This is a genomic window from Pseudomonas sp. Tof1 (genome assembly GCF_055390395.1).
This window is the reverse complement of record NZ_AP024344.1, coordinates 5,152,153-5,207,996: the sequence shown is the minus strand read 5'-3', so window position 1 is coordinate 5,207,996 and position 55,844 is coordinate 5,152,153. Positions and strand designations below refer to the sequence as shown.

Sequence of the window (55,844 nt, the reverse complement as noted above, 5' to 3'; positions counted from 1 at the left end):
AAGCGGAGTTTACTGGAGTAAATGAGCATTCCGAGCCGGTTTTTAACGCCGCATAACCAAGTTTCAAGCGATTTCGTACATAGCCTAGAGTCGCCGGGTCGGTGCTGCAAGGTTGTGTTCCGGACTGCATGAAGAAAGGACCCGCTGTAGCCGCGGGCCCTGAATGCCATCAGAGCTTCGGCAACTGCCCGATGCGGCCCATCATCTCGGTGACGATCTGCAGGTCCAGTTGGAACTGCTCCACCGTCTTGAACTCGTTGTCGGTGTGCCCGGTGTACTTGACCTCCGGCCGGGCCAGGCCGAACTGCACACCATTGGGCAGTTCATGGACCGAAGTCGCACCGGCGGAGGTGCCGAACCTGTGCGGCATGCCGAGGTTCTCGCTGGCCACCGCAAGCAGTGCCTTGACCCACTCACCCTCGGGGTTGCGGTACATCGGTTCGGCGATCTTGTAGTCGAAGGTCACTGCCACATGGGTCTTGCTGCTCCAGGCCTCGAGCTTTTCGGCGATTTCGGACTTGAGCACCTGCGGGCTCCTGCCCTTCGGTACCCGCAGGTTGACCGCCAGCTTGAGAACCTTTTCATCCAGCCCGACATAGGTCAGCGAGGTGGTCAGCGGGCCCATGAAGTCATCGGCAAAACCGACGCCCAGCTTGTTGCCCAGGTAGTCCAGCCCCCAGTTGTCGGCGGCGTAGCGGGCGGCATCGGTGATGTGGTTGTGCTTGAGCGCGACCTTGCCGTCCAGGCTGTGGATGAAGTCCAGCATCCGCGCCACCGGGTTGACGCCCGATTCGGGTTCGGAGGAGTGGGCGGAAACGCCGGTGACGGTCAGCGTGACATCCTTGCCGGCAACCTTGGCAGTCACCTCGAAGTTGTCGCCATGTTGCCTGACATACTCGGCGCCGGCCTTCTGCAGGCTGGCAGCCAGTTCGGCAGGCTGGTCGGTGACCAGGGTGGCGACCGATGCCGAAGGGATCTGGTTGGTCGCCAGGCCGCCGGTCAGCGCGGTGATCTCGGCGCCCTGGCCTTCGGCAGCGCGCCGGCTAAAGCGGGCCATGACGGTGCCGTAGCCTTTTTCGGCGATCACCACCGGGTAGCCGCCATCCAGCGCCAGGTTGTAGTCGGGGGTCGGGTTGCGTTCGAAGTAGTAGGGGATGGCGTCACCGCTGGTTTCCTCGGTGGTGTCGATCAGCAGCTTGAAGTTTCTTGCCAGCGGCAGCTTCTCTTCCTTGATGATCTTCATCGCGTAGAGCGCCACCACGATACCGTTCTTGTCATCCTCGGTGCCGCGGCCATACATGCGGTCGCCGATCAGGGTGACCTTGAAGGGATCAAGGCGGGTGCCGTCCTTCAGGACCCAATTCTCCGGGGTCACCGGCACTACGTCGGCATGGGCGTGAATACCTACGACTTCCTTGCCGCTGCCGTCGAGGGAGATTTCGTAGACGCGGTTGTCGATGTTGCGAAAGTTCAGGTTGAAGGACTGTGCCAGGCTCTTGATCCTGTCGGCGATCCGGATGAACTCCGGGTTGTCGTGCTGCTCCACGCCGTCGACGCGAAAGGTCGGGATCTCGACCAGTTCGCGCAGGGTTTCGGTGGCGGCCTTGCCATACTTCACCCGTGCATACAGGCCGAGCAGGCGGTGGATCTCGTTCTGCTGTTCGGGGGCAGGCTCTTGTCGCCCAGGAACGCGCTGATGGCCGGGCCCAGGTTGGCGCTCTTCGCCAGCTCGCTCTTGCCCAGGCTGCCGAGGAACTGCCGGAAATCCGTGACCGAAGTGTCGCTGAAGGACTTGAGAATAGCCTCGTTCTGTTGTGCGCTGAGGTTGGCCGAGGCGGGGATGGCGAGCGCCGAGAGACCGGCCAGCAGCGTGGCGCAGGCCAGTCGTTTGAGTGCGAAGTTCATTGCAGGAGGCATTCCTTTGCAAGCGGATTGTGGGAAATATCTGATCGATCAGACAAAAACCTGTTCAAGCTAACACCTTGAGCGCGTGATAAGGGAGCCCTTGTCCGTCGATTTTTCGCACAACTGTCGTGCAAATCTGCTTGCAGCACGCCTTCCATGTCGGCGCGGTCGGGCTTACAGGGACAGTACCAGCCGCCCGGCAAAGAGGATCAGCACGACGCCCATGCTGCGCTCGAACCAGTGACCCATTCTCAGGAAGGCCTGGCGTACCCGCTCGCTGGAAAACAGCAGGCTGACCAGGATGAACCACAGCGCGTTGACGGCGCACATCCAGAGCCCATAGAGCGCCTGGATCTGCAGCGGTGTCGAGGTGCTGACCACCGTGGTGAAGATCGCCAGGAAGAACAGCGTCGCCTTGGGGTTGGTGGCGTTGGTCAGGAAACCGGTTGAAAAGGCCTTGAACAGGCCCTGGCGCGGCGCTCCATCCGCCGCCTGTGCGGCGATGTCCGCCCGGGCCGCCTGCGGTTTGCTCCTGAGCAGGTTGAGGCCCAGGTAGAGGATGTAGCCGGCCCCGATGACCTTGGCGACATGCAGCAGCCAGGGTGCGCTGTTCATCAATGCGCCGACGCCCAGCAGCGTGTACAGCACATGCACCGAGATGCCGGCGCCAATGCCGATGGCCGTCAGCAGCCCGACCAGCCGGCCGAAGCGTACGCTCTGGCGGATGGTCACGGCGAAGTCCGGGCCGGGGGCGACCACGGCGAGAAAATGGATGGTCGCCAGGGCGATGAATTCAGGGAGGTACTGGGAGTGCATGACGGTTTCCACGGGGCAGTCGTTGAGGGGCGGGGCGCTGATCAGCCTTGTCGGTGGCCAGTATAAAAATGGCCTGGACATGTGATAATCCACTCAAATCTCAATGGACCTGTGCGTCATGAGCATGAATCCACCCCTGGCACTGCTCGGCGAAATGGCGATTTTCGTCAAGGTGGTCGAGACTGGCAGTTTCTCCGAGGCGGCCCGTCAGCTCGGCTCGTCACCTTCGGCCGTCAGCCGCTCGATCGCCCGCCTGGAAAAGGCCCTGGCAACCCGACTGCTGCAGCGCACCACGCGCAAGCTGCGCCTCAGTGAAAGCGGCGAGGAGACTTTCAAGCGATGCCGGGAGATGGTCAATGCGGCCCGCTCGGTCATGGAGATCAGCGGTCAGTACACCGATGAGGCGCAAGGCCTGGTGCGCGTCAGCGTGCCGAAGGCGGTGGGGCGCTTCGTGGTGCACCCGCACATGCCGGCGTTTCTGCGACGTTATCCACAGGTCGACGTGCAGATGATTCTTGAAGACCGTCCCGTCGACCTGATCGAGGACAATGTCGACCTGATCCTGCGCATCACCGATCACCCACCGGTGGGGCTGGTGGGGCGCCAGTTGATGCCCATCGAGCACCTGCTGTGCGCGACCCCGCACTACCTGGCCGAGCACGGGACGCCGCGGCATCCCCATGACCTGTTGGAGCACAGTTGCATCTATCTGGGGGATACGCCCAACGATTCGCGCTGGAAATTCAGGCGGGGTGGCAAGACGGTGACGGTTGGCGTGCGCGGGCGCTATGCGGCCAATCATACGGGGGTGCGGCTGGACGCGGTGCGGCAGCATATCGGCATTGGCAGCCTGCCGTATTTCACGGCCAAACATGCCCTGGAGCGGGGCGAGATCGTGCAGGTATTGCCGCAATGGACTTTCCTCGCGTCCTACCATGGCGGGCTGTGGCTGCTGTATCCGCCGACGCCCTACCTGTCGCCGAAGTTGCGGGTGTTCATCGATTATCTGGTGGAGTGCCTGGCGCGGGAGCCGACCCTTAAATCCGCCCAGGCCTCGGTATCACCTTGACCCGGGAGGCGCAACGGGCCTTGCAGGAGCCGGGCGGCGTCAGGCCACGGGGCGCAATTGACCCTCGGAGAGGAGGGGAGGCGGGAAATCAGTGCTTGCTGTCCTGATCCGACAGCGCCAGCAACTGCTTTTCCTGGTTCCAGTCGAACGGCTCGTCGTTCTGTTCGGCTTCGTAGCGGCGCTCTTCCAGGGCCTGGTACAGGTCCAGTTCCTCGTCGGGCATGTAGTGCAGGCAATCGCCGCCGAAGAACCACAGCAGGTCGCGCGGGACCAGATGGGCGATCTGCGGGTAGCGCTGGATCACCTGGCACAGCAGGTCCTGGCCCAGGTACTGGCTTTCGATCGGATCGACCGGCAGTTGCGCGCGCAGTTCATCGAAGCGCTCCAGAAACAACGCGTGGCTTTCCTCGGGCACCTGTTCGGCTTCGCCGACGGCGACCAGGATGCTGCGCAGGTGGTCGAGCAGGACCAGATGATCGGCAAGTACGTTGGACATGGCAGGGGCCTCAAGAATAAAACAGGCGCGGGAGTATAAAGCTCCGCACGCCTGTTGTCCCGTCGGGCGAGGCTGGGCGACGGACGGAGCGTCGCCGGCCGCTGGGCTGTCAGCGCACCTTGCCCGCGCTCGGGCTCAGTTCCTCCTTGCTGAAGTCGTCCACGTCGATCACCCTGCGCCGTGCCGCTTCGGCTTCGCGCAAGGCTTGCGCCTCGCGTGGTTGCAGCACTCCGGCTTCCAGGCCCGCATCGATCGCCGATTCCCCGGGGGCCGGCGCGAGCTGGCCGCTCCTGAGTGCCGTGTGCAGTTTTTTCTGCGCTTCATGGCTGGCGGCCAACAGGTCGTGGGCTTGCTGCAGGGCACCCACCGGATCGTCCGCCGCTTGCGGGCGATAGCAGCCGGCGAGGATCGCTTCCAGGGCCGGATCGCCCTTGGCTCGGCCCAGCACGGCGGCGACTTCGGCGTCGAGGGCGTCCGACGGCCCGGTATGCCGGCGGCCGAACGGGAACACGATGACCCGCAACAGGCAACCGAGCATTCGGCTTGGGAAGTTGCGCAGCAGTTCGTCCAGGGCCCGTTCGGCATGGCCGAGGCTTTCTTCCAGGGCCCAGGCCAGCAGCGGGTCGAGTGCTTGCGGCGAGTTCAGGTCGTGATAACGCTTGAGCGCCGCCGAGCCGAGATACAGGTGGCTGAGCACATCGCCCAGGCGGGCTGACAACCGCTCGCGGCGTTTCAGCTCGCCACCGAGCAGCATCATGCTCAGGTCTGCCAGCAGGGCGAAGGCCGCCGCCTGGCGATTCAGGGCCCGGAAATATTTCTGGCTCAGGCGGTTGCCCGGTGCCGCTTCGAAGTGTCCGAGCCCGAGGTTCAGCAGCAGGCTGCTGCCGGCATTGCCCACGGCAAAGCCGATATGCCGCAGCAACAAGCCGTCGAACTCCTTCAGTGCCTGGTCGTGGTCCTCGCGGGCGGCCAGGGCCATTTCCTTGAGCACGAACGGATGGCAGCGAATCGCCCCCTGGCCGAAGATCATCAGGTTGCGCGAGAGGATGTTCGCGCCTTCGACGGTGATGAAGATCGGCGCACCTTGCCAACTGCGGCCCAGGTAGTTGTTGGGGCCCATGATGATGCCCTTGCCGCCGTGGACATCCATGGCGTGGCCGATGCACTCGCGGCCGCGTTCGGTCAGGTGGTACTTGAGGATGGCCGACAGCACCGAGGGCTTCTCGCCCAGGTCCACGGCATTGGCGGTGAGCATCCGCGCACTGTCCATCAGCCAGGCATTGCCGCCGATTCGTGCCAGGGCCTCCTGGATGCCTTCGAAGGCGGCCAGCGGCACGTTGAACTGCTCGCGCACCTGCGCGTACTGGCCGGTGACCAGGCTGGTGAACTTGGCCGCGCCGGTGCCGACCGCCGGCAGCGAGATCGAGCGGCCCACCGACAGGCAGTTCATCAGCATCATCCAGCCCTTGCCGAGCATGTCCCGGCCGCCGATGAGGTAGTCCAGGGGGATGAACACGTCCTTGCCGGCGTTCGGGCCATTCATGAAGGCGGCGCCCAGCGGCAGGTGACGACGGCCGATCTCGACGCCCGGGTATCGGTGGGGATCAGCGCGAGGCTGATCCCCAGGTCCTCCTGCTCACCGAGCAGATGGTCCGGGTCGTGAGCCTTGAACGCCAGGCCGAGCAGGGTGGCGACGGGGCCGAGGGTGATGTAGCGCTTTTCCCAGTTCAGGCGCAGGCCGAGGACCTCCTCACCGTTCCAGTCGCCCTTGCAGACCACGCCGGTATCCGGCATCGCCCCGGCATCGGAGCCCGCCAGTGGCCCGGTCAGGGCGAAGCAGGGGATGTCGTCGCCGCGGGCCAGGCGTGGCAGATAATGGTCGCGTTGCGCTTCGGTACCGTAATGCAGCAGCAGTTCCGCCGGCCCCAGGGAGTTGGGGACCATGACGGTGGAGGCCAGGTCGCCGCTGCGGGTCGCCAGCTTCATCGCCACCTGGGAGTGGGCGTAGGCAGAGAAGCCCTTGCCGCCGTACTCCTTGGGAATGATCAGGGCAAAGAAGCCGTGCTCCTTGATATGCGCCCAGGCTTGCGGCGGCAGATCCATGTCCTGGCCGATCTGCCAGTCGCTGACCATGGCGCAGAGTTCTTCGGTCGGGCCGTCGATGAAGGCCTGCTCTTCCTCGGTCAGTTGCGCCTTGGGATAGGCCAGCAGCTTGTTCCAGTCCGGGCGACCGCTGAACAGCTCGCCATCCCACCACACGGTGCCGGCATCGATGGCATCGCGTTCGGTCGCGGACATCGGCGGCAGGACCTTGCGGAACCAGGCGAACAGCGGAGCCGTGAACAACCGGCGGCGCAGGTCGGGCAGCAACAGGGGGGCGGCGACCGTCGCGAGGATCAACCAGAGCACCAGCATCAGGCCGCCGGGGGCATGACCGAGGGTTCCCATCGCCAGGAGATACAGCGCCACTGCGCCAAGGGCGGGCAGCGCGGCGATGCGCCGGTGTGCCAGGTAGGCGACGCCGAGCAGCAGAACCAGTATCCACAACAGCAGCATATTCAATCCTCCATGAGACAGGGCAAAAACACTTCAGAGCTTAGTCGGCATCCGGCAAGCCGGATGCCGGGGCTGTGTATCCAGATCGGTGGGAGCGGGCCGCCGGACGGATGCCGCCGCGCACTGCCCGCAAGAAAGGCACGGTGGGTCTGTGACTTGGCCGAATCGTCGTGCCCGGCGCGCAGGGCACGGGGCTAGACTCGAGACTGGCCACGGGGACTGCGCTCATGCACGAGTATCTGAATCCAGGACGCTTCATCGATAGTGACCACCCGGCGGTGATGGAGTTCGCCGAGAGTCGTCGCGGCGCCAGCCGCGACCCGAGGGAACAGGCCATCAGTCTGTACTACGCCGTGCGTGATGAGGTTCGCTACAACATCTACGCCTTCAGCCGCAACCCGCAGACCTTGTGCGGCAGCCATGCCCTGGCGCTGGGGCAGAGCTACTGCGTGCCCAAGGCGACCCTGCTTGCCGCCTGCGCCCGGCACTGCGGGATCCCGGCCCGGATCGGCCTGGCGGACGTACGCAATCACCTGTCGACGCCCCGGGTGCTGGAGTTGCTCAAGAGCGAAGTGTTCGCCATGCACGGCTATACCGAGCTCCATCTGGACGGACGCTGGGTCAAGGCCACGCCGGCTTTCGACAAGGGGTTGTGCGAAGCCTTCGGGGTGATACCGCTGGAATTCGACGGGCATAGCGACAGTGTGTTCCATCCCTACACCCATGATGGCCAGCGGCACATGGAATACCTGCGCGACCACGGGCAGTTCGCCGATGTGCCGCAGGCGTTGTTCTTCGGTCATCTGGCCGAGTGTTATCCCCACCTGTTCCTCGCCGACGCGCTGCCCTGGCGAGGTGACATGCGCGGCGATTTGAGTCGTGGCTGATCGGGCGTAGACTGCGTCGGCATTTATCCTGTGAGAGGCCGTCATGCTGAAGATCTGGGGTCGGAAGAATTCGTCGAATGTCAGGAAAGTACTATGGATTGCCGAGGAGCTGGGACTTTCCTACGAGTCCATCGATGCCGGTGGTGCCTTTGGTGTCGTGAACACGCCGCAATACCGTGAGAAGAATCCCAATGGCCTGGTGCCGATGATCGAGGATGGCGACTTCGTCCTGTGGGAATCCAACGCCATCGTCCGCTACCTGGCGGCCAGGCACGCCGCCAACCCGGTCTGGTCACCGGCGGACTTGCAGGTGCGGGCCCGTGCCGAGCAGTGGATGGACTGGGCTACCTCGTCCTTCGTCGCGCCGTTTCGCGTGGTGTTCTGGGGCGTCATGCGCACGCCGGCCGAGCAGCAGGACTGGACCGCGATCAACGCCGGCTTGCAAGCCTGTGGCGAGCTTCTGGCCATGGCCGACCGGGCTCTGGCGCAGCAGCCCTACCTGTCCGGCCAGGAGATCGGCCTGGGCGACATTCCCCTGGGCAGCTTCATCTACGCCTGGTTCGAGATGCCCATCGAACGACCGGAGTTGCCCCATTTGAGTGCCTGGTACGAGCGCCTCAAGCAACGTCCGGCCTACCAGCGTGCGGTCATGACCGCTTTGACTTAATAGCTACTATTAACGCGGGTTGCTGTACTTGTGCGGCGTAGCCAAGCACCATAGTCCTGGCGCGCCGCTATTGTTCACGACCCGGCGTGCCCTTATATGGGGCTATGGAAGGCCGGCCATGCGGTTGGTTTTCGCGCAGTTTCCCGACTTTTTCCTTCCTTCTTGGTGCATCGTCCGCTATGAGTTCCGCTCTGTCCATCCGGCAGCTAACCAAAACCTACGGCAACGGTTTCCAGGCCCTGAGTGGTATCGATCTGGACGTCGCCGAAGGTGATTTCTTCGCCTTGCTCGGCCCCAACGGTGCCGGCAAATCCACCACCATCGGCATTCTCTCGACCCTGGTGAACAAAACCAGCGGCACGGTGAATGTCTTCGGCCACGACCTGGACCGGCAACCCGCCGCACTCAAGCGCAGCATTGGCGTGGTGCCGCAGGAGTTCAACTTCAACCAGTTCGAGAAGACCTTCGACATCGTCGTGACCCAGGCCGGCTACTACGGTATCCCGGCCAAGGTCGCCAAGGAGCGCGCCGAGCAGTACCTGACCCAGTTGGGCCTGTGGGACAAGCGCGACGTGCCGTCCCGTTCGCTGTCCGGCGGCATGAAGCGCCGGCTGATGATCGCCCGGGCACTGGTGCACGAGCCGCGCCTGCTGATCCTCGACGAGCCGACCGCCGGGGTCGACATCGAGTTGCGTCGTTCGATGTGGACCTTTCTCACCGAGCTGAACGAGAAGGGCATCACCATCATCCTCACTACCCATTACCTGGAAGAGGCCGAACAGCTGTGCCGCAACATCGGCATCATCGATCACGGCACCATCGTCCAGAACACCAGCATGCGCCAGTTGCTCAGCCAGTTGCATGTCGAGACCTTCCTGCTCGACCTCAAGCATGCACAAACCGTCGCACCTAGCCTGATCGGCTACCCGAGCAAGCTGCTCGACAGCCATACCCTGGAAGTGCAGGTGGACAAATCCGTGGGCATCACCGAACTGTTCGGCCAACTGGCCACGCAGCAGATCGAGGTCCTCAGCCTGCGTAACAAAACCAATCGCCTTGAGGAACTGTTCGTGTCACTGGTAGAAAAGAATCTGTCGAAGGTGGCGGTATGAGTTCGGAGCTGCAGGCCAACCTGGTCGCCCTCAACACCATCGTCTATCGGGAAGTGCGGCGCTTCATGCGGATCTGGCCGCAGACCCTGCTGCCGCCGGCCATCACCATGGTCCTGTACTTCGTGATCTTCGGGAACCTGATCGGCCGGCAGATCGGCGACATGGGTGGCTTTACCTACATGGAGTACATCGTGCCGGGGCTGATCATGATGTCGGTGATCACCAACTCCTACGGGAACGTGGTCTCGAGCTTCTTCGGCAGCAAGTTCCAGCGTTCGATCGAGGAACTGATGGTGTCGCCGGTTTCGCCGCACACCATCCTCATCGGCTACACCCTGGGCGGTGTGCTGCGCGGCCTGATGGTGGGGATCATCGTGACCCTGCTGTCGCTGTTCTTCACCCACCTGCAGGTCCATCACCTGGGCGTGACCCTTCTGGTGGTGGTGCTGACGGCGACGATCTTCTCGCTGCTGGGGTTCATCAACGCGGTGTTCGCGCGCAACTTCGACGACATCTCGATCATCCCGACGTTCGTGCTGACGCCACTGACCTACCTGGGCGGGGTGTTCTACTCCATCAGCCTGCTGCCGCCGTTCTGGCAGACCGTATCGCTGGCCAACCCGGTGCTGCACATGGTCAACGCCTTCCGCTATGGCATTTTAGGGGTATCGGACATCCGTATCAGCGTGGCCATCGCCTTCATGCTGCTGGCGACCGTGGTGCTGTATTTCGGTTGCGCGCGGCTGCTGGTCAGCGGGCGCGGCATGCGCCAGTAAGCCCAGGCGACCCTGGCATGCCTGGCGGGCCGGGGCGCCCCGATTTCTTTGGTACAGCGCAACCTTGTAGGAGCGTGGCTTGCCCGCGAAGCTCTTGGCGTTCTCAAGGAACTCTTCGCGGGCAAGCCACGCTCCTACAGGGGGCGGTATTCATTTGGGGCGGCGCTGTTCCCGGCGCCGCTGCCACTGCCGGGCCACCCACCAGCGCCAATAACCCATGGTCAGGCAGTAACCGAGGGCCGCCATCACCAATCCCAACAGCACCGAGCCCAGCAGGAACGGCTGCCACAGCGTCGACAGCTGGTCGCTGATCCACGCCCAGGTCAGTTCGTCCGGCAGGCTGCGTGGCGGCAGGTTCATCACCCAGCTTCCCAGCTTGTAGGTGCAATAGAAGATCGGCGGCATGGTCAGCGGGTTGGTCAGCCACACCAGGCTGACGGCGATCGGCAGGTTGCCGCGCAGAAAAATCGCCAGGCACGCCGCCAGCAGCATCTGCAACGGGATGGGTATCAGTGCGGCGAACAGGCCGACCGCCATGGCCCGTGACACCGAGTGGCGATTGAGGTGCCAGAGGTTCGGATCGTGGAGCAGCCGGCCGAAAAATCGTAAGTGCTTGTGTTCGCGGATGCTCTGCGGGTCGGGCATGTAGCGTTTGAATAGGCGACGCGGCATAGGGCTTCTCGGTCGGTTCAAGCGGGCAGTATGCCCGGATTCTACTGACGACCCATTCAGACATTGTGACAATTGATAAAGCAGCTGCCGGCCAATCGGGCTATTCCGAGAACTGAACGGGTTCATGGAGTGAGAGATGCGCACAGGGATGTTGGCGCTGGCGGCGGGCCTGCTGAGCCTGCGTTTTCTGCCGCAGTTGCCGCCGCTCGGGTGGCTGCCGGTGTTGTCGCTGCTCGGCCTGATGCTGTTGCCGTTTCGCAGCTATCCGGTCGCGCTGGTGCTGTTCGGTTTCAGTTGGGCCTGCCTGCAGGCTCACCTGGCCTTGAGTGACCGCCTGGCAGCGGAGCTGGACGGCCAGACACTGTGGCTGGAAGGGCAGGTGGTGGGACTGCCGGAAAACGATGGAGCGGTGCAACGCTTCGTGCTGGAAGACGCGAGCTCCCGGCGCACGCTGCTGCCGCGGCGCATGCGCCTGGCCTGGTACGGCGGGCCCGCGGTCGGCAGTGGCGAGCGCTGGCGGCTGGCGGTCAAGCTCAAGTCGCCGAGCGGGCTGCTCAATCCCCATGGCTTCGACCGTGAGGCCTGGTTGCTGGCTCAGCGGATCGGCGCCACCGGTACCATCAAGGACGGCCAGCGACTGGCCGCATCGCCAGGGTCCTGGCGCGACGGGATTCGCCAGCGCCTGCTGGCGGTCGATGCCTGGGGGCAGTCGGCGACCCTGGTGGCGCTGGTGCTGGGCGATGGTTCGGGTTTGTCGCCTGACACCTGGCGCGTCCTGCAGGACACCGGCACCGTGCACCTGCTGGTGATTTCCGGGCAGCATATCGGGCTGTTCGCCGCGCTGGTCTATGCCCTGGTGGCGGGGCTGGCGCGTTATGGCCTGTGGCCGCGGCACCTGCCCTGGCTACCCTGGGCCTGCGGCCTGGCCTTTGCCGCGGCGCTGGGCTACGGATTGCTGGCCGGCTTTGGCGTCCCGGTGCGCCGGGCCTGCGCGATGATCGGCATGGTGCTGCTCTGGCGCCTGCGCTACCGCCATCTGGGGGTGTCGTGGCCGTTGCTGGTGGCGCTGAACCTGGTCCTGCTGGTCGAGCCCCTGGCCAGCCTGCGACCGGGTTTCTGGCTGTCGTTCGCCGCAGTGGCGGTGCTGATCTTCTGTTTCGCCGGCCGGCTGGGGGCCTGGAACCTCTGGCAAACCTGGACCCGCGCGCAATGGACCATCGCCCTCGGCCTGCTGCCGTGGCTGCTGGTGCTCGGCCTGCCCATCAGCCTCAGCGGCCCGTGGGTCAACCTGGTTGCGGTGCCCTGGATCAGCCTTGCGGTACTGCCGCTGGCCTTGCTTGGGACCCTGACCTTGACGCTGCCCTGGATCGGTGAAGCGCTGTTGTGGCTGGCCGGCGGCCTGCTGGAAATCCTGTTCCAGGGGTTGGCCCAGGTGGCGACACGGGTACCGGCCTGGCTACCCGGGACCCTTGCACCCTGGGCCTGGGGCCTGGGCAGCCTGGGTGTTCTGCTGTTGTTGCTGCCCGCGGGCGTGCCGTTACGGCCCCTGGGCTGGCCGCTGGTGGCCATGGTGTTGTGCTCGCCGCCGTCCAGGGTGCCGCAAGGGCAGGCCGAAATCTGGCAACTGGACGTCGGGCAAGGCCTGGCGATCCTGGTCCGTACCCGCCATCACAACCTGCTGTATGACGCGGGGCCGCGCTTCGGCGCGTTCGACCTGGGCCAGCGGGTGGTCCTGCCGACGCTGCGCAAGCTGGGGGTACGCGAGCTTGACCTGATGCTGATCAGTCACGCCGATGCCGACCATGCCGGTGGTGCCCTGGCGGTCCGCAACGGTATGCCGGTGAACCGGGTGATCAGTGGTGATGCCCCGGGATTGCCGGCACCCCTGCATGCCGGTACCTGCCCCAGTGGCGAGCGCTGGCAATGGGACGGAGTGAGTTTCGGGCTCTGGCAATGGGCCGCGGCGCAGGACAGCAACCAGCGTTCCTGCGTGCTGCAGATCGAGGCCCGGGGGGAGCGGCTGCTGCTGACCGGAGACATCGACACCCACGCCGAGCAGGCCTTGCTGGACAGTCCGCTGGCGGTCGCCACCGACTGGCTGCAGGCCCCTCATCATGGCAGCCGCAGTTCCTCGTCGATGAGCTTTCTCCAGCGACTGGCGCCGAGGGCCGTGCTGATTTCCCGGGGTCGTGGAAACAGCTTCGGCCATCCGCATCCGCAGGTGATGGCTCGTTACCAGGCATTGGGGATGGCCGTACATGACAGTGCCGAGCAGGGTGCGGTGCGCCTGGTGCTGGGGGCTTTTGGCGATGCGCAGTCGCAGCGCGAGGACAAGCGATTCTGGCGTTGATCCGATAGAGAGCTGAGCACTCCAGTCCCCTTGTGGGGGTGCCGGTGCAGCGTGATTCAAATAGCCCAGGGTTATTAAACCGCTCCCTGATGCGACATCACGTTCTTCGGCCCGGCCGACCCCTATGTTAGAGTGGCGCACTTTTTCGAGGGGGCTGTCACTGTGTGGGAATTGGTCAAATCCGGCGGCTGGATGATGTTGCCGATCATTCTGAGTTCCATCGCCGCCGTGGGTATCGTCGCCGAGCGCCTGTGGACCCTGCGCGCCAGCCGGGTGACCCCGGAGCATCTGCTGGGGCAGGTCTGGGTGTGGATCCGTGACAAGCAGCTGGACAAGGAAAAACTCAAGCAACTGCGCGCCGACTCGCCCCTGGGTGAAATCCTCGCCGCGGGCCTGGCGAACTCCAAGCACGGTCGCGAGATCATGAAGGAGTGCATCGAAGAGGCCGCCGCCCGGGTGATCCATGAACTGGAGCGCTACATCAACGCCCTCGGCACCATCGCCGCCATGTCGCCGCTGCTCGGCCTGCTCGGTACGGTGCTGGGCATGATCGATATCTTCAGCTCGTTCATGGGCTCGGGCATGACCACCAATGCGGCCGTCCTCGCCGGCGGTATCTCCAAGGCGCTGATCACCACCGCATCTGGCCTGATCGTCGGTATTCCCGCGGTGTTCTTCCACCGCTTCCTGCAACGCCGCATCGATGAGCTGGTGGTGGGCATGGAGCAGCAGGCGATCAAGCTGGTAGAAGTGGTCCAGGGCGACCGCGATGTGGAAATGCCCGGGGGCAAAGCGTGAAGTTCCGCCGCAAACCCCGGGAAACCATCGATATCAACCTCGCCTCGCTGATCGACGTGGTGTTCGTCCTGCTGCTGTTTTTCGTGGTCACCACCACCTTCACCCGCGAAACCCAACTGCGGGTCGACCTGCCGCAGGCGGTCAGCGGTTCTCCGGCGGAGGATCAACTGGTCAAGCAACTGGACATCGCCATCAGCGCCGATGGGGTGTTCTCGGTGAACAACCAGATACTGCCGAAGAATGACCTGTCGACCCTGATGGAAGCGTTGCAGAAGGAGTCCAACGGTGACACCAACATGCCGCTGTCGATCAGTGCCGACGGCAAGACCCAGCACCAGGCCGTGATCACCGCGATGGACGCCGCCGGCAAGCTCGGCTTCAGTCACTTGCGCATGACCACCGTCGAGGCGGCGCCGGCGCCCTGATGGCTCTCTCGGACCGTTTGTTGCGCGCCTGGTACGAGGGCCATCCGGCCCTCACCCTGCTGCGCCCGCTGGAGTGGCTGTATCGTCGCGTGGTCGATGGCAAGCGCGCCCGCTTCGTTGCCGGCGCAGGCGACATCTACCAGCCTGCGGTGCCGTTGATCGTGGTCGGCAACATCACGGTCGGCGGTACGGGCAAGACCCCGATGATTCTCTGGCTGGTCGAGCATTGCCGGCGTCGCGGCCTGCGTGTGGGCGTGGTCAGCCGTGGTTACGGCGCCAGGCCGCCGAGCCTGCCATGGCGGGTACGTGCCGAGCAGTCCGCGGCGGTAGCCGGCGACGAGCCGCTGCTGATCGTCCGGCGCAACAATGTGCCGCTGATGATCGATCCGGATCGCAGCCGCGCGGTGCAGGCCCTGCTGGCCGAGGAACAGCTCGACCTGATCCTCTCCGACGACGGCCTGCAGCATTACCGCCTGGCCCGCGACCTGGAACTGGTGCTGATCGACGCCGCCCGTGGCCTGGGCAATGGCCGCTGCCTGCCCGCCGGCCCCCTGCGCGAGCCGCTGGAGCGCCTGCAGAGTGTCGACGCGCTGATGTACAACGGCGCCGACGCCGATCGCGGCGACGGTTTCGCCTTTCGCCTGCAGCCGACCGCTCTGGTCAATCTGCTGAGCGGCGAACGCCAGCCGCTCGACCACTTTCCCGTCGGCCAGGCGTTGCACGCGGTGGCCGGCATCGGTAATCCGCAACGTTTCTTCAATACCCTCGAAACGCTACACTGGCAGCCTGTGCCCCACGCCTTTGCCGATCATGCCGAATACAGCGCGCAGGCCCTGAGTTTCACGCCGTCGCTGCCATTGGTCATGACCGAAAAGGACGCGGTGAAATGCCGGGCGTTCGCGGCCGCCGACTGGTGGTACCTGGCGGTCGACGCGGTGCCTTCCGAAGCGTTCGTGGCCTGGTTCGACACGCAATTGCTGCGTCTGCTGCCCGATCGTCTTTTGCCCTAAACCCCTTTTTATCCAGGGAACTCCTCATGGACACCAAACTGCTCGATATCCTCGCTTGCCCGATCTGCAAGGGGCCGCTCAAGCTCAGCGCCGACAAGACCGAGCTGATCAGCAAGGGCGCCGGCCTGGCGTTCCCGATTCGCGACGGCATCCCGGTGATGCTCGAGAGCGAGGCGCGCACCCTGAGCGCCGATGAGCGTCTGGACAAATGAGCACTCCGTTCATCGTCGTGATTCCGGCGCGGTATTCCTCCACGCGCCTGCCGGCCAAGCCACTGCAACTGATCGCCGGCAAGCCGATGATCCGGCACACCTGGGAACAGGCGCGCAAAAGCAGCGCCCAGCGGGTGGTGGTGGCCACCGACGACCCACGGATCGTCGAAGCCTGCCAGGCCTTCGGCGCCGAAGTGCTGTTGACCCGCGAAGACCATGAGTCCGGCACCGATCGCCTGGCCGAAGTCGCCAGCCTGCTGGGGCTGGAACCGGAGGCGATCGTGGTCAACGTCCAGGGTGACGAGCCGTTGATCCCGCCGGCGGTGATCGACCAGGTTGCGGCCAACCTGGCGGCGCACACCGAAGCGCGCATGGCCACCCTGGCCGAGCCGATCGAAGAGGTCGAGGCGCTGTTCAACCCGAACGTGGTCAAGGTGGTCAGCGACATCAACGGCCTGGCCCTGACCTTCAGCCGGGCCACCTTGCCCTGGGCCCGCGACGATTTTGCCGGGGATCGTGAACACCTGCCGAAAGGCGTGCCGTTCCGTCGGCATATCGGCATTTATGCCTACCGTGCCGGCTTCCTGCATGACTTCGTCGGCTGGGGCCCGTGCTGGCTGGAAACCACCGAGCGCCTGGAGCAGTTGCGGGCCCTGTGGCACGGCGTGCGAATCCATGTGGCCGACGCCCTGGAGGCACCGCCCACCGGCGTCGATACACCACAAGACCTCGAACGCGTTCGTCGTTTGCTGGAGGCCTGATGCGGGTCCTGTTTGTCTGCCTGGGCAACATCTGTCGTTCGCCCACGGCTGAAGGCGTCTTGCGCCACAAGTTGCGCGCGGCCGGTCTCGCCGAACTGATCGAGGTCGATTCCGCCGGTACCGGCCACTGGCATGTCGGCAAGGCGCCGGACAGCCGCAGCCAGCGGGCTGCGCGGCTGCGCGGCTACGACCTGTCGGCGCAGCGCGCCCGCCAGGTGAGCAGCGCGGATTTCAACCGCTTCGACCTGATCCTCGCCATGGACCAGAGCAACCTGCGCCACCTCAAGCAGCTGCAGCCGGCCCAGGGCAAGGCCGAGCTGGACCTGTTCCTGCGTCGTTACGACGGTGCGTTGGACGAGGTCCCGGATCCGTACTACGACGAGGAACACGGCTTCGAACAGGTACTGGACCTGATCGAGCAGGCCAGCGATCGCCTGGTCGACGAACTCCGGGGGCGTCTATGAGCCTGCAACCGCAAGCCGGTGTTTCCCTCAAGCCCTACAACAGCTTTGGCGTCGATGTCCGTGCCCAGTGGTTCGCCGAGGCCCACGGTGATGACGACGTGCGCGAGGCCCTGGCTTTCGCGGCGCAGCGGCAATTGCCCCTGCTGGTGATCGGCGGTGGCAGCAACCTGCTGCTGACCGGCGATATCCAGGCGCTGGTGTTGCGCATGGGCAGTCGCGGCATTCGCCTGCTCAGCGATGACGGCCAGCGTGTGATCGTCGAGGCCGAGGCCGGCGAACCCTGGCATCCGTTCGTGCTGGCTACCCTGGCCCAAGGCTGGTATGGCCTGGAGAACCTCAGCCTGATCCCTGGCACCGTCGGCGCCGCGCCGATGCAGAACATCGGTGCCTATGGCGTCGAGATCAAGGATGTGTTCGCTGGCCTCACCGCCCTCGACCGGCAGACCGGCGAATTGCGCGAGTTTTCCCTGCAAGAGTGCCAGTTCGGCTACCGCGACAGTCTGTTCAAGCACGCCCAGGGGCGCTGGCTGATCCTGCGGGTGCGCTTTGCCCTGAGCCGGGTCGAGCAGTTGCACCTGGGCTACGGTCCGGTGGCCGAGCGCCTGAAAGAGCAGGGTGTCAGTCAGCCGGGGGCGCTTGATGTCAGTCGGGCGATCTGCAGCATTCGCAGCGAGAAACTGCCGGACCCGGCGGTACTCGGCAATGCCGGGAGCTTCTTCAAGAACCCGCTGGTCTCGGCCGCTCACGCCGCCGAGCTGAAGCAGGCTCACCCCGCGCTGGTTGGTTATCCACAGGCCGACGGGCAGGTGAAACTGGCGGCCGGCTGGTTGATCGAGGCGGCCGGCTGGAAGGGCTTCCGCGATGGCGACGCCGGTGTGCATCGCCTGCAGTCGCTGGTGCTGGTCAACCACGGCGCGGCGACGGGGGAGCAACTGCTGGCCCTGGCCCGGCGGATCCAGGCCGATATCGCCGAGCGTTTTGCGGTTCAGCTGGAAATGGAACCGAACCTCTACTGAATGAGGCTATGCTGATCGTTGGTCAGCCGGAGCGCTTTCTCTCAAAGCCCTGTGCAGTCGGACTGCATGGGGCTTTTTTGCATGGAATGGCTTTCCCCGGGCTGGTCAAAACGGTAAAAAAGCCTCAACGAACGGCCCGGTGAAGCATCCGCTTCACAAGAGAGCCGATTAGCCTGAGTCGATCTGCTGCCGTCCGTGCGGCCCCTTGCAGATGGCTCGACCCCATGACCTTCAACGATGCGGGCGTGCCCATGATTACCCTGAAACTCAATGGTCAAGACCATCCCCTGGACGTCACCGAGGATATGCCGCTGCTCTGGGCTATTCGCGACGTGGCGGGTTATACCGGGACCAAATTCGGCTGCGGCATGGGCCTGTGTGGTGCCTGTACCGTGCATATCGACGGCCTGGCGGCCCGTTCCTGCGTCACGCCGATCGGCTCGGTGGTGGGCCGCGACGTGCGCACCATCGACAACCTGCACAGCGATCCGGTCGGCCAGGCGGTACAACAGGCCTGGCTCGACGGTGGCGTGGCGCAGTGCGGGTTCTGCCAGGGCGGACAGATCATGTCGGCCACTGCCCTGCTCAAGGTGAACCCCAAGCCCAGCGACGAGCAGATCGAGGAAGCCATGCTTGGCAATATCTGCCGCTGTGGCACCTACAACCGCATCAAGACGGCCATCCAGGCCGCGTCCGCCCATTTGCAGGAGGCCAAGGCATGAGCCGCTCCCTGAACGATTTCGCCCTGAGCAACCTCAGCCGGCGCGGCTTTCTCAAGGGGGTCGGCGCCACTGGCGCGCTGGTGCTGGCGGCCACCTGGGGCCTGCCCGATGCCTTTGCCGAAGGCGAGAAGAAGTACGGCGCCGACGGCATGCCCAATGGCTGGGTCGACGATCCCAAGGTTTATGTCAGCATCGACGCCGATGGCAGTGTGACGGTGGTCTGCAACCGTTCGGAGATGGGCCAGGGCGTGCGTACCAGCCTGAGCATGGTGGTGGCTGACGAACTGGAGGCCGACTGGGCGCAGGTCAAGGTCCGCCAGGCGCCGGGAGACGAAGTGCGTTTCGGCAACCAGGACACCGATGGCTCGCGCAGCATGCGTCACTGGTACGAACCCATGCGCCGCTGTGGTGCTGCCGCACGGACCATGCTGGAACAGGCTGCCGCGCAGCAATGGAACGTCCCGGTCGGCGAGTGCCGGGCGCAGTTGCACAAGGTTATCCACAGCCCGAGCGGGCGCGAGCTGGGCTATGGAGTCCTGGCCGCCGCTGCCGGCGCCCTGGCGGTGCCGCCGCGGGACAGTCTGCGGCTCAAGCAGCCCGCGGAGTTCCGCTATATCGGCAAGGAATCGACGCGGGCCATCGACGGTGCGGATATCGTCAACGGCCGTGCCCTTTACGGGGCCGATATCCATTTCGAGAAGATGGTCTATGCCACCGTGGCGCGTCCGCGGGTGTATGGCGGCAAGCTCAAGTCGTTCGATGCGGCGGCGGCGCTGAAGGTGCCTGGCGTGCTCAAGGTGCTGGAGATCGAACCTCGCCCGTTGCCGTCCGAATTCCAGCCGCTGGGTGGCGTGGCGGTGATCGCCAGCAACACCTGGGCCGCGATCAAGGGGCGCGAGGCGCTGAACATTGTCTGGGACGATGGCGACAATGCTCGCTACGACTCGGTTGCCTATCGCCAGGAACTGGAAGCCGCGTCGCGCCAGCCGGGCAAGGTGGTGCGCAATACCGGCAATGTCGATGAGGCGCTCAAGGGGGCCGCGAGCCACTTCGAGGCCGGCTACTACCTGCCGCACCTGGCGCAGGCGCCGATGGAGCCGATGGTCGCCATCGCCCGTTTCAACGACGGGCAATGCGAGGCCTGGGCGCCGACCCAGGCCCCCAGGTCACCCGCGAGCGGATTGCCGAGCGGCTGGGCATCGGTTTCGACCAGGTCACCGTCCATGTCAGCCTGCTCGGTGGTGGCTTCGGGCGCAAGTCCAAGCCGGACTACGTCATCGAGGCGGCGATCCTGGCCAAGGCGATGCCGGGTACGGCGGTGCGGGTGCAATGGACCCGCGAGGACGACATCCACCACTCCTATTTCCACACCGTGTCGGCGGAATACCTGCAGGCCAGCCTGAACCAGGACGGTACGCCATCCGGCTGGCTGCACCGCACCGTGGCCCCGAGCATCACCGCGCTGTTCGCGCCGAACATGAACAACGAGGCGGCGTTCGAACTGGGCATGGGTTTCACCAACATGGCCTATGACATTCCCAACGTGCGCCTGGAGAACCCCGAGGCGAAAGTCCACACCCGGGTCGGCTGGTACCGCTCGGTGTCGAACATTCCCCATGGTTTCGCCATCCAGAGCTTCGTCGACGAACTGGCGCACAAGGCCGGCCAGGATCCGCTGGCCTATCAGCTCAAGCTGCTGGGACCCGACCGGCAGATCGATCCGCGCAGCCTGAGCGAACAGTGGAACTACGGTGAGTCGCCGGAGCGTTACCCGATCGATACCGGACGCCTGCGCACCGTGCTGGAAACCGCGGCCAAGGCGGCCGGTTGGGGGCGCAAGCTGCCCAAGGGACGTGGCCTGGGCCTGGCGGTGCACTACAGCTTCGTCACCTATGTGGCGGCGGTGATCGAGGTCGAGGTCAAGGACGATGGCACGCTGATCGTGCACAAGGCCGATATCGCCGTGGACTGCGGACCGCAGATCAACCCGGAACGGATCCGCTCGCAGTTCGAGGGCGCTTGCGTGATGGGCCTGGGCAACGCGGTGCTGGGCGAGATCAGCTTCAAGGAGGGCCAGGTCCAGCAGGACAACTTCCATATGTACGAAGTGGCGCGCATGTCCCTGGCCCCCGGGAAGTGGCGGTGCACCTGGTCACGCCGCCGGGCCAGGTGCCACTGGGTGGTGTCGGTGAACCTGGGGTGCCGCCGATCGCGCCGGCGCTGTGCAATGCGATCTTCGCTGCCACCGGTCAGCGTATCCGCAACCTGCCGGTGCGTTATCAACTGCAAGGCTGGAACAAGGCGCAGGCCTGATGGACAGCGTCGATCTGAATGTCCTGCGCAGCGTCCTGCAGTGGCGCCGCGCCGGGCACCGGGTAATGCTGTACAGCGTGGTCCGGACCTGGGGCAGCGCGCCGCGCCAGCCCGGGGCGATGCTGGCCTTGCGTGGGGATGGCATGGTGATCGGCTCGGTGTCGGGTGGTTGCATCGAGGATGACCTGATCGCCCGCCTGCACGATGGGCGCCTGCCCGCAGACGGGCCCCCGGTGCAACTGGTGACCTATGGTGTCAGTCGCGAAGAGGCGGCGCGCTTCGGCCTGCCGTGTGGTGGCACCCTGCGTCTGACCGAGGAACGGGTCGGCGATGTCGCCTGGGTCGAGCAACTGCTGCGGCGTTGCGAGGCTCACGAGATCGTCGCGCGTGAACTGGATCTGCTCAGCGGAACGGTGACTCTGCATGAGGCCGGCCGGCAGGATCTGCTGAGCTTCGATGAGCGCACGCTGCGGGCCATCTACGGGCCGCGCTGGCGCCTGCTGCTGATCGGCGCCGGGCAGTTGTCGCGCTATGTGGCGCAGATGGCGCGGATGCTGGATTTCGAGGTACTGGTCTGCGATCCGCGCGAGGAGTTCATTCACGGCTGGGAGGAACCGCACGGCCGTTTCGTACCGGGCATGCCCGATGAGGCGGTGCTGAATATCCAGGCCGACGAGCGCACGGCGATCGTCGCGCTGACCCATGACCCGCGGCTGGACGACATGGCCTTGCTGACGGCGCTCAATTCCAGGGCCTTCTACGTCGGTGCGCTGGGCTCGCGGGTCAACAACCGCAAGCGGCGGGACAATCTGGCGCTGCTGGGGCTGGGCAGCGAGGCGATCGCACGGTTGCATGGGCCGATCGGCTTGCCTATCGGCAGTCACACGCCGGCGGAGATCGCCTTGTCGCTGTTGGCCGAGATCGTCGCGATCAAGAACGGCGTGGAGTCACGGCAGAAGAAAGCGGAGCTGGCACCGGGTGAATGAGTCGATTGCCGCGATCATCCTGGCGGCGGGGCAGGGCAGTCGGTTCCGGCAGGTGGCCGGGGCCGATCAGGACAAGTTGCTGGCCGCTTGCGAGGGGCGTGACGGGGTGGTGCGTCCGGTACTGGAACAGGTGCTGCGCAGCCTGCCTGACAGCCTGGGCGCGCGGGTGCTGGTGACCACGGCGGATCGGCCTGAAGTGATTCGCCTGGGCCAGGCCCACGGCTGCCGGGTGCTGTTGCCCGGGTCCACGGGCATGGGTGAAAGCATTGCCACCGGGGTCGCCGCCAGTGCCGAGGCCGACGGCTGGCTGATGGTGCTGGGGGATATGCCATTTATCCTGCCGGAGACCTTTGAACGGGTGCTGGCGAGGATGACAAGGGAGCGGATCTGCGTACCGACGCTGGCTGGCGGGTATGGGCATCCCGTGGGGTTCGGCCGCGATTTCGGGGAGGCGTTACGGGCGTTGTCCGGTGATCGTGGAGCGAAGGCGCTGTTTGCCACGGGGCGGGTCGAGCCGGTGCCGGTGGGGGACCGCGGGATCGTCTGGGATGTCGATGTGCCTGCAGCTCTGGTTTTCGAAGCGCACCACCCATGACCCATGAAAAAGCCCCGCCTGCATCACTGCAGGCGGGGCTTTTCATTGGCCATCGAATCAGGCGTGAGGCTTGTGCTCTTCGACTGTTTCCAGGGCTTTTGGCGCGTGCTCGATCACTTCTTCGGCAGGCTGCGAGTTTTCCTCGGTAGCCGCTTCGTTGTGAACGACAGGGGCCGCAGGGGCCTGTTCCGCCTCGACAACCACCGGCGCCGGTTCGGCAGCAAGGGCAGCTTCCTCGGCAGGAGCAGCCGCGGCGGCAGCCAGTTCGGCAGCCTTGCGTGCTTCTTCCTCGCGCTTGCGACGGCGTACTTCACGTGGGTCGTTCGGTGCGCGGCCATTGCTGGTCAGGACCACCGCTGGGGCTTCCACCGCAACCGGAGCCGCTTCTTCAGCGACCACTGGTGTGGCTTCGACAACCGGAGCGGGCTCAGGCTGAGCGACGACCGCAGGTTCCACGGCAGCAGGCTCGGCAACCACGGGCTCGGCAACCGGCGCTTCGACGGCGGCAGGTTCGGCAGCCCACTGGAAGGTGGCCTGGATTTCCTGAGCAGGTTCGGCAGCCTTCTCGACGACCGCTGCTTCAACTGCCGGTGCTTCAGCCGGGGCAGCCTCGACAGTCGGGGCTTCGGCGGCTGGAGCTTGCACGACTGGAGCCTCGACCGCCGGCTCAGGCGCGACGAACACCGGCAGCTCGGCGGCAGCGGTTTCGATCGGTGCTTCAGCTACCGGCGCAGCTTCGCGAACCTCGGCGACTTCCACTTCCGGTGCGGCGATCACCTCAACCGGGGTGGTCGCTTCAACGGCAGGCGCTTCAGCGGTCGGGGTTTCCAGGGTGGCGGCGGTGGCACGTTCAGCCTGCTGATGCGCTTCGGCTTCGGCGTTGGCGCTGATCGCGCTGCTGGCAACGGCGGCGGTCACGGCCAGGCCGGCAGCCAGTTCGGCGCCGCTGGCTTCGGCCTGCTGGCCTTCGCCGGCTTCATCCGAGCCTTCGATCACGTTGCCGTTGGCATCGCGCTGACGTTCACGACGGTTGCTGCGACGACGCTGGCCACGGGAGCGACGACGTGGACGCTCGCCACCTTCGGCGTTGTCCTGGCCATCTTCCAGTTGCTCTTCGCCCTGCAGGACTTCTTCCTCGCTGGCCGCGGCAGCCTGTTCGGCGCGTGGCTGACGCTCTTCACGCGGTGGGCGTGGCTGGCGTTCCTCACGTGGCGCACGGGCTGGACGTTCCTCGGCGACTACCGCGGCAGCGGCAGCAGCGGCTACGGCACCGACGGCCGGGGTGGCATCCAGCGGCTCGCGCAGTTCGCGTACACGTTCCTCGCGCTCGCCGCGTGGCTTGCGCTCTTCACGTGGGGCACGCGGCGCGCGTTCCTCGCGTGGTGGGCGCGGTGCACGTTCTTCGCGGGCGGCTGGCACGTCGTCACGGGTTTCACGCAGTTCGCGCGGGGCGCGCTCCTCGCGTGGCGCACGCTCCTCACGTGGGGCGCGCTCTTCACGCGGCTCGCGTGGTGCCCGTTCTTCACGAGGTGCACGTTCTTCGCGCGGCTTGCGGTCTTCGTCGCGGCGGCCGTTGCGGTTGCGGCTCTGCTGACGGCCGTTGCGGCGCTCTTCGTTGCGCGCCGGGCGTTCGGCGACAGGCTTCTCGACCACCACCGGCGCGGCCGGTTCTTCCTTGCCGGCGAACAGGCTGACCAGCGACTTCACCAGGCCCTTGAACAGGCTTGGTTCCGGGGCTGGAGCCGGAGCCGGAGCGGCGGCAACCGGGGCGGCCACTTCGGTCGGCACCGGTGCATTGGCGCGGGCCGGGGCGGTCTTGACCGCAGCTTCCTGGCGAACCAGGGTGCGGGTCGCGGCCGCCGGCTGGGCTTCTTCCGCTTCGGCGGCGGCGGCAGCGATCTCGTAGCTGGACTGGTTGTTGGTGGCGTCCGGGTTGTCGTCACGCAGACGTTGCACTTCGAAGTGCGGCGTCTCCAGGTGATCGTTCGGCAGGATCACGATGCGGGCGCGGGTGCGCAGTTCGATCTTGGTGATCGAGTTGCGTTTTTCGTTGAGCAGGAATGCGGCAACCGGGATCGGCACCTGGGCGCGGACTTCGGCGGTGCGGTCCTTCAGGGCCTCTTCCTCGATCAGGCGCAGGATTGCCAGGGACAGCGACTCGACGTCACGGATGATGCCGGTGCCGCTGCAGCGTGGGCAGACGATGCCGCTGCTCTCGCCCAGGGATGGGCGCAGACGCTGACGGGACATTTCCAGCAGGCCGAAGCGCGAGATGCGGCCGACCTGAACGCGGGCACGGTCGGCTTCCAGGCATTCGCGGACCTTTTCTTCCACGGCGCGCTGGTTCTTGGCCGGGGTCATGTCGATGAAGTCGATCACGATCAGGCCGCCGATGTCGCGCAGGCGCAGTTGGCGGGCGATTTCTTCAGCGGCTTCCAGGTTGGTCTGCAGCGCGGTCTCTTCGATGTCGCTGCCTTTGGTGGCGCGCGCCGAGTTGATGTCGATGGACACCAGGGCCTCGGTCGGGTCGATCACGATGGAACCGCCGGACGGCAGCTCGACGACGCGCTGGAAGGCGGTCTCGATCTGGCTTTCGATCTGGAAGCGGTTGAACAGCGGTACGCTGTCTTCGTACAGCTTGATCTTGCTGGCGTACTGCGGCATCACCTGGCGGATGAAGGTCAGGGCTTCGTCCTGGGCTTCGACGCTGTCGATCAGCACTTCGCCGATGTCCTGGCGCAGGTAGTCGCGGATCGCGCGGATGATCACGTTGCTTTCCTGGTAGATCAGGAAAGGTGCGGAACGATCCTGGGAGGCTTCCTTGATCGCGGTCCACAGTTGCAGCAGGTAGTCGAGGTCCCACTGCATTTCTTCGCTGCTGCGGCCCAGGCCGGCAGTGCGGACGATCAGGCCCATGTCGGCCGGGGCGACCAGGCCGTTCAGCGCCTCGCGCAGTTCGTTGCGCTCTTCGCCTTCGATGCGGCGGGAGATGCCGCCGGCACGCGGGTTGTTCGGCATCAGCACCAGGTAGCGACCGGCGAGGCTGATGAAGGTGGTCAGGGCGGCGCCCTTGTTGCCACGTTCTTCCTTCTCGACCTGGACGATGACTTCCTGGCCTTCGCTCAGGACTTCCTTGATGTTGACGCGGCCTTCGGGTGCCTTCTTGAAGTACTCGCGGGAGATTTCCTTGAGGGGCAGGAAGCCGTGGCGCTCGGAGCCGAAGTCGACGAAAGCGGCCTCGAGGCTGGGCTCGATACGGGTGATCCGGCCTTTATAGATGTTGGCCTTCTTCTGTTCGCGCGCACCGGACTCGATATCCAGGTCGTAGAGGCGTTGGCCGTCTACCAGCGCAACACGCAACTCTTCGGGTTGAGTTGCGTTAATCAGCATTCTTTTCATGTAGTACCGTCGGTTTCCGGGCTGCCGGAAACGGCGTTCGGCACACACGACTTCTCACGGTCGGTGTCAGGTGCGTCATGGAGTGGCGGGCCATTCCAGTGTCTAGCGAGATTTCGGCCTACTAGTACTAGTGGCGAAGTCGCGACCGACGCTTCCTGCTTGCTGTGGTGGCATAAGCCCCGCTTTAAGCAAAACTGAGTCAGGAGGAGGAATCAACCGCGGGTGTGGACGATATGAAGCGTCTTGAACAAGCCTAATGCTACACAGTCCGACGGTTGTGCATCTCCACCCTACACGTATCCCTGATAATTCGGGTGCTGCCGCGCGCAGAATCCGCAGCGGGTTGCATTTACCGTGAACGCCGAAAGGGCAGTTCACGCATCATGGCTAATTAGGCGTTGTTTCCGACGCCTTCGCTGTCGGTGGGTCCTGCGACTGACTGCACTTTGTGAACTGTCCGTGAATATCGGCTCGGGAGACGAGTGGTTACTCAGTTTCCCGGCTCGCTTCAGGCCTCATGTCACCTGCGCTTGTTACAATCGCGAACCTGCCAAATGTAGCGAAAGCCCCGTAGGACGGCCTCGCGTCCTGATGAATTGCGTGGGTCAGGGTCGGCTGTTTGCCGTTGTTCCGCTGCCCGGCCGCTTTTGGCGGCGTTCGCGACTATAGCAGCAATGATTAAGTGCTTCAATTCCATAAAAAATTGTTATCATCCGCGACATGACGACGACTACCCCCCCGACCTCTGGCGTTCAACTGCTCGAGGTTTCGCCGGAATTTGCCGGCCAACGCATCGACAATTTTCTCCTGGCCCGGCTCAAAGGCGTACCCAAGACCTTGATTTACCGCATCTTGCGCAAAGGCGAAGTGCGAGTGAACAAGGGGCGGATCAAGCCCGAGTACAAGCTGCAGGCAGGCGATATCGTTCGTGTGCCTCCCGTGCGCGTTCCCGAGCGCGACGAACCCGTGCCTGTCGCCCAGGGGCTGCTGCAGCGCCTGGAGGACTCGATCGTGTATGAGGACAAGGCGCTCATCGTGATCAACAAACCGGCGGGTATCGCCGTGCATGGTGGCAGCGGCCTGAGTTTCGGCGTGATCGAAGCCTTTCGTCAGTTGCGTCCCGAAGCCAAGGAGCTGGAGCTGGTGCACCGCCTGGATCGCGACACCTCCGGGCTGCTGATGATCGCCAAGAAGCGCAGCATGCTGCGCCATCTGCACGAGGCGTTGCGCGGCGATGGCGTCGACAAGCGCTACATGGCGCTGGTGCGTGGTCACTGGGCAACCTCGGTCAAGCAGGTGCGGGCTCCGTTGCTCAAGAGCAACCTGCGCTCCGGCGAGCGCATGGTGGAGGTCAACGACGAGGGCAAGGATGCGCTGACGGTGTTCAAGGTGCTGCGTCGTTTCAACGACTTCGCCACCCTGGTCGAAGCCAAGCCGGTGACCGGTCGCACCCACCAGATTCGGGTGCACACCCTGCATGCCGGCCACTGCATCGCCGGCGACAGCAAGTACGGGGATGACGACTTCACCCGGGAAATCCGTGAACTGGGCGGCAAACGCCTGTTTCTGCATGCCTACATGCTGACGGTGCCGCTGCCTGATGGCGGCGAGCTGAAGCTGCAGGCGCCGGTGGATGAAATGTGGGCCAGGACCGTGGAGCGCTTGAGTGCGGGCTGATTACAAACTGCTGATTTTCGACTGGGACGGCACCTTGGCCGATTCCATTGGTCGGATCGTCGAGGCGATGGGCGCGGCGGCAGGGCGCTCCGGTTTTCCACTGCGGGACGAGCGGGCGGTCAAGGGCATTATCGGTCTGGGCCTTCCAGAGGCGATTCGCACCCTTTATCCAGAAATCTCCGACGAAGAGCTGGTAGTTTTTCGTCAACACTACGCCGATAGCTACATCGCCCTGGAAGCGGTACCTTCGCCACTGTTTCCGGGCGTGGTCGAGTCCATGGCGGCGTTCCGCGAGGCCGGCTACCAATTGGCGGTGGCCACTGGCAAGGCTCGTCGCGGGTTGGACCGGGTGTTGAAGGCCCATGGTTGGCTGGATTATTTCGATATCACCCGGGCCGCCGACGAAACCGCGAGCAAGCCGCATCCGCTGATGCTTGAGGAGATTCTCGCCCATTGCGGCGTGCCGGCGTCCCAGGCGCTGATGGTCGGTGACTCGGCCTTTGACCTGCAGATGGCCCGCAATGCCGGCATGGACAGCGTGGCGGTGGGTTACGGTGCCTTGTCCCTGGATGAGTTGCAGGTGTTCGAACCGCGCCTGGCGATCGACAGTTTTCCTGAGTTGCATGCCTGGTTGAATGGCCAGGCCAATTGAGTCTACTGGGGTGAGCACATATGGCTGATGAATGGAATGCACCGTCCAAGGCGAATGCCGACGGCGAAGATAAAAGCTGGAAGCTGCTGGAGCGTACGCTTCAGGCCGGCATCACCGAGCAGCGTCGGGCCCGGCGTTGGGGGATCTTCTTCAAGCTGCTGGCCTTTGTCTACGTGGGAACCGTGTTGGTGATGCTCTCGCCCCTGGTCGATGTGGAAAAGAGCGCCAGTCGTGGCGCTCACTACACCGCGTTGATCGAGGTGCGCGGCATGATCGCGGACAAGGAGTCGGCCAGCGCCGACAATATCGTCGGCAGCCTGCGTACGGCCTTCGAGGATCCCAAGGTCAAGGGCATCATCCTGCGTATCAACAGCCCGGGCGGCAGTCCGGTGCAGTCGGGCTATGTCTATGACGAGATCCGTCGCCTGCGTGGCCTGCATCAGAATACCAAGGTCTATGCGGTGATCTCCGATCTCGGTGCGTCGGGCGCCTATTACATTGCCAGTGCGGCCGACGAAATCTATGCCGACAAGGCCAGCCTGGTCGGTTCCATCGGTGTGACGGCGGCGGGCTACGGATTCGTCGGTACCATGGAGAAGCTCGGCGTGGAGCGTCGCGCCTACTCCTCGGGTGAGCACAAGTCGTTCCTCGATCCGTTCCAGCCACAGAAGGCGGATGAGACCCGCTTCTGGCAGGGCGTGCTGGACACCACCCACAACCAGTTCATTGCCAGCGTGAAGAAGGGCCGGGGTGACCGCCTCAAGGACAAGGAGCATCCGGAGCTGTTCTCCGGGCTGGTCTGGTCCGGCGAGCAGGCGTTGTCGCTGGGGCTGATCGACGGCCTGGGCAGTGCCAGTTCGGTGGCACGGGACGTGATCGGCGAGAAGAAGCTGGTGGACTTCACTGTTCAGGAGTCGCCGCTCGACCGCTTCTCGAAAAAGCTCGGGGCGAGCGTGGCTGAACACCTGGCCATGTGGATGGGTTTCCAGGGGCCGACCCTGCGCTGACAGCCTCTGCGTACGCCCACCGTCATCCTGCGGTGGGCGTGTCCCGGGGTCAGGGAATCTCGACGCCCTCGGCCAGCAACATATCCACCAGGCGGATCAGCGGCAGGCCGATCAGGCTGGTGGCATCCGTCCCTTCGGTGCTCTGGAACAGGCTGACGCCCAGGCCTTCGGCCTTGAAGCTGCCGGCGCAGTCGTAGGGCTGTTCGGCGCGCAGGTAGCGTTCGATGCGCTGTTCGTCGAGCTGGCGCATGTGCACGGTAAAGGCCACGCAATCGACCTGGCAGCGGCCGCTCTGGCTGTTGAGCAGCGCCAGGCCGGTGAGGAAGCTCACCCGGGCACCGCTGGCGGCCAGCAACTGTTCCCGGGCCGTTTCGAAACGGTGGGGCTTGCCGAGGATGCGCCCGTCGAGCACCGCGACCTGGTCCGATCCGATGATCAGGTGCCGCGGGTGGCTGGCGGACAGGGCTCGCGCCTTCTGTTCGGCCAGGCGCCGTACCAGCGCTTCGGCAGGCTCGCCCGGCTGGTGGCTTTCGTCGATATCGGGCGAGCTGCACGTGAAGGGCAGGCGCAGGCGGTCGAGCAATTCCCGGCGGTAGACCGAGCTTGAGGCGAGTAACAACGGCAGCATGCGCTTCTCCTGAAGGTGGTCGGCGATTCTATCCACAGGCGAAGCCGACGGACAGGGCTGAATTTCCTTTGACATGGGCGGGTGCATCCCTATAATGCTGCGCCTATGTTGAATGACCCGATTCCACCTCACGTTGACCCGCGCAAATTGGCTGATCGCGGCACCACCCTCCAGGGTGAGCTGCTGCTGGCCGATTTGGAGAGACTCTGCGACCCGCTTTCCGACACAGTCGGTACGGTGCAGGCCAAATTCGTTTTTGAACGAGATGAACGTAAGTCTGTGGTTATCCACAGCTTTATTGACACCGAAGTCAAGATGGTTTGCCAGCGTTGTCTTGAGCTGGTCACCCTGCCGATTCACAGTGAATGCAGTTATGCTGTGGTGAAGGAGGGTGCGAATACCCAGTCGTTGCCGAAAGGTTATGACGTGCTGGAACTGGGCGAAGATCCTTTGGATCTGCAGGCATTGATCGAGGAAGAGCTTCTGCTCGCCTTGCCCATTGTGCCTGCTCATCATCCGGAAGAATGCCAGCAGCCGGCGGGGCTCGACGAGCCCGAACCAGCCGAGGACGAGGTAACGCGGTCCAACCCGTTCAGTGTATTGGCGCAGTTAAAGCGTGACCCAAACGTTTAGGAGTTAATCAATTATGGCTGTTCAGCAGAACAAAAAATCCCGCTCTGCCCGTGACATGCGTCGTTCGCACGATGCCCTCGAGGCCAACGCTCTGTCCGTGGAAAAGACCACCGGTGAAGTTCACCTGCGTCACCACGTTTCGCCAGAAGGCGTATACCGTGGTCGTAAAGTGATCGACAAGGGCGCTGACGAGTAAATCTTGTCCGCTCAGATCATCGCGATCGACGCAATGGGCGGGGACTTCGGTCCCCGCAACATTGTCCAGGCCAGTGTTGCCTGCCTTTCTACTACACCCTCGCTGCACCTGACCCTCGTCGGTCAACCCTCCCTCCTGGAAGAATTGATTGCTGGCTATCCGGCCGTTGATCGTGCGCGCCTGAATATCGTCCCGGCGAGCGAAGTCGTCACCATGGATGACCGTCCGTCCCAGGCCTTGCGGGGCAAGCCGGACTCGTCGATGCGGGTGGCCTTGCAATTGCTGCACGATGACCGCGTCCATGCGGTGGTCAGCGCCGGCAATACCGGGGCGCTGATGGCCCTGTCGCGCCATGTGCTCAAGACCCTGCCGGGCATCGATCGGCCGGCGATGGTCGCGGCGATTCCGACCCAACGGGGCTACTGCCAGTTGCTCGACCTGGGGGCGAATGTCGATTGCACCGCCGAAAACCTGTTCCAGTTCGCCGTGATGGGCTCGGTGGCCGCCGAGGCCCTGGGCGTGGTGCGCCCGCGGGTGGCACTGTTGAACGTCGGTACCGAGGACATCAAGGGCAACCAGCAGGTCAAGCTGGCGGCGGGGCTGCTGCAGCAGGCGCGCGGCTTGAACTACGTCGGTTTCATCGAGGGTGACGGCTTGTATCGTGGCGAGGCCGACGTGGTAGTCTGCGACGGTTTTGTCGGCAACATCCTGCTCAAGTCCAGCGAAGGGCTGGCGACCATGATCGCCGCACGCGTCGAGGCGCTGTTCCGGCGCAACCTGGCGTCGCGGCTGGTCGGTGCCCTGGCCTTGCCGTTGCTCAGCCGGCTGCGGGCCGATCTGGCGCCGGCGCGGCACAACGGTGCGAGCTTCCTCGGTCTGCAGGGGATCGTGGTCAAGAGCCATGGCTCGGCCGGCGTGCAGGGTTTGCAGAGCGCAATCCAGCGGGCGCTGATCGAGATCCAGGAAAACCTTCCCGAACGCCTGCATGGGCGTCTGGAGGACCTGTTGCTTTAGGCGTTTTGCCCGGCAGGCGCTTACAATGTGACCGCCCGGTTCAATGGGCCATCCAACTGACAGTTTATTGCGTTTCCGTTCGTTGTATTCCGACGGAACGCCAACTCTCCGACGATAAGATCATTAGGGGCTCGTTTCATGTCTACCTCCCTCGCATTCGTCTTTCCAGGGCAGGGCTCGCAGTCCCTCGGCATGCTGGCCGAGCTGGGCGCACAGTACCCGCTGATCCTGGAAACCTTCGCCGAGGCCTCCCAGGCTCTGGGCTATGACCTCTGGGCACTGACCCAGCAAGGTCCGGAAGAACTGCTGAACCAGACCGACAAGACCCAGCCGGCGATCCTCACCGCCTCGGTCGCCCTGTGGCGCCTGTGGCTGGCCGAAGGTGGTCGGTGTCCGGCCTACGTTGCCGGTCACAGCCTGGGTGAATACAGCGCACTGGTTGCCGCCGGCAGCCTGAGCCTGGCCGACGCCGTTCGCCTGGTCGAGCGTCGTGGCCAACTGATGCAAGAGGCCGTACCGGCCGGTCAGGGTGCCATGGCAGCGATCCTCGGCCTGGAAGATGCCGATGTCGTGGCGGCCTGTGCCGACTCCGCCCAGGGCGAAGTGGTCAGCGCGGTCAACTTCAACTCGCCGGGCCAGGTGGTGATCGCCGGTGCCAAGGCCGCCGTCGAGCGCGCCATGGAGGCCTGCAAGGCCAAGGGCGCCAAGCGCGCCCTGCCGCTGCCGGTGAGCGTGCCGTCGCACTGCGAACTGATGCGTCCGGCTGCCGAGCGTTTCGCCGAATCCGTTGCCGCCATCGACTGGCAGGCACCACAGATCCCGCTGGTGCAGAACGTCAGCGCCAGCGTTGCCGCCGATCTGGACAGCCTCAAGCGCGACCTGCTGGAACAGCTCTACAAGCCGGTACGCTGGGTCGAGTGCGTGCAGTACCTGGCGGCCCAGGGCGCGACCGAACTGGTCGAGTGCGGTCCTGGCAAGGTCCTGGCCGGCCTGAACAAGCGTTGCGCCGACGGCGTCAACACGTCCAACCTGAATACCCCGGATGCCTTCGCCGCCACGCGCGCGGCGCAGGCCTGAATTAGGAGAAGCCTGCATGAGTCTGCAAGGTAAAGTTGCACTGGTCACCGGCGCCAGCCGTGGTATCGGCCAAGCCATCGCCCTCGAGCTGGGTCGCCTGGGCGCCGTGGTGATCGGCACCGCGACGTCCGCCTCGGGTGCCGAGCGCATTGCCGCGACCCTCAAGGAGCACGGCATCCAGGGCACCGGCCTGGAACTCAACGTCACCAGCGACGAGTCGGTCGCTGCCGTCCTGGCGAGCATCACCGAGCAGTTCGGTGCGCCGGCCGTACTGGTCAACAACGCCGGCATCACCCGCGACAACCTGATGATGCGCATGAAGGACGATGAGTGGTACGACGTGGTCGATACCAACCTCAACAGTCTGTACCGCCTGTCCAAGGGCGTTCTGCGCGGCATGACCAAGGCGCGTTGGGGCCGAATCATCAATATCGGCTCGGTAGTGGGTGCCATGGGCAACGCAGGCCAAGTAAACTATGCGGCAGCCAAGGCAGGCCTCGAAGGTTTCAGCCGCGCACTCGCGCGTGAGGTCGGCTCGCGGTCGATTACGGTAAACTCGGTGGCGCCAGGCTTCATCGACACCGACATGACCCGCGAACTGCCGGAAGCACAGCGCGAAGCCCTGTTGACGCAGATTCCGCTGGGCCGTCTGGGCCAGGCTCAGGAGATCGCGCAAGTGGTCGCTTTCCTGGCTTCGGAGGGTGCGGCATACGTGACCGGAGCTACAATTCCGGTGAACGGCGGGATGTACATGTAATTCAAATGTGACGGATTGCTTCAAAAAAATGTCATACCAGCTGTCTAAAATCCGTTATAAAGCTGCAACTTATTGACGGGCAGGGGGACACGGCGGGGTGAAGGCGCAAGCTTTCGGTTGAAAAGCTGAAAAGCCTTTCTATACACTTACCCACCGGCCAGCTGCCTGAATTTTTCCATTAGGAGTGAAAACAAGGTATGAGCACCATCGAAGAACGCGTCAAGAAAATCGTTGCCGAGCAACTGGGTGTGAAGGAAGAAGAAGTCAAGAACGAATCTTCCTTCGTTGAAGACCTGGGTGCCGACTCCCTTGACACCGTTGAGCTGGTGATGGCTCTGGAAGAGGAATTCGAGACCGAAATCCCTGACGAAGAAGCTGAAAAAATCACCACCGTACAAGCTGCTATCGATTACATCAACGCCAACCAGGCGTAATAGTTTGTAATCTTTGCCTGCTGTCATGGAAAAACCGCACTGCCATCATGGCGTGCGGTTTTTTCTTTAGGTGAGGCAAACTGGTCAACAGGAAAAAGGAGAGTGCTGTGTCGCGTAGACGCGTCGTAGTCACCGGTATGGGGATGTTGTCGCCATTGGGTACGGATGTTCCGAGTACCTGGCAGGGCATTCTGGCTGGCCGTAGTGGCATTGGTCTGATCGAACACACAGACCTTTCTGCCTATACCACCCGTTTTGGTGGCTCGGTAAAAGGCTTCAATGTCGAAGAATACTTGTCGGCCAAAGAAGCCCGCAAACTCGACTTGTTCATTCAATACGGCCTGGCAGCCGGTTTTCAGGCGATCCGCGACGCGGGCCTGGAAGTCACCGACGCCAACCGTGAACGTATCGGCGTGGCCATGGGCTCGGGTATTGGCGGTCTGACCAATATCGAGGAAACCAGCCGCACCCTGCATGATTCCGGGCCGCGGCGCATTTCGCCGTTCTTCGTGCCTGGCTCGATCATCAACATGATTTCCGGCTTCCTGTCCATCCACCTGGGTGCGCAGGGACCGAACTACGCCATCTCCACCGCCTGCACCACCGGTACCCACTGTATCGGCATGGCGGCGCGCAACATCGCCTACGGCGAAGCCGACGTGATGATCGCCGGCGGTGCGGAAATGGCGGCCTGCGGCCTCGGCATGGGCGGCTTCGGCGCTTCGCGCGCGCTGTCGACCCGCAACGACGAGCCGACTCGCGCCAGCCGTCCTTGGGACAAGGGCCGTGATGGCTTCGTACTGTCCGACGGTGCCGGTGCCCTGGTACTCGAAGAGCTGGAGCATGCCAAGGCACGTGGTGCGACCATCTACGCCGAACTGATCGGCTTCGGCATGAGCGGCGACGCCTACCACATGACCTCGCCACCCGCCGATGGCGCCGGCGCGGCACGTTGCATCGCCAACGCCCTGCGTGATGCCGGGATCACCCCGGACCAGGTGCAGTACATCAACGCCCACGGTACGTCGACCCCGGCCGGTGACATCGCCGAAGTCGAGGCGATCAAGACCGTGTTCGGCGAGCATGCCCACAAGCTGGCGGTCAGCTCGACCAAGTCGATGACCGGTCACCTGCTGGGTGCCGCCGGTGCGATCGAGGCGATCTTCAGCGTCCTGGCCATCGCCGACCAGGTGGCGCCGCCGACCATCAACCTCGACGAGCCGGACGAAGGTTGTGACCTCGACTTCGTGCCTCACGAAGCACGGCGCATGCCGATCGACGTGGTGCTGTCCAACTCCTTCGGGTTCGGTGGCACCAACGGTTCGCTGGTGTTCCGTCGGTTCGCCGAGTGATGCAGAGCTGGGTCGACGGTCAGCCGGCTGATTCGTTGCCGCTCAAGGACCGCGGCCTGGCCTATGGCGATGGTCTGTTCGAGACCATCGCCGTCAGGGGCGGGCGCCCGCTGCTGCTCGAACGGCACCTGCAGCGCCTGGCCGACGGCTGCCGCCGGCTGGGTTTCACCGCCAATCAGGCGGTGATTCGCAGCGAACTGCTGGTCTACAGCGCCGCGCTGGGCGAGGGTGTGCTCAAGCTGATCCTCACCCGCGGCGACAGCCTGCGTGGTTATGCCGCGGCGGCCGATGCGCAGCCGCGGCGCATCCTGCAAGGCAGCCCGCTGCCGACTTATCCACCGGCCCTGCAGAACCTGGGGATCCGTCTCTTTCCCTGCACCACCCGTTTGTCCGAGCAGCCGTTGCTGGCCGGTCTCAAGCACCTCAACCGGCTGGAACAGGTCATTGCCCGTAGCGAATGGCAGGATGGCGAGCATGCCGAAGGGCTGATGCTCGATGCTGCCGGGCGGGTGATCGAGGGCGTGTTCAGCAACCTGTTCCTGGTCAGCGATGGCGTGCTGCGCACGGCCGATCTGAGCCGTTGCGGCGTGGCCGGGGTGATGCGTGCCGAATTGCTGGACCAGGCCCGGGACCTGGGTATCCCTGTGGATATTTCGGACATCAGCATGGAGCAACTCCGGCAAGCTGATGAGGTCTTTCTCTGTAACAGCGTTTACGGCGTCTGGCCGGTTCGCGCCTTGGCCGATCTGAGCTGGTCGGTAGGGCCGCTCACCCGTAAACTGCAAGGCATTGCCCGCGCGCTATTGGAAGTTTGAATTGAGACGTAAATTCTTGTTGCTGCTGCAGACGGGTCTGGTGCTGGCGGGATTGCTGCTGGGCGTATCGGCCTGGAAGATCCACTCCGCGCTGGAGCAGACTCTCGACCTGAAGCAGGAGCAACTGCTCGACGTGCCGACCGGTGCGACCCCAACCGGTACCTTCAACCGCATGGAGGCCGAGGGTACCCTGCACGATGCCTTCTGGCTGCGCCTGTACTGGCGCTTCAACATGGCCGGGGTGCAGTTGCACAGCGGCGAATATCGCCTCACTCCAGGCATGGATGTCCGCACCCTGCTGGGCCTCTGGCAGCGTGGCGAAGTGGTGCAGTACAGCCTGACCCTGGTCGAAGGCTGGAACTTCCACCAGGTACGCAGTGCGCTGGCCAAGCAGGAAAAACTCCAGCAGACCCTGGCTGGCCTCAGCGACAGCGAGGTCATGGCCAAACTTGGACATAAGGATGTGTTCCCGGAGGGGCGTTTCTTCCCGGACACCTATCGTTTCGTACGCGGGATGACCGATGCCGAGCTGCTGGAAAAGGCCTACGATCGCTTGCAGAGCGTCCTGGCCCAGGAATGGGAAAAGCGTTCGGCCGATGCGCCCTACACCGAACCCTACCAGGCGCTGATCATGGCGTCGCTGGTGGAAAAGGAGACCGGCGTACCCCAGGAGCGCGGGCAGATCGCCGGTGTCTTCGTCCGCCGGCTGCAGCTCGGCATGCTGCTGCAGACCGATCCGACGGTGATCTACGGTCTGGGTGAGCGCTATACCGGCAAATTGACCCGTGCCCATCTGCGCGAGGCCAACCCCTACAACACCTACCTCAACGTCGGCCTGCCGCCGACGCCGATCGCCATGGTTGGCCGCGAGGCGATCCATGCCGCACTGAACCCGGTGGAGGGCAAGAGCCTGTACTTCGTCGCCCGCGGTGATGGCAGCCACGTCTTCTCCGATGACCTGGACGCCCATAACAACGCGGTGCGCGAGTTTCAGCTCAAGCGCCGGGCTGACTATCGCTCCAGTCCGGCGCCGTCTCCGGCTGCGGGGGCTACGGTGAATCCGGCGCCGGGCGCTGAAGCCAAGCCTGCTGCACCGGCCCAGGAGTCCGGCGACCCTAATGTAAAGCCGGCTCCGGCCCCGGCAGAAATGCCGTCTGCTGCGGAGTCTGAGGCGAAAGGAATGCACTGATTATGTGGTTACGGGTTGTTCTGGGCTGAGTTTGTTTGGCCTGGCTCGAATAGTCCGATCTGAATATCGATATTTCCGTTTGAGTTCGGGCAGATTCCAATGGGACTGCTTGTTTCTTGCTGGATCATCGTATGACGACCATCTGGGTGAGATAGGTGAGCGCCATGACAAAAGAAACCACTCTCGGTCTGGCGTGGGAAAATGTCTTCAAACGCTCAAGATGAGTCGGTGCGGCCTTCAGGCCATCCTGGGCGTCTGTAGCTCAGTTGCGCAAGACTGACGCCGATTTCCTGCAAGAGCGGCTCGCAGTGATCGATGATAGGGAGGGCAATCCGCGTGACCCTTTCGGCGCGGCAAATCTGTCTTTTCTGAATGGTCAGGGGCGCTCAGCGCGTCCGCGTGGAAACACTTGAACAAAAAAAGGCTCCTTTTTAGGAGCCTTTTCTTATCAAGAATGCATCAGCTAGTAAAAAATGCCAAAAAGGTCGCCATCAGTTACGAATTGACGCGAGTTGCGTAGAACCTGCTCCAGAAGGACGGGTCTCGCGCCGCTTTCTTGGCATACCAGGGATCGGAAGAGTATGCATCTTTTAAACGTAGTGATCCCCGCGCTCGCCTTTCCGCTTCTTGCAAGGTGATTACTCCAGCTTCCAAAAACTGGCTCCAATAGCTGTCCGCCTTCAGAATCGCAGAAGGTTTTTGCGATAAAGTCGTAGTGGGCATTGGCTATCTCCGGCACCGCATATTCAAGGGATGCAATCACAGTTTCAATCATGCGCTGGATGTTGTCCAGCGTGTGCCCCTTCACCCACTTCAATGGGGGGACACCTAACCGATCACTGCCCGTGATTTGCTCAGGATGGGGGGCAAGATGATCTGTAGTTCCGTATTTGATTGCGGAGCATAGCATGTTGTCGAGGCGCCTACGAAGCGCCAGGTCTGAGAGACCATCGGGATCTCCGACGAACGTGAGGCCTCGATTATAGGAAAAGGTCGCTACGGCAGCATAAATTGCAGAACCACCTAGGCCGGGGCGGCTTTCTGAGACGTCTAGCCAGGTTTCAATGGAGTTCACATAGACATTAAAGAAAATGTCCTGGTGGGCTGCTTGAAATGCAAAATCGTAGCGATGAGTCTCAGGCCTGTCTGCCACTGAATGTATGCTGTGGAGGGTCGAGCCTGGCAGGAAGCGCTCCATGATGTTCTTGAGGTTTCCTTCTCCTGACCGAGGGTTGAAAAAAGATCTTCTTCCTTTGAAAGCCTTAAAAGCCATTCGGCTGCAAAAGTTCTGCCTTCTTTATCAACCATTCCCGACCTGCTTATCGTAAACATCGCCCCCCCATTAGCTTTGTAGCTAACGGTCTGCCCCTCTGGGGCTGTAGAGGGGCTTCCCAAGCTAAGCTCTTCATGAAGTCTAGCGTAAGCGTCCGGCGAACTCACCTTGCGTAAGTCAGGCCGGCACCCACTGATGCGGTAGCAATTGCCCGATCTCACTGGCCCGCTGCGTCGGCAGCCGCATCAGCACATCCTTGAGATAGGCATACGGATCATGCCCATTCATGCGTGCCGACTGGATCAGACTCATGATGGCAGCCGCCCGTTTGCCACTGCGCAGCGACCCGGCAAACAGCCAGTTCGAGCGGCCAAGCGCCCATGGCCGTATCTGGTTTTCAACTTGGTTGTTGTCGATGGGCACAGCCCCATCATCTAGGTAGCGCGTCAGCGCTACCCAGCGTTTCAGGCTGTAATCGAGGGCTTTGGCCGTGGCTGATCCGTTGGGCACCAAGTCGCGCTGGGCCAACATCCAGTCATGCAGTGTTTTGCTGATCGGTACCGCCATTTCCTGACGTATTCGCCAGCGGTCTTCGTTGCTCATATCCCGAGCCTGGCGTTCAACCTCGTACAAACCGCCAATCGAGTGCAGCGCCTGTTCGGCCAACTGGCTTTTGTTCGCGACATGCAGATCGAAAAACTTGCGGCGGGCGTGAGCCATGCAGCCGATTTCAGTGATGCCTTGCTCAAAACCAGCTTTGTAGCCAGCGAAGTCATCGCAAACCAGCTTGCCGTTCCAGACGCCCAGGAAGTTGCGTGCATGTTCGCCGGCACGGCTTGGGCTGAAGTCGTAAACCACCGCGTTGAGCGCCGAAAACGGCGTCGTGCTGTAGGCCCAAACATAAGCTCGGTGAGTTTTCTTCTCGCCTGGCGCAAGCATTTGCACTGGTGTTTCATCGGCGTGAATCACGCCTTGGTTCAGCACCGCCTCACGCAGTGCGTCAACCAGCGGCTGGAGCCGCAATCCGGTTTGTCCGACCCACTGGGCCAAGGTCGAGCGAGCAATGGCCAGCCCGGCGCGACCAAAGATCTTTTCCTGCCGGTACAGCGGCAAGTGATCGGCAAACTTGGCCACCATGACGTGGGCCAGCAAGCCTGCGGTCGGGATACCTTTGTCGATAACCTGCGCTGGCACCGGCGCCTGGATCAGTGTTTCGCACTGACGGCAGGCCCATTTGCCACGCACATGTTGCTCGACGGTAAATACACCCGGTGTGTAATCCAGCTTCTCACTGACGTCTTCGCCGATGCGTTGAAGTTGGCGGCCTCGATAGCCTCAAGGTCTGTGTCGAGCAAGTCATCCAGCAAGCTGCTTTGCGCCGGGCTGATTTGCTCGCTGCGCTTGGCAAACTTGTGCCGTTTGAGCAGGGCAATTTCGTAAGTGAGCTGCTCAATGACGGTTTGATCGTTCTGGATCTTCTTGCTCATCGCCTCGACCTGGGACTGCAACTGCAACGCCTGTGCCGCCAAGGCACGAAGCTGTTCCGGGGTCATCTGGTCGAGGTTGGGCGAGGAAGTCATGCCGCCGATTGTGCCAGAGCAGGCACGTGACGACGACACGTAGACCGGCCAAATGCACGGCGGTTACAGCATGCTGATCACACCGCCTGCACCAACGCGCTGCCACGGCAGGCCCAGCACCAAGGCCTGGAGTTGTTCGCTGTCGAGTTCAACCTCGCTGCCATGGCGAATGCCGGGCCAGTGAAACTTGCCTTGATTCAGTCGTCGCGCTGCAAGCCAGACGCCTACGCCGTCGTGCACCAGGACTTTTATTCGGTTAGCCCGGCGATTGGCGAACAGGTAAGCGCAGTGCGGCTTCGCCGCACCGAATACCGCGATCACACGGGCTAATGCGGTTTCGGTGCCGGCGCGCATGTCCATCGGCTCGGTGGCCAGCCAGATCGCATCGATGCGGATCATTGGGCGACAGCCCGGATAAATTGCGCACAGCCCTCGGGATCTGAGGTCGGCCATCTCACCGTGATCACTTGCCCGGCCATGGCTAACTCAATGATCACTGACGCTTCAGCTGGCCGTTTAGGGGCAGCCTTCAGTGGCACAAAGGCCGGTAGCGAAGTTGTCGCGGATTGGTCTCGATAGAGCGGCAGCCATTTGCGGATGACGTTGGCGTTGATGCCGTGGCTGATGGCGACACTGGACACGGTTGCGCCAGGTTGCAGGCATTCCTGAACGACCTGGGCTTTGAAAGGCTTCGGATAAGAGCTTCGTTGGCGCATGGAAATCCTGGCGATAAGGGTGATCGCGTCCGCTTAAAAATACGCGGACACCATCGCCCTTAAAGCTGGAGTTCGGAAGGTGAGTTTGCCGGACGCTTACAGTCTAGCTATCTGCCATGCGCCCCTGCATCGCATCCAGCGCATCACAGCCATCCTGTAGTAGCAGATAGGCAGCGCCAGCAAAGTGGTAGAGATCGCGGTCGCAGGTATTGCCGATACTCATGCAAGTGAGGCTGTGGGCCAGATCGCGAGCGGCCTTGATTCGTTGTACGGCGAATTCATGCAGGTCGTGAATCGGGGCTTTGAGATTGAGGAAGAGAACGGGTGTAGGAGTGAGGTTGCTTTGCAGTGGACGATATTGAGTCATTGATGAGGCTCCGTAACTTTGGGGCCACCACCTTTTTGCGGCTAAACAAAAGTAGGGTGGCAGCTGCGCGCGGGTTAGCCGACCGGGTCCCATCGGAGCTACACCCGGCACACCCGTAGGTGTCCCGCGCACAGCTGCCATAACGTAAACGTCAGACAGTAGTAAGCCCCAGCATTGTAATCGCGGTGCTCAAGCTTCGTTAGGATTTTCGACCGGCTAAGATCGATCACCGATATGTCGATGACTACCGAACTATAGTCCAGCTCTTTTCCAAATAGTCGCTGCTTTTACACCTTGAAATACGAGCCACTGCAAGGGCCATTAATGGCGATTTGTAAGGGCTATTCCAGCCGAGACGCCAAGCAGAGTTGTTGTGGCATCGCCGTTTCTGCGTTAGCATGCCGGCCTTTCTTCCACCACGCAGCCAAGGAGACCATCATGCAAAACACCGCATCTTCCCTGGCAGAGCGCGCCCAAGCTTGAATTCCCCCGTGCCCGGCATCAGTGCCGCGCACGTCGAATGGCCTTCGGCCCCGGCTCTGCCCTAGCCAATTCATCTGTTGATTTCGTTTTACTGAACCGTCCGGTTCGGGACCGTATTGCGCCTGCGCGTTCGCCGCGCCAGGTCGTCGGCGTCCTGCCGGATGGATGGGACTATTCATGGGCAATTGCATGCAAACCCTGTCCGAGACCGTCACGCTGCTGGCCTCGGACGACACCTGGATCGAGGGCACCGCGATCCAGCAACTTCACACCACCGCTGCGCTGCCGGGCATGGCCCGGGTGGCCGGCATGCCGGACCTGCACCCCGGTCGCGGCTATCCGGTGGGCGCGGCTTTCTTCTCCGTTGGCCGCCTCTATCCAGCCCTGATCGGCGGTGATATCGGCTGCGGCATGGCGCTGTGGCGAACGGACCTTGCCGTGGGCAAATTGAGCGCCGACAAGCTGGACAAGCGACTGGGCAATCTGGATCGCCCGCTGGACGAGGACTGGCGCGAGCGGGTGGCGGCGCTGGGGCTGCCGGCCAATGGTTTCGACACCGCGCTGGGCACCATCGGCGGCGGTAATCACTTCGCCGAGCTGCAGCGGGTGGAGCAGATTTACGACACCGAACGCACCGCCGCGCTGGCGCTGGACCCCAAGCGCCTGCTGCTGTTGGTGCACAGCGGTTCGCGCGGCCTGGGCCAGGCCATTCTGCGCGAGCAGGTGGACCGGCACGGCCACGCCGGTCTGCTGGAGGGCAGTGCCGATTTCCTCGCCTACCTGGCCCGCCACGACGAGGGCCTGCGCTTTGCCGAGGCCAACCGGCAGCTGATTGCGCAGCGCATGTTGGAGCGCTTGCGCGCCAATGGCGAGCCACTGCTGGACGTCAACCACAACCTGGTGTCGCCGGCCCGCATCGGCGGCCTCGACGGTTGGCTGCACCGCAAGGGCGCGACGCCGGCGGATGCCGGCCTGGTGGCGATTCCCGGTTCGCGTGGGGATTTCACCTACCTGGTGGAGCCGCTGCCCAGCGAGCTGAGCCTGTTGTCGCTGGCGCACGGTGCCGGCCGCAAGTGGATGCGCAGCGAGTGCAAGGACCGGTTGTCGCGGCGTTTCAGCCCGGCGCAACTGATGCGCACCCGCCTGGGGGGACATGTGATCTGCGAGGATCGGCAGTTGATCTACGAGGAGGCGCCGGAGGCCTACAAGCCAGTGGACAGCATCGTCGACACGCTGGTCCGGGCCGGCCTGGTGCGACCGCTGGCACGGTTGGCTCCGGTGTTGACCTATAAAACCCGCGGGGAGTGCTGCTGATGATTCTGCTGCAATTTTCCGCCGCCCAGGGACCGGAGGAATGCTGCCTGGCGGTGACCAGGGCGCTGGGGCGCTTGCAGCTGGAAGCCGAGGCGCAAGACGTACGCTTGCAACTGCTGGAGCAGGAGGCCGGCCCGCGAGCGGGTACGTTGCGTTCGGTGCTGCTGAGTCTGGAAGGCTCGGACGCCGAAGCGCTGGCAGCGCAATGGACGGGTACGTTGCAGTGGCGGGCGACCAGCCCCTACCGGCCGCGCCATCAGCGCAAGAACTGGTTCATCGGCGTGGCGCGCTGCCCGGAGCCGGCCTTGGGGCTCGAAGGGGAAATCCGTTTCGAGACCCTGCGTGCTTCCGGTCCCGGCGGCCAGCATGTCAATCGCACCGAGTCGGCGGTGCGGGCTACCCACCTGGCCAGCGGTATCAGCGTCAAGGTGCAGTCCGAGCGCAGCCAGCACGCCAACAAGCGGCTGGCATTGCGCCTGATTGCGCTGAAACTGGAGCAGTTGCAGCAGCAGGGCGCAGCCGACGCGCGTGCGGCGCGACGTTTGTTGCACCACCAGTTGGAGCGCGGCAACCCCAGCCGGGTGTTCGTTGGCGAGCGGTTCGAGCCGCTGGGTTGAAGCCGCGAGGGCGGCGGCGGGCTTGCCGGCCCCTTCGTAGGCAAGCCAGGCTACTATAGGGGCGTGGGCTGCGGCAGGATTATCAATGTGCCTGTTGGGCGGTCTTGTGGTGTTGCCAGGCTCGTATCACCGCCGCCTGTAACTGTTCCAGGCTGCCGTCATTGACGATCAGCACATCCTCGGGCTGGCGCGCCACGCCCAGTTCGGAGGAGTGGGCATTGACCCGCTGCAGGTTGGGGCGGGTGATGTGCCAGATGACGCCATGGTGTTCGCGCAGGTACCGGGCTTCGTTCTCGAAGCGGATGTCCTTGATGATGATCGTCGAGGCGCTCGCCGGCAGGGGAGGACGGCGCTTGAGCGGGGTCAGCGGCAGTTGGCCGCGTTTGGCCGCATAGTCGGGGTCGAAGGCCAGGGCGTGCCGTTCGATCAGGGCAACGGCATCCCGTGGGGAAATGTCCCAACTCGGATCGACTTGTGCGTAATGCTGCGGGTCCCAGATCTGCCCATCGGAAAAATCGAAGAAGGCCTGGGCCGCCAGGCGGAAGGGGGCGTCGGTCGCGGACAGGTCCGCGGTGCCCGACCAGGTGCTGTCGTCCCGCGGTGGATTGATCTCGCGATCCGCCCGCTGCAACCAGTGGTCTGGGTTATGATTGCGCATCCACTCCGTGCCGACCTGCTGGAAGAACTCGCGCGGGGAGCGGTTCCACAGGTCAATCCTGCGCTCTTTTACTGTATCGTCCCAGGTTTGTTCATCGCTCAGGCCGAAGAGGGCCTGGCAGCCGACCTTGAGCGGATCGGCCAGGGCAAAGGCGGCAGTCTCCGCCTGTGCGAGCAGCATTGACGCTACCGTGTCCTTGCCGGATCTGGCGAGTGCGGCGAGCCCGATGATGGTTCTCAAACTGTTGCTCCTGAAGCCTTGCCAGGGCGACCGGCGCGGACGGCCTCCCTGTTCACCTGTTGTCGAAAGGATACCCATACTGCTGTGTTTAGATTTTTTATCAAGATAAAACAACAGGCTGGCGCACCACGGGGCGTGATTGCGACGGGGTTGCAGCATGGCTGACGCCTATCCCTGGCAGGACACCCTCTGGCAGCAACTGGCCGGCCGTACCCAGCATGCCCATGCCTATCTGCTGCATGGCCCGGCCGGGATCGGCAAGCGCGCGCTGGCCGAGCGGCTGATGGCGCTGCTGCTGTGCAAGAGCCCGGCGGGCCTGGAGGCTTGCGGGCAGTGCAAGTCGTGCCTGCTGCTGGCGGCCGGCAGCCACCCGGACAACTACATCCTCGAGCCCGAGGAAGCGGACAAGGCGATCAAGGTCGACCAGGTGCGTGACCTGGTGGCGTTCGTCGCCCAGACCGCGCAACTGGGGGGCGCAAGGTGGTACTGATCGAGCCGGTGGAGTCGATGAACATCAACGCCGCCAACGCCCTGCTCAAGAGCCTGGAAGAACCGTCCGGCGATACCGTGCTGCTGCTGGTCAGCCACCAGTCCAGTCGGCTGCTGCCTACCGTGCGCAGCCGCTGCGTGCAGCAGGCCTGCCCGCTGCCGGGCGAGGCGATGAGCCTGCAATGGCTGGCCACGGCCTTGCCCGAGTGCAGCGAAGAGGAGCGGATGGAACTGCTGACCCTGGCGGCGGGTTCGCCACTGGCGGCCGCGAACCTGCAGGCCCAGGGCGTACGCGAGCAACGGGCGCAGGTGGTCGACGGGGTGAAGAAACTGCTCAAGCAGCAGATGTCGGCGACTCAGCTGGCCGAAGGCTGGAACGCCATTTCGCTGTTGCTGCTGTTCGACTGGTTCTGCGACTGGTCGAACCTGATCCTGCGTTATCAACTGACCCAGGACGAGGAGGGCCTCGGCCTGCCGGACATGCGCAAGGTGGTGCAGTACCTGGCGCAGAAGGCGTCGCGGGAAAAGGTCCTGAATATCCAGGACTGGATCCTCGCCCAGCGCCAGAAAGTTCTGAGCAAGGCCAACCTCAACCGGGTACTGCTGCTTGAGGCCCTGCTGGTGCAGTGGGCCGCTTTGCCTGCTCAAAACTGAGGTAGAATCGACTTATCCGCATTTCGGGAGTCCGCATGAACGAACCTATTGGTCCTGGCCCGCGCAACGGCATCCTGTCATTGACCATCAAGGACAAGTCGGTGCTGTACGCGGCCTACATGCCCTTTATCAAGAACGGCGGCCTGTTCATCCCCACCAACAAGAGCTACAAGTTGGGCGACGAGGTGTTCATGCTGCTCAACCTCATGGACGAGCCGGAGAAGATTCCGGTCGCCGGCAAGGTCACCTGGATCACTCCCAAGGGCGCCCAGGGCAATCGCGCCGCCGGTATCGGCGTGCAGTTCAATGACGGCGACAACACCGCCCGCAGCAAGATCGAAACCCATCTGGCCGGTGCCCTGAAGTCCGACCGTCCCACTCATACGATGTAGTTGCCACCTTTGCCATGCTTGTAGATTCCCATTGCCACCTCGACCGCCTGGACCTGACCGCGCACCAGGGCTCCCTGGACGCCGCCCTGGAGGCTGCGCGCCAGCGCGGTGTCGGTCATTTCCTGTGCATCGGCGTCAGCGCCGACAACGCCGCCGAGGTGAAGGCCCTGGCCGAACGTTATGCCGATGTCGACTGTTCGGTCGGGGTGCACCCGCTGGACGTCAAGCCCGACGCGACCCCGGCCCTCGACTGGCTGCTGCGCGAGCTCGATCATCCGCGGGTGGTTGCGATTGGCGAAACCGGCCTGGACTATCACTATGAGCCGGAGGCGGCCGAGGTCCAGCAGGCATCTTTCCGCCTGCACCTGGAGGCGGCACGCAAGACCGGCAAGCCGGTGATCGTGCATACCCGCGGTGCCCGTGCCGATACCCTGCAACTGTTGCGTGAAGCGCAACTGCCCCAGGCGGGCGTGCTGCATTGTTTCACCGAGGACTGGGATATGGCCAAGGCCGCGCTGGACCTGGGTTTCTATATCTCGCTGTCGGGCATCGTCACCTTCCGCAATGCCGATGCGCTGCGCGATGTGGCACGGCAGGTGCCGGCCGACCGTCTGCTGGTGGAAACCGACTCGCCGTATCTGGCACCGATTCCCCATCGCGGCAAACCGAACCTGCCGCAATACGTGCGGGAAGTGGCGGAATACCTGGCGATGTTGCGGGGCGTGCCTTACGAGCGTTTTGCCGAGCAGACCACCGGGAACTTCAAGCGACTGTTTCCGCTGGCGCATGTGGCCTGAGGGGTCGCCGGCTCGAATCGCAGGCAAAAAAAACCCGGGTTCTGGGGGGTGAATCCGGGTCAAGACCATTAGGAGTAAAACAAAGGCGCGCGGTCCATTGGCACCTTTATCGACGTGACACTTGGGGGATATGCCCGTCGACATTTGAAGTATTGGTCAGTATCGCGGTACGTCCAGTCAGGCCTGCTCATTTTTTAAACAGATTTGGAATACATCCGCTTCCCTTGAGTTCTCACATGTTCAGCCGGGGCGCGGGCCTTGTCGTAGAGCGACGCAGCGTGACCCGAACGAAGACTTTTTGACTGGCGAAGGCTGATTCGTCGACAGTGAAAACGAAAAGCCGCTGATGATTCGTGCAATTTGGCGCGGCTCAGGCATAATACTTCGCTTCGATTTTGCCCCTACAGACCTTTTTCTTATGCACAAAGAACCCCGTAAGGTCCGTGAGTTTCGTCGCCGCGAGCAGGAAATTCTCGATACCGCGCTAAAGCTGTTCCTCGAACAGGGTGAAGACAGTGTCACCGTCGAGATGATCGCGGATGCCGTCGGTATCGGCAAAGGCACCATTTACAAGCACTTCAAGTCCAAGGCGGAGATCTACCTGCGCCTGATGCTCGACTACGAGCGCGACCTGAACGAGCTGCTGCACTCGGCCGACGTCGACAAGGACAAGGAAGCACTCTCCCGTGCCTACTTCGAATTCCGCATGCGCGACCCTCAGCGCTACCGGCTGTTCGACCGCCTGGAAGAGAAGGTGGTCAAGGGCCACCAGGTCCCGGAGATGGTCGAGGAACTGCACAAGATCCGCGCCTCCAACTTCGAACGCCTGACCCTGCTGATCAAGGGCCGTATCAGCGAAGGCAAGCTCGAGGACGTTCCTCCGTACTTCCACTACTGTGCCGCCTGGGCGCTGGTGCACGGCGCGGTCGCGCTGTACCACTCGCCGTTCTGGAGCAACGTGCTGGAAGACCAGGAAGGCTTCTTCCAGTTCCTGATGGATATCGGCGTGCGCATGGGCAACAAGCGCAAGCGCGACACCGATCATTCGGTAGCCTGAGCTCTATACTTGTCACTGGAAGGGACTTCCGAGAAAGAACTTGCCAAAACCTGATTTTGGAGTCAGGTTTTGGTGGGTGCGGTGTCTTGATGTCACGCTGCACCTGTAGGAGCCGGCTTGCTGGCGATAGCGACCTGTCAGTCACGGATTGGCCGTCTGACATCCTGCCATCGCCAGCCAGCCGGCTCCTGCGGGGTCCGAGTCTGCAAGTTTCCAAGTTCTCCGTCGGAGTGTCCCATGATCGTTGACCGTCAAGGCAGGCGTTTTCGCAATCTGCGTATCAGCCTGACCTCCGCCTGCAACTACGCCTGTACCTACTGCGTGCCCAATGGCAAGCGGCTGGTGGCGGCCCAGGACGAGTTGTCGGCCGAAGCGATGGCGCGTGGGGTTGCCTACCTGATCGAGGCGGCGGGCATCGAGCGGCTGCGCATCACCGGTGGCGAACCGCTGGTCAGTCCAAAGCTGGAGGCCTTCATGGGCGCGGTGGGCAAGCTGGGGCTGGACGACATCAGCCTGACCACCAACGGCCAACTGCTGGCGCGCAAGCTGCCGCTGCTGCTGGAGGCGGGGATCCGGCGGATCAACGTTTCCCTCGATACCCTGGATGCGGATGCCTTTCGCGGTATCGCCCGGGGCGGCGACCTGGCCAGCGTGCTCGATGGCATGGAGCAGGCGCGGGCGGCCGGGTTGAAAATCAAGGTCAACATGGTGCCGTTGCGCGGGCAGAACCTGGACCAGGTGATGCCGCTGCTCGACTACTGCCTGGCGCGCGGTTACGAGCTGCGCTTCATCGAGCTGATGCGCATGGGGCATCTGGCCAGTGACCACAACGCCTTTCTTCAGCAGTTCGTCAGCCTCCAGCAGTTGCTGGAGTTGATCGGCGAACGCTACGCCTATCTGCAGGCCAATGCGCCGGTGGATGCCACTGCGGTGCGCTACGAGATCCCCGGTCGCGGTCATTTCGGGGTGATCGCCAACGAAAGCGTACCGTTCTGCCGCACCTGTTCGCGCTTGCGGCTGTCTTCCACGGGGTGGCTGCATGGCTGCCTGTCATCGAGCAACCGGCATTATGTCGGCGACCTGCTGGACAAGCCGCGCCATGAGGCCCTGCCGGCGTTGCAGCGCCTGTTGGTCCGGGCGTTGGGCGACAAGCAGTCGGTGGCGTTTTCCGGTGGCGCGACGGTGATGAAGATCATTGGTGGGTGATCGGCCGGGCTTCCTGTGCGCCCCGTTCGCGGATGAATCCGGCCCCCAGGGGGCACTGCGGTGATCACCAATCTTGTAGATGCCTCACAAACCCGTGGGCACCGGATTGATCCGCGAACAAGTCCGCCGCTGTCCTGCAAATCCCGACTCCCCATCAATCTGGCGCGGAAGCTGCATCCTGGGGCTGTTCGCCGGTTTTCCGTCACCGGCCTCTGGAGGATTAGGATGCGTAGCCTGGTTATGCTGCTGGCGCTGTTGGCGCTGGGCGGCTGCATGAAAGTCAGCGATCTGGGAGAAGGGGCTCGTTATCAGATGAGCGACGCAGGGCTGCTCGATCATAGCGATACGCGCCGCATCCACTCGTTCCGCATTCAGCCGGACTCCTTTATCTACATCGCCCAGGGCGCGTTCGCCCCGCCCGGCAGCGCCTACCCACGGCCCAACGTGGTGGCCGAAGAAGCCTTCAACGGCTTCGTCGAATACTTCCCGATGGTCCGCCGCGCCCGCGCCCCGGTCGGCCTCGACCAGGCCATGGCCGAGGCCCGTTCGGCCGGTGCCCACTACCTGCTGTACACCCGTTTCGCCAAGGCCGACGACCGGATCGGCAACTATGACGAATGGGCCGACCAGGAAGCCGTCGACCGCCTTGGCGTTGACACCGGGGTGATCCAGATCATGCTGATCGAGACCAGTACCCAGTACCTGATCGACACCGCACGGATCAGGAGTCGTGGCGGTTTACTGACGTTCCATGACAACAAACCGCAAGACCTGATCGCCAAACCGCTGGCAGAATATGCCCGTAGCCTGCTGGGCTTGAGCGATCAGTAAGTCATTCGGAGCGGACATGAGTGAATCAGGCAAGGCCAACGACCTGTTGGCGCAGATCCCCGGGACGGAAAAGGGGCTGCCACCGGTTCACCTCTGGAACCCGGATTTCTGCGGCGATATCGATATGCGCATCGCCCGCGACGGCACCTGGTATTACCTGGGCACGCCGATCGGGCGCAAGCCGATGGTCAAGCTGTTCTCCACCATCCTGCGCCGCGAGGGTGACGACTATTTTCTGGTCACCCCGGTGGAGAAGGTGGGCATCAAGGTCGACGATGCGCCGTTTGTCGCGGTGACCCTTGAGGTGCAAGGGCAGGGTGAGGCGCAGCAACTGCGTTTCACCACTCAGGTCGACGAGCAGGTGACGGCCGGTGCCGAACATCCGATCCGGGTGCTGATCGATCCCCACAGCGAAGAGCCGGCACCCTACCTCCTTGTGCGCAGCAACCTCGAGGCGCTGATTCACCGCAATGTGTTCTACCAGTTGGTCGACCTGGCGGTGACGCGGCAGATCGATGGCCAATCCTGGTTGGGCGTGTGGAGCGGCGGCGAGTTCTTCCCCATTGGCCTTGAGCCCTGAGGCCTCCCGGAACCGGGTTTTTGTGCGCTTTCTTGCTGCCGCCCTCTTGTGTAGGAGCAGGGCTTGCCCGCGAAAGCGGCCTTGAGATCGCCAGTGGCTTTGCGGCAAGCCGCAGGCCCCGGTGGCCTCGTGGGCCAGTCCTTTCCCGCAGGCTGCGCAGTCCTCCTGAACCCGTTCGTCAGACCACCATTCATCTTCCGGCAAGATAAATTTCTTGCAGCCACACGCCTCTTTCGGTTATCAAATTGTACATGATTAGACATGTCCGATTTGACAAGAAAAAACGGGTGGTCGATGAGCTCATCCGGCGCATCGAAAGCGGTCTTCTCGAAGACGGCTTTCTGTTGCCGGGCGAGCATCAGTTGGCCGAAGAATTCTCGGTGAGCCGTGGCACGCTGCGCGAAGCCCTGGCCGAGCTCAAGCGACGCAACTACATCGCCACCCAGAGCGGCGTCGGTTCGATCGTCACCTACGACGGCATGACCCTCGACCAGGGGGCCGGCTGGGCCCAGGCCCTGGCCGATACCGGCGCGCGTATCGACACCGAGATCCTGCGCTTTGAGGCCGTGCGTCGGCCGGACCTGCTCAGCCGCTACGGCACCGAGCAGTTCATCGCCCTCGACCGGCGTCGGCGCAACCCCGAAGGGGTCGTGGTGTCCCTCGAATATTCGCTGATGCCGGCCAGCGGCGGCCTGGAACGCCTGCCCGAAACCGGCCTGATCGACGACTCCCTGACCATCACCCTGGCCGCCCATGGCTTCATCGGCCAGCACGGCGACCAGTGGATCGGCGCCGAACCCCTCGGCGAAGTGGAAGCCGAACGCCTGGGCCGCCCGGTCGGTACGGTGTTCCTCAAGGCCCTGCGCACCACCTACGACCGCCAGGGACGTTTCATGGAGCAGGTCGAAAGCCTGCTCGACCCCCAGCATTTCCGCCTGCACCTGGCTTTTGGAAACCCGACATGACCCCGACCAGCCGCGCCCTTGGCGCTTTCTACGGGCTGGCTCTGGGCGATGCCCTCGGCATGCCGACCCAGTCCCTGAGCCGCGCGCAGATCCAGGCGCGTTTCGGCAGCATCCGCACCCTGGTGGAGGCCGGCCCGGATCAGCCGATCGCGCCGAACATGCCCGCCGGCTCCATCACCGACGACACCGAACAGGCGATCCTGGTCGGTCAGTTGCTGATCGATGGCCAGGGCCATATCGAGCCCGCCGTGCTCGCCGAACGGCTGATCGCCTGGGAGGCGGTGATGAAGGCCAAGGGTTCCCAGGACCTGTTGGGTCCCTCGACCAAGCGGGCGATCGAAATGATCCTCGCCGGCCACAGCCCCGAAGAAGCCGGGCGCTACGGCACCACCAACGGTGCGGCGATGCGCATCACGCCGGTGGGGATCGCCGCCGACATCGCCCGGCCCCGGCACTTTATCGACGCGGTGGTACAGGCCTGCCAGGTGACCCATAACACCACCCTGGGCATCGCCAGTGCCGCGGCGGTGGCCGCGGTGATCTCCAGCGGGATCAATGGCAAGGGCCTGGTGCATGCGCTGGAGGCCGGCACCGAGATGGCCTTTGTCGCCGAGCGGCACGGGCACTGGGTCGCCGGTGGCCGCATCGGCCCGCGCCTGCGCTGGGCCCGGCAGCTGGTCGCCGATTGCGCCGACTCGGAACTGGCCGACCTGCTCTACGACGTGGTCGGTACCTCCGTGGCCAGCCAGGAGTCGGTGGTGGTCGCCTTTGCCCTGGCCCAGCGCGTGGCCCGCGGCCAACTGAGTGCCTTTGACGCCATCTGCCTGGCCGCCAGTATCGGCGGCGACACCGATACCATCGCCGGCATCCTCGGTGCCATGCTCGGCGCCTGTGACGGCCTGGAGTGCTGGCCGGCCGAACTGATCGCGCAAATCATCGAAGTCAACGGTCTGGAACTGGTCCCGCTGGTCCAGGGCCTGATCGCCTTGCGTACCGCCTGACGCAACAACCCGCAATGGATTGCAGACCGCCGGGGCTGAAGGGGCGCACGTTCCCCCACGCCTCGTGCATTGCCCACAACCACAACAATGGCATCAGGAGCAGAACAACATGACCTCATCAAACGCCGGGCAAAGTGCCGGGCAGTTGGAAACCCGTGGCATCGAGCCGGCTCCCGAGGCCGAATGCAATGGCCATCCCCTGCAACTGTTCTGGGTCTGGTTCGCCGCCAACATCAGCATCCTCGGCTTGCCGCTGGGCGCCACCCTGGTGGCCTTTCGTGGCCTGGCGATCTGGCAGGCGGTCATCGTCGCAATCATCGGTGCGGCGGGTTCCTTCGCCGTGGTCGGGGTCATCTCGATTGCCGGCCGTCGCGGCCGTGCACCCAGCCTGACCCTGTCACGGGCGATCTTCGGGGTACGCGGCAACATCGGCCCGACCCTCGTCTCGCTGATGTCGCGCCTGGGCTGGGAAACGGTCAACACCACCACGGCGGCCTTCGTGCTGCTGTCGCTGTGCTCGATCCTGTTCCACTCGCCGGTCGAGGCCAAGAGCGCGCCGCTGCTGACGCTGTTGTTCATCGCCATCTTCGTGCTGCTCACGCTGTGCGTCTCGGGTCTGGGCCATGCGACCCTGCTGGTGATCCAGAAATGGGCGACCTACGTGTTCGGCGCCCTGAACATCCTGGTCGGCGGTTTCCTCTGCGCCACCATCGACTGGAACGCGGTGTTCAATGCCACGCCGGCCCCGCTGAGCGCGATGATCATCGGCATCGGTACCATGGCCGCCGGCACCGGGATCGGCTGGGCCAACGCCGGCGCGGACATGTCGCGCTACCAGCACAGGAGCGTCAAGGCCGGCCGCCTGGTGGCTTCGGCGGCCTTCGGTGCGGGTATCCCGCTGGTGTTGCTGATCACCCTCGGCGGGCTGCTGTCGGTGGGCAACCATGACCTGGCCCAGGCCAACGACCCGATCATCGCGATCCGCGACATGCTGCCGACCTGGATGGCGGTACCGTACCTGATCACCGCCTTTGGCGGCCTGCTGCTGTCGAACAACCTGTCGGTGTATTCGGCGGGCCTGACCACCCTGACCCTTGGCCTCAAGGTCAAGCGCGTGCATGCGGTGATCGTCGATATCGTGGCGATCTTCGCCGGCTCCATCTACTTCATGCTGATCGCCGACAGCTTCTACGGTCCGTTCATCACCTTCATCTCGCTGCTGGCGGTACCAATCACCGCCTGGGTCGGGATCTTCGTGGTCGATCTGCTGCACCGCCAGTACTACAGTGCCAGGGACCTGATGAACGTCGGGCCGGGCAGCGCCTACTGGTATCGCGGCGGCGTCGAGTGGCGTGCCTGCGGTTCCTGGGCCGTGGCCATCGTGCTCGGCTTCAGTTTCACCACCATCGGCACCACGGCGCAAAACGTCTGGTTCCGCGGTTTCCTGTCCGACTCCTGGCTGGGCCACAATGGTTTGGGCTGGGTCGTCACCTTCCTGGTTGCAGGCGGTCTCTACGGCCTGCTGGGCGGCGCGGCGGACCGTCGTGCCGCCCTCGTGGAAAATGCCAATGGCTGAGGATGGCTGCCTGTGAGACGCAACCCCCGATTGCTGCATACCGGCCAGGTCATCGTCGACCTGGTCATGGCTGTCGACCAACTGCCCGGCAGCGGTGGCGATGCCCTGGCCCATTCGGCCACCTTCGAGACCGGTGGCGGTTTCAACGTCATGGCCGCGGCGCAGCGCAACGGCCTGCCGGTGGTCTACCTCGGTCGCCATGGTACCGGCCGTTTCGGCGACCTGGCCCGTCAGGCGATGACCGCCGAAGGCATCCGCATGGCGCTGGAGCCTGATGCCCGGCGCGATACCGGGCTGTGCGTGGCCGTGACCGATGCCAGCGCCGAGCGGACCTTCATCTCCCATATCGGTGCCGAGGGTGGGTTGTCGGCCGAGGATCTGGCGCGGGTGCCGGTGCAGCTCGACGACTACGTCTATGTCAGCGGCTACAGCCTGCTGCAGCCGAACAAGGTCCAGCCGCTGCTGGACTGGCTGCTGGCATTACCGCGCGAGGTGGTCGTGGTGTTCGATCCGGGGCCGTTGGTGGACTCGCCGGAGGTTGCGCCGATGGCGGCCCTGCTGCCGCGCATCGATATCTGGACCAGTAACGCCGATGAGGCCCGGCGTTTTACCGGGACCGTGCAGATCGGCAGGGCGCTGGAAGGGTTGGGCCGGTTGCTGTCGGAACAGGCGCTGCTGCTGGTGCGTGATGGTCCGCAGGGTTGCTGGATCAGCCGGGCAGGGCAGGTCGAGCAGGTGCCGGGCTTCAAGGTGCAGGCCGTGGACAGCAACGGTGCCGGCGATGCCCATGCCGGGGTGTTCATCGCGGCGCTGGCCAACGGCCTTACGGCCAGTGAGGCGGCCCGACGGGCCAATGCCGCAGCCGCCATTGCGGTCACCCGCTGGGGGCCGGCGACGGCGCCGGGGACAGGGGAAGTCGATGCGTTGCTGGTGGCGCAAGGAGATATTGCCGGGCAGCCGACCCGCTGATACCAGCACAACGTGACAGCGTGCTGACATGCAGACGTCGGTCTGGCCGGCTGTCGATGAAGTAGCGCGCCCTTACGGGGCTTGCACCTTCGTATTGCCAGAGCAGTTCGTGGGTTTCTCCCGCTCGGTGTTCATACAGGGTCACGGTCTATGAGTAGGCTTCCACCCCGCTTGCCTGGGAGCGTGCGCCGACACATAGAGAGGGCAGGGAATGCTTGTCGCTGTTCATCGCTGTCTCCTTTTCCGTCTGGTGAGCCACGTCCTTTGCCGATTCCGGACGGGCACCCCGGATTTAGCGCTGAACAGGGCGGTTTGCCTAGCTGTCAGAAATGACAGGTGCCTGGTCTTTTCAGCGCTTCACCGGGCGGCGAAAGGGACGCTGTTCGCGGCGGGTCGATCCATGAAAAATTGACGGAGATCCATACTGTGGGTGTTTTCCGGGCGGGTTGAACAGGAAACACTGGAAACCGGCGCGGCTGCTGTTCTACCCTACTGCGTTGGCTTCCCTTTCCCGACACCAGGATTCCGGTTTCTGCCCCGGGCCACCTGTGTGCACAAAGGGCAGCGTTCTTCCCGACTCTTGTGACGACGCCTGTGAAACTCATCATCATTGCTGTTTACGTACTGTCCATCGCGTATGT

Annotated in this window: 51 protein-coding genes and 5 pseudogenes (1 of these 56 running past the window's edge); 43 read left to right on the top strand and 13 right to left on the bottom strand. The window is 63.7% G+C overall.

What is annotated here, in order from left to right; all coding sequences use genetic code 11:
- Positions 1-169: 169 nt before the first annotated feature.
- Positions 170-1,905, bottom strand: a pseudogene (locus ACZ5KU_RS23260) (dipeptidase).
- Between the two features lie 174 nt (positions 1,906-2,079).
- A complete protein-coding gene (locus ACZ5KU_RS23255; protein ID WP_054061408.1) occupies positions 2,080-2,721 on the bottom strand; it encodes a LysE family translocator in 642 nt (213 codons plus the stop codon).
- A gap of 118 nt (positions 2,722-2,839) precedes the next feature.
- Here ACZ5KU_RS23255 and ACZ5KU_RS23250 point away from each other — a divergent pair, with 118 nt between their 5' ends.
- Complete coding sequence (locus tag ACZ5KU_RS23250; RefSeq protein WP_054063015.1) at positions 2,840-3,790, top strand: LysR family transcriptional regulator; 951 nt, start codon at positions 2,840-2,842, stop codon at positions 3,788-3,790.
- An 88-nt stretch (positions 3,791-3,878) separates the two neighbouring features.
- On the opposite strand, the gene ACZ5KU_RS23245 is transcribed toward ACZ5KU_RS23250, so the two are convergent.
- Both ACZ5KU_RS23245 and ACZ5KU_RS23240 read right to left on the bottom strand, forming a co-directional pair.
- Positions 3,879-4,286: a PA2817 family protein gene (locus ACZ5KU_RS23245; protein WP_017905788.1), complete on the bottom strand. Its 408-nt coding sequence runs from the start codon at positions 4,284-4,286 to the stop codon at positions 3,879-3,881.
- 109 nt (positions 4,287-4,395) lie between these two features.
- Positions 4,396-6,842: pseudogene (locus ACZ5KU_RS23240) on the bottom strand (acyl-CoA dehydrogenase).
- 227 nt (positions 6,843-7,069) lie between these two features.
- Between ACZ5KU_RS23240 and ACZ5KU_RS23235 the strand changes: the two are divergent.
- The 4 genes from ACZ5KU_RS23235 (at position 7,070) to ACZ5KU_RS23220 (ending at position 10,284) form a co-directional block, all read left to right on the top strand.
- Complete coding sequence (locus ACZ5KU_RS23235) at positions 7,070-7,729, top strand: transglutaminase-like domain-containing protein (protein WP_464736341.1); 660 nt, start codon at positions 7,070-7,072, stop codon at positions 7,727-7,729.
- Between the two features lie 43 nt (positions 7,730-7,772).
- On the top strand, positions 7,773-8,396 hold the full coding sequence (locus tag ACZ5KU_RS23230; RefSeq protein WP_054061438.1) for a glutathione S-transferase family protein: 624 nt from the start codon (positions 7,773-7,775) through the stop codon (positions 8,394-8,396).
- Positions 8,397-8,575: 179 nt separating this feature from the next.
- Complete coding sequence (locus ACZ5KU_RS23225; protein ID WP_054061437.1) at positions 8,576-9,508, top strand: ABC transporter ATP-binding protein; 933 nt, start codon at positions 8,576-8,578, stop codon at positions 9,506-9,508.
- Positions 9,505-10,284 carry an ABC transporter permease gene (locus ACZ5KU_RS23220; protein WP_419735413.1) on the top strand — a complete coding sequence of 260 codons (780 nt, stop codon included), beginning with the start codon at positions 9,505-9,507 and terminating at the stop codon, positions 10,282-10,284. Before ACZ5KU_RS23225 ends, ACZ5KU_RS23220 begins: the two co-directional genes overlap by 4 nt.
- A 150-nt stretch (positions 10,285-10,434) precedes the next feature.
- Here ACZ5KU_RS23220 and ACZ5KU_RS23215 read toward each other — a convergent pair whose 3' ends face one another.
- On the bottom strand, positions 10,435-10,956 hold the full coding sequence (locus tag ACZ5KU_RS23215; RefSeq protein ID WP_054061435.1) for a DUF2062 domain-containing protein: 522 nt from the start codon (positions 10,954-10,956) through the stop codon (positions 10,435-10,437).
- 136 nt (positions 10,957-11,092) lie between these two features.
- Here ACZ5KU_RS23215 and ACZ5KU_RS23210 point away from each other — a divergent pair, with 136 nt between their 5' ends.
- The 12 genes and pseudogenes from ACZ5KU_RS23210 to ACZ5KU_RS23155 all read left to right on the top strand — a co-directional run bounded on the left by ACZ5KU_RS23210 (position 11,093) and on the right by ACZ5KU_RS23155 (position 22,608).
- Positions 11,093-13,306 carry a DNA internalization-related competence protein ComEC/Rec2 gene (locus tag ACZ5KU_RS23210; RefSeq protein WP_464736340.1) on the top strand — a complete coding sequence of 738 codons (2,214 nt, stop codon included), beginning with the start codon at positions 11,093-11,095 and terminating at the stop codon, positions 13,304-13,306.
- Between the two features lie 162 nt (positions 13,307-13,468).
- A complete protein-coding gene (locus ACZ5KU_RS23205; protein ID WP_054061405.1) occupies positions 13,469-14,104 on the top strand; it encodes a MotA/TolQ/ExbB proton channel family protein in 636 nt (211 codons plus the stop codon).
- The gene (locus tag ACZ5KU_RS23200) at positions 14,101-14,529 is read left to right on the top strand and encodes an ExbD/TolR family protein (RefSeq protein WP_054061406.1); all 429 of its coding nucleotides are present in this window, start codon (positions 14,101-14,103) and stop codon (positions 14,527-14,529) included. The genes ACZ5KU_RS23205 and ACZ5KU_RS23200 overlap by 4 nt, the downstream gene beginning before the upstream one ends.
- Complete coding sequence (gene lpxK / locus ACZ5KU_RS23195) at positions 14,529-15,539, top strand: tetraacyldisaccharide 4'-kinase (RefSeq protein ID WP_464736339.1); 1,011 nt, start codon at positions 14,529-14,531, stop codon at positions 15,537-15,539. Before ACZ5KU_RS23200 ends, lpxK begins: the two co-directional genes overlap by 1 nt.
- Before the next feature lie 26 nt (positions 15,540-15,565).
- The gene (locus ACZ5KU_RS23190; protein WP_017905777.1) at positions 15,566-15,751 is read left to right on the top strand and encodes a Trm112 family protein; all 186 of its coding nucleotides are present in this window, start codon (positions 15,566-15,568) and stop codon (positions 15,749-15,751) included.
- A complete protein-coding gene (kdsB, locus tag ACZ5KU_RS23185; protein ID WP_054061192.1) occupies positions 15,748-16,512 on the top strand; it encodes a 3-deoxy-manno-octulosonate cytidylyltransferase in 765 nt (254 codons plus the stop codon). Before ACZ5KU_RS23190 ends, kdsB begins: the two co-directional genes overlap by 4 nt.
- Positions 16,512-16,976 carry a low molecular weight protein-tyrosine-phosphatase gene (locus tag ACZ5KU_RS23180; protein WP_054061191.1) on the top strand — a complete coding sequence of 155 codons (465 nt, stop codon included), beginning with the start codon at positions 16,512-16,514 and terminating at the stop codon, positions 16,974-16,976. The genes kdsB and ACZ5KU_RS23180 overlap by 1 nt, the downstream gene beginning before the upstream one ends.
- On the top strand, positions 16,973-17,992 hold the full coding sequence (gene murB / locus ACZ5KU_RS23175; protein ID WP_054063009.1) for a UDP-N-acetylmuramate dehydrogenase: 1,020 nt from the start codon (positions 16,973-16,975) through the stop codon (positions 17,990-17,992). The genes ACZ5KU_RS23180 and murB overlap by 4 nt, the downstream gene beginning before the upstream one ends.
- A gap of 251 nt (positions 17,993-18,243) precedes the next feature.
- Positions 18,244-18,714, top strand: coding sequence for a (2Fe-2S)-binding protein (locus ACZ5KU_RS23170; protein ID WP_054061193.1), 471 nt, complete (start codon positions 18,244-18,246; stop codon positions 18,712-18,714).
- Positions 18,711-21,027, top strand: a pseudogene (locus ACZ5KU_RS23165) (xanthine dehydrogenase family protein molybdopterin-binding subunit). The gene ACZ5KU_RS23170 and the pseudogene ACZ5KU_RS23165 overlap by 4 nt, the downstream one beginning before the upstream one ends.
- The gene (locus ACZ5KU_RS23160) at positions 21,027-22,013 is read left to right on the top strand and encodes an XdhC family protein (RefSeq protein WP_054061188.1); all 987 of its coding nucleotides are present in this window, start codon (positions 21,027-21,029) and stop codon (positions 22,011-22,013) included. Before ACZ5KU_RS23165 ends, ACZ5KU_RS23160 begins: the two are co-directional and overlap by 1 nt.
- Complete coding sequence (locus ACZ5KU_RS23155; protein ID WP_464736338.1) at positions 22,006-22,608, top strand: nucleotidyltransferase family protein; 603 nt, start codon at positions 22,006-22,008, stop codon at positions 22,606-22,608. The genes ACZ5KU_RS23160 and ACZ5KU_RS23155 overlap by 8 nt, the downstream gene beginning before the upstream one ends.
- Before the next feature lie 57 nt (positions 22,609-22,665).
- On the opposite strand, the gene rne is transcribed toward ACZ5KU_RS23155, so the two are convergent.
- Positions 22,666-26,007, bottom strand: a complete 3,342-nt coding sequence (gene rne, locus ACZ5KU_RS23150; RefSeq protein ID WP_464736337.1) for a ribonuclease E — start codon at positions 26,005-26,007, stop codon at positions 22,666-22,668.
- Between the two features lie 720 nt (positions 26,008-26,727).
- Here rne and rluC point away from each other — a divergent pair.
- The 3 genes from rluC to sppA are packed head-to-tail and all read left to right on the top strand — an operon-like array spanning position 26,728 to position 29,343.
- A complete protein-coding gene (rluC, locus tag ACZ5KU_RS23145) occupies positions 26,728-27,684 on the top strand; it encodes a 23S rRNA pseudouridine(955/2504/2580) synthase RluC (protein WP_054061148.1) in 957 nt (318 codons plus the stop codon).
- Positions 27,674-28,336, top strand: coding sequence for an HAD-IA family hydrolase (locus ACZ5KU_RS23140; protein WP_054063006.1), 663 nt, complete (start codon positions 27,674-27,676; stop codon positions 28,334-28,336). The genes rluC and ACZ5KU_RS23140 overlap by 11 nt, the downstream gene beginning before the upstream one ends.
- A gap of 20 nt (positions 28,337-28,356) precedes the next feature.
- The gene (sppA, locus tag ACZ5KU_RS23135) at positions 28,357-29,343 is read left to right on the top strand and encodes a signal peptide peptidase SppA (RefSeq protein ID WP_054061150.1); all 987 of its coding nucleotides are present in this window, start codon (positions 28,357-28,359) and stop codon (positions 29,341-29,343) included.
- Positions 29,344-29,392: 49 nt separating this feature from the next.
- On the opposite strand, the gene ACZ5KU_RS23130 is transcribed toward sppA, so the two are convergent.
- Positions 29,393-29,971, bottom strand: coding sequence for a Maf family protein (locus ACZ5KU_RS23130; protein WP_054061151.1), 579 nt, complete (start codon positions 29,969-29,971; stop codon positions 29,393-29,395).
- Positions 29,972-30,076: 105 nt separating this feature from the next.
- Here ACZ5KU_RS23130 and ACZ5KU_RS23125 point away from each other — a divergent pair, with 105 nt between their 5' ends.
- The 9 genes from ACZ5KU_RS23125 (at position 30,077) to mltG (ending at position 37,438) form a co-directional block, all read left to right on the top strand.
- Positions 30,077-30,604, top strand: coding sequence for a YceD family protein (locus ACZ5KU_RS23125; protein ID WP_017905764.1), 528 nt, complete (start codon positions 30,077-30,079; stop codon positions 30,602-30,604).
- A 13-nt stretch (positions 30,605-30,617) separates the two neighbouring features.
- On the top strand, positions 30,618-30,800 hold the full coding sequence (gene rpmF / locus ACZ5KU_RS23120) for a 50S ribosomal protein L32 (protein ID WP_009406838.1): 183 nt from the start codon (positions 30,618-30,620) through the stop codon (positions 30,798-30,800).
- Positions 30,801-30,803: 3 nt separating this feature from the next.
- Positions 30,804-31,814 carry a phosphate acyltransferase PlsX gene (gene plsX / locus ACZ5KU_RS23115; RefSeq protein WP_081006107.1) on the top strand — a complete coding sequence of 337 codons (1,011 nt, stop codon included), beginning with the start codon at positions 30,804-30,806 and terminating at the stop codon, positions 31,812-31,814.
- A gap of 138 nt (positions 31,815-31,952) precedes the next feature.
- Positions 31,953-32,891 (top strand): ACP S-malonyltransferase, encoded by a 939-nt coding sequence (gene fabD, locus ACZ5KU_RS23110; protein ID WP_054061153.1) that lies wholly within the window; start codon positions 31,953-31,955, stop codon positions 32,889-32,891.
- A gap of 16 nt (positions 32,892-32,907) precedes the next feature.
- Complete coding sequence (fabG, locus tag ACZ5KU_RS23105) at positions 32,908-33,648, top strand: 3-oxoacyl-ACP reductase FabG (protein WP_010447167.1); 741 nt, start codon at positions 32,908-32,910, stop codon at positions 33,646-33,648.
- A gap of 197 nt (positions 33,649-33,845) precedes the next feature.
- On the top strand, positions 33,846-34,082 hold the full coding sequence (acpP, locus tag ACZ5KU_RS23100; RefSeq protein ID WP_017905760.1) for an acyl carrier protein: 237 nt from the start codon (positions 33,846-33,848) through the stop codon (positions 34,080-34,082).
- A 107-nt stretch (positions 34,083-34,189) separates the two neighbouring features.
- The gene (fabF, locus tag ACZ5KU_RS23095) at positions 34,190-35,434 is read left to right on the top strand and encodes a beta-ketoacyl-ACP synthase II (protein WP_054061154.1); all 1,245 of its coding nucleotides are present in this window, start codon (positions 34,190-34,192) and stop codon (positions 35,432-35,434) included.
- Positions 35,434-36,249, top strand: coding sequence for an aminodeoxychorismate lyase (gene pabC / locus ACZ5KU_RS23090; RefSeq protein ID WP_054061155.1), 816 nt, complete (start codon positions 35,434-35,436; stop codon positions 36,247-36,249). The genes fabF and pabC overlap by 1 nt, the downstream gene beginning before the upstream one ends.
- Before the next feature lies 1 nt (position 36,250).
- Entirely contained in the window at positions 36,251-37,438 is a 1,188-nt protein-coding gene (mltG, locus tag ACZ5KU_RS23085; protein ID WP_464736336.1) for an endolytic transglycosylase MltG, read from the top strand.
- 463 nt (positions 37,439-37,901) lie between these two features.
- Here the strand turns inward: mltG and ACZ5KU_RS23080 are convergent, their stop codons facing one another.
- The 5 genes and pseudogenes from ACZ5KU_RS23080 to ACZ5KU_RS23060 all read right to left on the bottom strand — a co-directional run bounded on the left by ACZ5KU_RS23080 (position 37,902) and on the right by ACZ5KU_RS23060 (position 41,374).
- Positions 37,902-38,636, bottom strand: a complete 735-nt coding sequence (locus tag ACZ5KU_RS23080; protein WP_464736335.1) for a hypothetical protein — start codon at positions 38,634-38,636, stop codon at positions 37,902-37,904.
- A gap of 252 nt (positions 38,637-38,888) precedes the next feature.
- Positions 38,889-40,291: pseudogene (gene tnpC, locus ACZ5KU_RS23075) on the bottom strand (IS66 family transposase).
- 63 nt (positions 40,292-40,354) lie between these two features.
- Positions 40,355-40,690 (bottom strand): IS66 family insertion sequence element accessory protein TnpB, encoded by a 336-nt coding sequence (gene tnpB, locus ACZ5KU_RS23070; protein ID WP_416768946.1) that lies wholly within the window; start codon positions 40,688-40,690, stop codon positions 40,355-40,357.
- On the bottom strand, positions 40,687-41,007 hold the full coding sequence (tnpA, locus tag ACZ5KU_RS23065) for an IS66-like element accessory protein TnpA (protein ID WP_416769188.1): 321 nt from the start codon (positions 41,005-41,007) through the stop codon (positions 40,687-40,689). Before tnpA ends, tnpB begins: the two co-directional genes overlap by 4 nt.
- 103 nt (positions 41,008-41,110) lie before the next feature.
- The gene (locus ACZ5KU_RS23060; RefSeq protein ID WP_416770016.1) at positions 41,111-41,374 is read right to left on the bottom strand and encodes a hypothetical protein; all 264 of its coding nucleotides are present in this window, start codon (positions 41,372-41,374) and stop codon (positions 41,111-41,113) included.
- Positions 41,375-42,034: 660 nt separating this feature from the next.
- Between ACZ5KU_RS23060 and ACZ5KU_RS23055 the strand changes: the two genes are divergently transcribed.
- Together ACZ5KU_RS23055 and prfH are read left to right on the top strand one after the other, a co-directional pair.
- The gene (locus ACZ5KU_RS23055) at positions 42,035-43,171 is read left to right on the top strand and encodes an RNA ligase RtcB family protein (protein ID WP_416770014.1); all 1,137 of its coding nucleotides are present in this window, start codon (positions 42,035-42,037) and stop codon (positions 43,169-43,171) included.
- Positions 43,171-43,788, top strand: a complete 618-nt coding sequence (gene prfH, locus ACZ5KU_RS23050) for a peptide chain release factor H (protein WP_054062993.1) — start codon at positions 43,171-43,173, stop codon at positions 43,786-43,788. Before ACZ5KU_RS23055 ends, prfH begins: the two co-directional genes overlap by 1 nt.
- 82 nt (positions 43,789-43,870) lie before the next feature.
- Here the strand turns inward: prfH and ACZ5KU_RS23045 are convergent, their stop codons facing one another.
- On the bottom strand, positions 43,871-44,626 hold the full coding sequence (locus ACZ5KU_RS23045; RefSeq protein ID WP_054056829.1) for a deoxynucleotide monophosphate kinase family protein: 756 nt from the start codon (positions 44,624-44,626) through the stop codon (positions 43,871-43,873).
- Between the two features lie 217 nt (positions 44,627-44,843).
- Between ACZ5KU_RS23045 and ACZ5KU_RS23040 the strand changes: the two are divergent.
- The 12 genes and pseudogenes from ACZ5KU_RS23040 to lpxO all read left to right on the top strand — a co-directional run.
- Positions 44,844-45,829: pseudogene (locus ACZ5KU_RS23040) on the top strand (DNA polymerase III subunit delta').
- A gap of 35 nt (positions 45,830-45,864) precedes the next feature.
- Positions 45,865-46,221 carry a PilZ domain-containing protein gene (locus ACZ5KU_RS23035; RefSeq protein WP_017905754.1) on the top strand — a complete coding sequence of 119 codons (357 nt, stop codon included), beginning with the start codon at positions 45,865-45,867 and terminating at the stop codon, positions 46,219-46,221.
- A 14-nt stretch (positions 46,222-46,235) separates the two neighbouring features.
- Positions 46,236-47,018, top strand: a complete 783-nt coding sequence (locus tag ACZ5KU_RS23030) for a TatD family hydrolase (protein WP_054056831.1) — start codon at positions 46,236-46,238, stop codon at positions 47,016-47,018.
- A 418-nt stretch (positions 47,019-47,436) separates the two neighbouring features.
- Positions 47,437-48,075 (top strand): TetR/AcrR family transcriptional regulator, encoded by a 639-nt coding sequence (locus tag ACZ5KU_RS23025; protein WP_010447155.1) that lies wholly within the window; start codon positions 47,437-47,439, stop codon positions 48,073-48,075.
- A 237-nt stretch (positions 48,076-48,312) separates the two neighbouring features.
- A complete protein-coding gene (locus ACZ5KU_RS23020; protein WP_054056832.1) occupies positions 48,313-49,281 on the top strand; it encodes a GTP 3',8-cyclase MoaA in 969 nt (322 codons plus the stop codon).
- 225 nt (positions 49,282-49,506) lie between these two features.
- On the top strand, positions 49,507-50,112 hold the full coding sequence (locus ACZ5KU_RS23015) for a DUF4823 domain-containing protein (RefSeq protein ID WP_054056833.1): 606 nt from the start codon (positions 49,507-49,509) through the stop codon (positions 50,110-50,112).
- Positions 50,113-50,128: 16 nt separating this feature from the next.
- Positions 50,129-50,692, top strand: a complete 564-nt coding sequence (locus ACZ5KU_RS23010; protein WP_054062989.1) for a DUF1285 domain-containing protein — start codon at positions 50,129-50,131, stop codon at positions 50,690-50,692.
- Between the two features lie 251 nt (positions 50,693-50,943).
- Positions 50,944-51,657, top strand: a complete 714-nt coding sequence (locus tag ACZ5KU_RS23005) for a GntR family transcriptional regulator (RefSeq protein ID WP_054056835.1) — start codon at positions 50,944-50,946, stop codon at positions 51,655-51,657.
- Positions 51,654-52,658 (top strand): ADP-ribosylglycohydrolase family protein, encoded by a 1,005-nt coding sequence (locus ACZ5KU_RS23000; protein ID WP_464736334.1) that lies wholly within the window; start codon positions 51,654-51,656, stop codon positions 52,656-52,658. Before ACZ5KU_RS23005 ends, ACZ5KU_RS23000 begins: the two co-directional genes overlap by 4 nt.
- A gap of 109 nt (positions 52,659-52,767) precedes the next feature.
- Positions 52,768-54,234, top strand: coding sequence for a purine-cytosine permease family protein (locus ACZ5KU_RS22995; protein ID WP_054061102.1), 1,467 nt, complete (start codon positions 52,768-52,770; stop codon positions 54,232-54,234).
- A gap of 12 nt (positions 54,235-54,246) precedes the next feature.
- Positions 54,247-55,203 carry a PfkB family carbohydrate kinase gene (locus tag ACZ5KU_RS22990; protein WP_416770005.1) on the top strand — a complete coding sequence of 319 codons (957 nt, stop codon included), beginning with the start codon at positions 54,247-54,249 and terminating at the stop codon, positions 55,201-55,203.
- A 594-nt stretch (positions 55,204-55,797) separates the two neighbouring features.
- On the top strand, positions 55,798-55,844 hold the 5' portion of the coding sequence (gene lpxO / locus ACZ5KU_RS22985) for a lipid A hydroxylase LpxO (RefSeq protein WP_054061103.1). 853 nt of this gene lie beyond the right edge of the window; 47 of the gene's 900 nt are visible here — the first part of the coding sequence; its start codon is at positions 55,798-55,800; the stop codon falls past the right edge of the window.

What these genes read in the sequence shown, in the direction of transcription:
- tnpB (WP_416768946.1), bottom strand. Translation starts at nt 40,690, where the DNA reads ATGATCCGCATCGATGCGATCTGGCTGGCCACCGAGCCGATGGACATG.
- ACZ5KU_RS23080 (WP_464736335.1), bottom strand. Translation starts at nt 38,636, where the DNA reads ATGGAGCGCTTCCTGCCAGGCTCGACCCTCCACAGCATACATTCAGTG.
- ACZ5KU_RS23010 (WP_054062989.1), top strand. Translation starts at nt 50,129, where the DNA reads ATGAGTGAATCAGGCAAGGCCAACGACCTGTTGGCGCAGATCCCCGGG.
- sppA (WP_054061150.1), top strand. Translation starts at nt 28,357, where the DNA reads ATGGCTGATGAATGGAATGCACCGTCCAAGGCGAATGCCGACGGCGAA.
- ACZ5KU_RS22995 (WP_054061102.1), top strand. Translation starts at nt 52,768, where the DNA reads ATGACCTCATCAAACGCCGGGCAAAGTGCCGGGCAGTTGGAAACCCGT.
- ACZ5KU_RS23060 (WP_416770016.1), bottom strand. Translation starts at nt 41,374, where the DNA reads ATGACTCAATATCGTCCACTGCAAAGCAACCTCACTCCTACACCCGTT.
- ACZ5KU_RS23045 (WP_054056829.1), bottom strand. Translation starts at nt 44,626, where the DNA reads ATGCTGCTCGCACAGGCGGAGACTGCCGCCTTTGCCCTGGCCGATCCG.
- pabC (WP_054061155.1), top strand. Translation starts at nt 35,434, where the DNA reads ATGCAGAGCTGGGTCGACGGTCAGCCGGCTGATTCGTTGCCGCTCAAG.
- ACZ5KU_RS23000 (WP_464736334.1), top strand. Translation starts at nt 51,654, where the DNA reads ATGACCCCGACCAGCCGCGCCCTTGGCGCTTTCTACGGGCTGGCTCTG.
- rpmF (WP_009406838.1), top strand. Translation starts at nt 30,618, where the DNA reads ATGGCTGTTCAGCAGAACAAAAAATCCCGCTCTGCCCGTGACATGCGT.
- ACZ5KU_RS23180 (WP_054061191.1), top strand. Translation starts at nt 16,512, where the DNA reads ATGCGGGTCCTGTTTGTCTGCCTGGGCAACATCTGTCGTTCGCCCACG.
- ACZ5KU_RS23250 (WP_054063015.1), top strand. Translation starts at nt 2,840, where the DNA reads ATGAGCATGAATCCACCCCTGGCACTGCTCGGCGAAATGGCGATTTTC.
- ACZ5KU_RS23160 (WP_054061188.1), top strand. Translation starts at nt 21,027, where the DNA reads ATGGACAGCGTCGATCTGAATGTCCTGCGCAGCGTCCTGCAGTGGCGC.
- ACZ5KU_RS23035 (WP_017905754.1), top strand. Translation starts at nt 45,865, where the DNA reads ATGAACGAACCTATTGGTCCTGGCCCGCGCAACGGCATCCTGTCATTG.
- ACZ5KU_RS23025 (WP_010447155.1), top strand. Translation starts at nt 47,437, where the DNA reads ATGCACAAAGAACCCCGTAAGGTCCGTGAGTTTCGTCGCCGCGAGCAG.
- ACZ5KU_RS23020 (WP_054056832.1), top strand. Translation starts at nt 48,313, where the DNA reads ATGATCGTTGACCGTCAAGGCAGGCGTTTTCGCAATCTGCGTATCAGC.
- ACZ5KU_RS23245 (WP_017905788.1), bottom strand. Translation starts at nt 4,286, where the DNA reads ATGTCCAACGTACTTGCCGATCATCTGGTCCTGCTCGACCACCTGCGC.
- ACZ5KU_RS23130 (WP_054061151.1), bottom strand. Translation starts at nt 29,971, where the DNA reads ATGCTGCCGTTGTTACTCGCCTCAAGCTCGGTCTACCGCCGGGAATTG.
- ACZ5KU_RS23125 (WP_017905764.1), top strand. Translation starts at nt 30,077, where the DNA reads ATGTTGAATGACCCGATTCCACCTCACGTTGACCCGCGCAAATTGGCT.
- ACZ5KU_RS23005 (WP_054056835.1), top strand. Translation starts at nt 50,944, where the DNA reads ATGATTAGACATGTCCGATTTGACAAGAAAAAACGGGTGGTCGATGAG.
- ACZ5KU_RS23230 (WP_054061438.1), top strand. Translation starts at nt 7,773, where the DNA reads ATGCTGAAGATCTGGGGTCGGAAGAATTCGTCGAATGTCAGGAAAGTA.
- fabD (WP_054061153.1), top strand. Translation starts at nt 31,953, where the DNA reads ATGTCTACCTCCCTCGCATTCGTCTTTCCAGGGCAGGGCTCGCAGTCC.
- tnpA (WP_416769188.1), bottom strand. Translation starts at nt 41,007, where the DNA reads ATGCGCCAACGAAGCTCTTATCCGAAGCCTTTCAAAGCCCAGGTCGTT.
- ACZ5KU_RS23215 (WP_054061435.1), bottom strand. Translation starts at nt 10,956, where the DNA reads ATGCCGCGTCGCCTATTCAAACGCTACATGCCCGACCCGCAGAGCATC.
- ACZ5KU_RS23220 (WP_419735413.1), top strand. Translation starts at nt 9,505, where the DNA reads ATGAGTTCGGAGCTGCAGGCCAACCTGGTCGCCCTCAACACCATCGTC.
- ACZ5KU_RS23170 (WP_054061193.1), top strand. Translation starts at nt 18,244, where the DNA reads ATGATTACCCTGAAACTCAATGGTCAAGACCATCCCCTGGACGTCACC.
- kdsB (WP_054061192.1), top strand. Translation starts at nt 15,748, where the DNA reads ATGAGCACTCCGTTCATCGTCGTGATTCCGGCGCGGTATTCCTCCACG.
- lpxK (WP_464736339.1), top strand. Translation starts at nt 14,529, where the DNA reads ATGGCTCTCTCGGACCGTTTGTTGCGCGCCTGGTACGAGGGCCATCCG.
- acpP (WP_017905760.1), top strand. Translation starts at nt 33,846, where the DNA reads ATGAGCACCATCGAAGAACGCGTCAAGAAAATCGTTGCCGAGCAACTG.
- ACZ5KU_RS23030 (WP_054056831.1), top strand. Translation starts at nt 46,236, where the DNA reads ATGCTTGTAGATTCCCATTGCCACCTCGACCGCCTGGACCTGACCGCG.
- ACZ5KU_RS23235 (WP_464736341.1), top strand. Translation starts at nt 7,070, where the DNA reads ATGCACGAGTATCTGAATCCAGGACGCTTCATCGATAGTGACCACCCG.
- murB (WP_054063009.1), top strand. Translation starts at nt 16,973, where the DNA reads ATGAGCCTGCAACCGCAAGCCGGTGTTTCCCTCAAGCCCTACAACAGC.
- ACZ5KU_RS23055 (WP_416770014.1), top strand. Translation starts at nt 42,035, where the DNA reads ATGGGCAATTGCATGCAAACCCTGTCCGAGACCGTCACGCTGCTGGCC.
- ACZ5KU_RS23255 (WP_054061408.1), bottom strand. Translation starts at nt 2,721, where the DNA reads ATGCACTCCCAGTACCTCCCTGAATTCATCGCCCTGGCGACCATCCAT.
- ACZ5KU_RS23210 (WP_464736340.1), top strand. Translation starts at nt 11,093, where the DNA reads ATGCGCACAGGGATGTTGGCGCTGGCGGCGGGCCTGCTGAGCCTGCGT.
- ACZ5KU_RS23190 (WP_017905777.1), top strand. Translation starts at nt 15,566, where the DNA reads ATGGACACCAAACTGCTCGATATCCTCGCTTGCCCGATCTGCAAGGGG.
- rluC (WP_054061148.1), top strand. Translation starts at nt 26,728, where the DNA reads ATGACGACGACTACCCCCCCGACCTCTGGCGTTCAACTGCTCGAGGTT.
- rne (WP_464736337.1), bottom strand. Translation starts at nt 26,007, where the DNA reads ATGAAAAGAATGCTGATTAACGCAACTCAACCCGAAGAGTTGCGTGTT.
- prfH (WP_054062993.1), top strand. Translation starts at nt 43,171, where the DNA reads ATGATTCTGCTGCAATTTTCCGCCGCCCAGGGACCGGAGGAATGCTGC.
- ACZ5KU_RS23015 (WP_054056833.1), top strand. Translation starts at nt 49,507, where the DNA reads ATGCGTAGCCTGGTTATGCTGCTGGCGCTGTTGGCGCTGGGCGGCTGC.
- fabG (WP_010447167.1), top strand. Translation starts at nt 32,908, where the DNA reads ATGAGTCTGCAAGGTAAAGTTGCACTGGTCACCGGCGCCAGCCGTGGT.
- ACZ5KU_RS23225 (WP_054061437.1), top strand. Translation starts at nt 8,576, where the DNA reads ATGAGTTCCGCTCTGTCCATCCGGCAGCTAACCAAAACCTACGGCAAC.